We start from the raw sequence: 57,671 nt of genomic DNA, 5'->3' as shown, positions 1-57,671 counted from the left end.
AATGGCGCGAACCTGTTGGGGGCGATCATGCTGTTGCATCCCGGCACCGTGCGGCGCGCGATCCTGCTGCGCGGGATCGAGGTGCTGGACGAACCGGTGCAGGCCGATCTGGCCGGAACCCGCGTTCTGATGCTGAACGGCGCGCGCGATCCCTTTTCCCGGATGGCGCCGCCGCTGGAACAGGCGCTGCGCGCCAATGGCGCCGAGGTCGATGCCCGCACGCTGTCCGCTGGCCATGAACTGACCCCGCAGGATCTGACCGCCGCCGCCGAATGGCTGGCCTGACGGGCAGGTATTGCAAAACCTGAAGGAAGGAAGGCGAGGAATGTCTGACATCACCATCACCAAAGAAGAAGGCGAGGGCCGCAAGGGCCGCTATGTCGCGCGGATCGAGGGGGTCGACGCCGAGGGCGAGATTACCTTTACCCATCGCGGGCCGGGCGTGATCAGCGCCGACCATACCGGCGTGCCCGATGCCATGGGTGGCAAGGGCGTGGCCAAGGCGCTGCTGAATTTCATGCTGGATGACGCGCGGGCGAACGGCTTTCGGATCATTCCGCTTTGCCCTTATGTCCGCGCGCAATATGCGCGCCATGCCGAATGGTCCGACCTGTTCACCACCAAGCCGGGCGAAGATCCGTAAGGCGCCCGCCACTTTCCCCGCGCGACCGCAGCGGGCCAACAGCCGCCCGGTTTGCTGCCGGGCGGCTGACTTGTCTTGCAGGTCTTGCAGGTCTTACAGGCTGGCGGCAAAACCCGCCATGAACGCGGCCAGTTGTTCGCGCGTGGCCTGATCGGTCAGGTTGCTGTCCTTGTCGAACAGCGTGCCGGCGCGGGCAACGATCATCCGTCCCTCGAACCACGGCTTTGTGCGCAATGTACGCAGGACCGGCAGCCAGTGGTTCTGTGCCATGACCGTGCCGAACCCGCCGGGCGAGGCCCCCAGAACCGCGACGGGCTTACCCTCGAACATCTTCAGCCCCGGTCCGCGCGACATCCAGTCCAGCGCGTTCTTGAACACGCCGGGAATGCCGTTGTTATATTCCGGCGTCACCAGCAACAGGGCATCGGCCGCAGCCAGCTGGGCCTGAAGGCGCTGGACAGATGCGGGCAGACCCTCGGCTGCCTCCAGATCCGCGTCATACAGCGGCACCTCGCGGATCGAGCCGATCTCGACCGTCACCGATGCTGGCGCGACCTCGGCTGCCGCGCGCAGAAGCCCCGCATTGAACGAGCCGCGCCGAAGGCTGCCCGAAAGGCCAAGGATTGTCTGGCTCATGATGTGAACTCCGATCTGGTTGGCGCCATGTGAACCGGCGGGCCGGGTCGCGTCAACCTGTGCCATAAAGGGAAAAAGGGCGCCCGTTGCGGGGCGCCCTGAAGATTGATTGCGGATGCGCGGGTCAGTCCAGGGGCTTCAGATTCGCCTCGATCTGTGCCCGGCGCGGTTCCAGGAATGGCGGCAGCGACAAGCCTTCGCCCATGGTTTCCTGCGGCTCGTCCACGGCAAAGCCGGGGCCGTCGGTCGCGATCTCGAACAGGTTGCCGCCCGGTTCGCGGAAATAGAGGCTGCGGAAATAATACCGCTCGACCTCGCCAGAGCTGGGGATGCGGAACTCGCTCAGCCGTTTCGCCCATTCGTGGATCGCCGGCACGTCCGGCGTGCGGAAGGCGACGTGATGGACCGCACCGGCGCCCTGCCGGGCAAAGGGCAGGTCGGGTTGAACGGCCACATGCAATTCGGCAGCCGGGCCACCGTCGCCCATCTCGAACACATGCACCTGACCCACGCCATCGGGGCTGGCATAGTCGCGGACCCGGCGCATGTTCATCACCTGGGTCAGCACCGCTTCGGTCGGGGCCAGTTCGGCCACCGAGATGGTGATCGGGCCAAGGCCACGGATCTGGTGTTCGGCGGCAACCGGACTGCGATCCCAGGGATGGGTTTCGCCGGGCTGGTCTGCGGTCAGGCGGAAACGCTGGCCTTCAGGATCTTCGAAATCCAGCGTGCCACGGCCGTCCAGCGTGCCGATCTGGCCCACGGTCAGCTTGTTGTCGGCCAGGCGGCCGGCCCAGAAATCAAGACTGGATTCGTTCACCCGCAGGCCGGTGCGGCTGATCGAATGGGTGCCGCGACGCTCGGCCGCGACGGGCCAGTCGAAAAAGGTCAGGTCGGTGCCGGGACTGCCCGCACCATCGGCGAAGAACAGGTGATAGGCGGATGTGTCATCCTGGTTGACGGTCTTTTTCACGCGGCGCAGGCCCAATGTGTCGGTATAGAACCGATTATTGCCAGGCGCATCGGCGGTGATCGCGGTCAGGTGGTGAATGCCGGTAAGGTCCATGATTGGTCTCCTTGTTGTTGCCACCAATTTCGGCTTCGACGAGGCGAAACGCCAGAGACCGGTTTGCGAAGGCGGCGTTCGGCAATTGCGAACGTCAGCCATCGCGCTATGTTCGTGCCATGCGATATAGTCTCGAAGAAATCACCACTTTCCTTGCCGTCATGGAACTGGGCACCGTCACCTCGGCGGCGGCCCGTCTGAACCTGTCGAAATCGGTTGTGTCCAAGCGCATCTCTGATTTCGAGACCGCTGTTGGCGCGGCGCTGTTTCGCCGCCACGCAGGCCGCATCGCGCCCACCGAGGCCGCCTTGCGCCTGGCCGAGCGGTTGCGCCCGGCGCTGGCGGAACTGACCGCCGCCACCGAAAGCGCGGCCTGGGGCATGGATGGTGCCGCGCCCCTGCTTGGCAGCCTGTCCATTGCAGCCCCGATGAGCTTTGGCACCATGTATCTGACCGCCAGCCTTGCGCGCTTTGCCGCCGCGCATCCGGCGCTGGAATTGCGCATCGACTATGATGACCGCACCCGCGATCTGGCGCGCGAGGGGTTCGATCTGGGCATTCGCATCGGCGATGCGCGCGACAGCGCCCTGATCGCCCGCAAGCTGTGTGAGGATCGGCAGGTGGCCTGCGCCAGCCCCGACTATCTGGCGCGCAATGGCGTTCCGACGACGCTGGCCGATCTGCGCGATCATCAGGTCATCGGCTACAGCCACATGGCCGATACCCAAAGCTGGCAGTTCCGGCAGGGTGGGCGGATGATCTCGCCTCAGGTCGGTGGCCGGCTGAGCCTGAACAATGGCGAGGCGATGCAAGAGATGGCCATCGCCGGGCTGGGGCTGGCGATGCTGCCGGGTTTCATTGCGGCCAGGGCGTTGCGCAAGGGGCAACTGGTGCAGGTGCTGCCGGAATTCCAGACGCGGGCCTTGCCGATCATGGCCGTCTGGCCCCCTGTCAGCCCCTTGCCGGCCAAGCTGCGGGCGCTGGTCGACCATCTGGCGGCCGATCTGGCGGATGGCGAAGGCTGGCGCATCGTGACCGAGGCCGAGCCGGGGACGGTCCCGCCCCCCGCGCCGAAACCGCAGCTTCCGCGGGCCGGCCGAAAGGGCTGACAGGCCGGCTTCTTGTGTTGTCGCCTGCCAGGGGCATAATCGCGGGTGACATCGTCATCCGGTTGGGAAAGGGCAGAACATGCGCGCCATCGTCATTCATGCGGCCAGGGATTTGCGGCTGGAAGAACGCGATGCGCAGCCGCCCGGCAAGGGCGAAGTTGCAATCCGGCTGGCGACGGGCGGCATCTGCGGGTCTGATCTGCACTATTACAATCATGGCGGCTTTGGCGCGGTGCGGCTGAAGGAACCGATGATCCTGGGCCACGAGGTCGCCGGCCGGATCGAGGCGCTTGGGCCGGATGTTTCGGGCTTGGCCATCGGCGATCTGGTGGCCGTGTCGCCCTCGCGTCCCTGCGGGGCCTGCGCCTATTGCCGGGTCGGGCTTCCCAATCACTGCGAGAATATGCGTTTTTACGGATCGGCCATGCCGTTCCCGCATATTCAGGGGGCGTTCCGGCAGCAGCTTGTCGCCCGTGCCGATCAATGCGTGCGGGCCGAGGGGCTGACGCCGGGGCAGGCGGCCATGGCCGAGCCGCTATCGGTCTGCCTGCATGCGACAAGACGGGCGGGCGAGGTGCTGGGCAAGCGGGTGCTGATCACCGGATCGGGGCCGATCGGGACGCTGTGCGTGCTGGCCGCGCGCGCCGCCGGCGCAGCCGAGATCGTCGTGACCGATCTGGCCGACAGCGCGCTGGCTTTCGCCCAAAAGGTGGGGGCCGAGCGGGTGATCAATACCCGCACCGATCCTGATGCGCTGGCCGAATATCGCGCCGGCAAGGGTTATTTCGACATCTTGTTCGAATGTTCCGGTGCCGCGCCGGCGCTGGCGGGCGCGATTCCCGCGATGCGGCCGCGTTCGGTGATCATGCAGCTTGGGCTGGGCGGCGACATGACGCTGCCGATGCAGGCGATGACGGCAAAGGAAATCGACCTGCGCGGCTCTTTCCGCTTTCACGAGGAATTTGCCATGGCCGTGCGGCTGATGCAGCAGGGCCGGGCCGACGTGCAGCCGCTGATCTCGCACACCCTGCCGCTGGCCGAGGCGGTGGCCGGGTTCCAACTGGCCAGTGACCGAAGCCAGGCGATGAAGGTGCAGATCGCCTTTGACTGACGCCTTGCACCCGGCCGGGATGGGCAGGGCCAGGGGCGGGGCAGGATCAGCGGCGGGGCAGGGTCAGTCTGGGGCCTCGAAATCCAGCCGGTCGGGGCGATAGTTGAACAGCTCTAGCCGCGCGGGCTTGCCCTCAACCAGCCGCAGCGCGGTCAGGCTGGCCGGACCGACGGGGATGATATGGGCCGGCTGCAATGCCAGAAAGTGATGCAGCAACGCCCGGATCACCCCGCCATGGCAGACCACCAGCAGATTGGTGCAGGGGGTTTGCTGTTCGGCCGCGATCGCCCCGGCCACGCGGCCGACAAAGGCCGGCCAGCTTTCCCCGCCGGGTGGCGAGGCGGTGCCGGCGCGCCAGCCCAGATAGGCGGCCTGATCCCTTGCCGTGATCTCGTCGATGGACAATCCTGTCCAGTCGCCGACCCCGATTTCCCGCAGATCGGCCGTCAGCCGGGCATCGCTGGCGCCAAGCCGGTTCGCGGTTTCCGCCGCGCGGGACAGGTCGGATGCGATGGCGCGGCAGGGGCCGATGGCCTGGATGACCGGGCGCAGGGCATCGGCCTGTTGCCGGCCCAGATCGCTCAGCGCGATGTCGGCCTGACCTTGCAGGCGGCGGGCGGCGTTCCATTCGGATTGGCCGTGACGAACAAGCAGCACACGCATCAGCCGATCCTTTCGCCATCGGTGCCAAACCAGCTGTCGGGCCGGGCTGGCAGCACGAATTGCACCGTCTCGCCGATCCGGGCATCGGGTGCGGTGTCGGTGATGGCGGTCAGGCGCAGCGGCCCGGCCATCCCGGTCAGCATGACACGCCCGGCAATGCTGCTGCGCTCGACCAGTTCCATCGGCAGGCTGTGCGGGGTTTCATCGCGGCCCACCGCCACGGCCTCGGCCCGATACATCGCCAGGCAATCATCGGCCGGGGGCTGCACCGGCATATGCCGCCCGCCGACCTTGTAGCCCACGCCGTTCTTCTGCACCGGGATCATGTTGTTGGGCGGCGTGCCAACAAAGGTCGCGACAAAGGCGGTCTGGGGTTGCTGAACCAGATCCTCTGGCGTGCCAAATTGCTGGACGCGGCCGTCATTCATCACCGCGACATGGGTGGCCATGGTCATCGCCTCGATCTGGTCATGGGTCACATAGACCGTGGTGGCGCCGGTTCTGCGATGCAGGCGCATCAGCTCGGTCCGCATCTCGACCCGCAGCTTGGCATCCAGATTTGACAGCGGCTCGTCAAACAGCAGCACGCCGGGGCGCGGGGCGATGGTGCGCGCGATGGCCACGCGCTGTTGCTGCCCGCCCGAGATCTCGTTCGGGAAACGCCCTGCCAGCGGGTGAATGTCCAGCATGCGCAGCACCTCGTCGACGCGCGCGGCACGTTCGGCGCGCGGCATCTTCATCACCTTCAGCGGCCACTCGACATTGCCGCGCACCGACATATGCGGCCACAGCGCATAGGATTGAAACACCAGCCCCGAATTGCGATGGGCCGGATCGACCGACCAGTTCCTGTCGCCGTCGGACACGGTCTGACCGTCAAAGACGATCTGGCCCGCGCTTGGCAGTTCCAGCCCCGCCAGCATCCGCAGCAGGGTGGTCTTGCCGCAGCCCGAGGGGCCAAGCAGCACCAGAAAGGCACCGTCAGGAACCGTGATCGAGACGTCCCTGACGGCCTCGACGGCCCCGAAACGTTTGTGCAGATTGCGGATTTCCAGCATGTCTTACCCTTAATTCTTCAGCCAGGGCTGGGATTTCGATTGCAGCCGGTTGGCCAGCAGCGTGGCGCCGATCGACAGCACCAGGATCACCACGGTGATCGCATTCGCGAATTGGCCGAACCCTTCCGAGGCATAGCGATAGGCCAGCACTGACAGCAGCGGCATGGTCGGCGTGAACAGCAGCACGACCAGCGACAGATCGCGGATGATCTTGACGAAAATCAGGATGCCGCCCGCCGCCAGCCCCCGGATGGCCAGCGGCACGGTGATCGCCGCCATCCTGCGGGCAAAGCCTGCGCCGGTCATGCGGGCGGATTCCTCCAACTCGCCGCCGACCTGCTGGATCACCGCCCGCCCGGTCTGGACCGAAAAGGGCAACAGATAGGCCGTGGCGGCGATGACGAGCAGCGCAAAGGTGCCGTAAAGCGCCGGAAAGGGGCCGATCGGGGCGCCGAGATAGGCGATATAAGCCGCGCCAAAGGCGATGCCGGGCACCAAGAGCGGAAGAAAGCTGATCTGGGTGATCGCGGCCGACATCCAGCCGCTGCGATGGCGCGCGGTGGTATAGGATGCCAGCAGGCCGATGAACATGCCGGTCGCAGCCACGGTCAGGCCAAGGGCCAGCGTGATCGTCAGCGCCCGGACGATATCGGCATTGTGGATGATGCCGGGAATGCCATGGGCAAAGCCCGCATCGCTGCGCCCGATCCAGTAATGCAGCGTCCAGTCCGAGAACAGCCTGGACGATGACGGCGCGAGGCTGGAGGCGATCAGCACGATCACCGGCACCACGGTCGATGACAGCAGGAACGTCATGGCCAGCCCGAACAGGGGCCAGCGGGCGGCGCGCAGGGCGAACCGCTTGGCCCGCCCGCCCTTGCCGGTGATCGTGGCATAGGATCGCCGGCCCGACACGATGCGGTTGCCCGCCCACAGAAACAGCGCCGAGACCAGCAGCAGCATGATGCCGATGACATAGCCACGGCCGACCTGCCCGACCTCGATCATGCCGAACAGCCGCGTAGACAGGGTCTGCATCCTGACCGGCAGGCCCAACAGGGCGGGCGTGGCGAAATTCGATACCGCGCCGGCAAAGCACAGCGATCCCGCCGCCACCAGTGCGGGCATGGTCACCGGCAGGATGATCCCCAGCAGGATGCGCCGCCCCTTTGCGCCGGCGATCTGGGCGGCCTCGACAAGGTCAGAGTTCACCGTTGCAAGGGCGGCGGCGATGATGGTGAAAGCCAGGCTGAAATAATGCAGCACCAGCACGATAAGTGTCGGCAGCATGCCCCAGGCAAGCCAGTCGGGGATCTGAAGGCCCATGCCCTGCAACCAGCCCATCTGGCCGCCGATCCGGTCGTTGCGAAACAGCGATCCCCAGGCCAGCGCGGCCGCGAATGAGGGGATCATGAAGGGCAGGGTGGCCATCACGCCGATGGTTTTGCGAAAAGGCACGTCGGTCATGACCACCAGCCAGGCCAGAAACCCGCCCAGAAGCACGCAGCCTGCCGCGACAACGACCCCGATGATCAGCGTATTGGCCAGCGGCTTATAGAACAGGTTCGACGACAGCCGCCCGGTCAGCACATCGGACCATGCCTTGATGGTGTCGGGTTGCAGCGTAAACAGCAAGGTCCGCAGCAGCGGCAGGATGATCAGCGCGATCAGGATCGCAAGCACCACGGCTTTCAGCACCGTGCCCTGCCGGAACAGCACACGCCGTCCTTGCCCGCTGATGGCAGCATCGGCCATGAGGGTCGTCCTTTGTCTGGGTCGAGGGTTCAGTCTGTGTCAGGGGCGGGTCCGTTGCCAGTCCGCCCCTGACGCACCGGGTCGCGTCAGGTGGCGCGCTATTGCAGCGACAGCACCAGATCCCCGATCTCGGCACGCATGGCGGCGGTCTGGGCGGGGTCGATATGCCATGCGGTAAATTCGTCCAGCGGCACCGCATCCGGGTGCGGGGGGATGTCGCTGCGGGTGACGTAATCGCCCGCCACATAGAAGGGGGCCAGCCCCGCGCCGCCGGTATCGGTCTCGTCGCCCATCAGAAAGTCGATGGCCAGACGCGCCGCTGCCGGATGGGCGGGATTGGCCGCCAGCGCCAGAACGGCCGGAAAGACGATGCCCGGTGCCGGCGCCACCTGATTGGCGACCTGCAAGGCCCAGCCTTCGTCCTGATTGTCGCGGCGGTCGGAATAGCTGGTAAAGCCGATGGGCGGATTGGCCTGCCCCTTTGCCCCCACGGCCACATTCACATCATCGGTCGAGCCGACAAGGATCACGTCATTGGCGAACAGGTCGATGATGAATTTCTCGCCCGCATTCGCGGCATCGCCCAGTTCGATCGGCTGGCCGAACTCGTCCTGATAGGCCTGGGCCATCTGATCGGCGCGCAGCACGACTTCCGTCATCAGATCCAGATAGTCGCCGCGCTGCAAGGGGTCGACCATCACCACCCGGCCGCGCCAGTCCTCGCGGGTCAGATCCCACAGGTTGTCGACCGGCGCGCCATCTGGATTGGCTTCCTCGTTATACATCAGCACCTTGGTCGACAGGCGCTGCGCCAGCAGCGGCGACTGGAACTGCGGCGGGATGCGGTCGGCCACGCGCGGCGGCACGTAATTGGCGATGATCCCGCTGTCCAGCAGCGCCGGCAGGACCACCGGCACATCCGAGATATAGATCACATCGGCATTGGCCACGCCCGCCTGTGCCTCGGCCTGAAGCCGGGCGATCTGTTCCGTCGACGAGATGTCGAAACCTTGCAGGTCGATGCCGGGATAAGCCTCTTCAAAGGCGGCCTCGACCCGGCCTATGCGGCTGGTGAAGGAATAGACCGTCACGCTGCCTTCCTGTTGCGCCAGGGGCAGCAACTGGTCGGGGGTCATCGCGTCCAGATCGTCCTGGGCGAAGGCCGCCGAAGACAACAGGATACAGGCGGCGCCAAGACGCCGTGCCGTCAGAATCGTCATTTCATCCTCCCTTGGGACGGGTTCGCCTATTCAAACCGCTCGATAAGGTGTCCCAGCCTTTCGAGCTTTTTCAGTGAGGTATCCTTTGCGGTTTGGCCGGCGGCGATGATGATGGCATTGCAGACCGTCATCGGCACCGTCAGCGTCTGGAAAGCGTCGGGATCGCCCGATCGCGGGGCCGCCAGCAGGTGATCGGGGCGGGGCGACAGCAGCGCCCCGGAATTGCCCGAGATGACGATGCTGGCCGCGCCGGCCTCGTGTGCGGTCTGGATCAGCGCCGCATAGGCGCGGGGCGGGCGGCGGAAGGCAAAGGTCAGCAGCGCATCGCCAGCCTGCATGCCCAGGGCCTGTTCGGCCAGGCCGCGCGGGTCGGGCGTCATGTGATGCACATCCTTGCCAAAGCGGCGAAAGCGTTTGGTCATCATCAGCGCCAGGACCTCGGCATTGCCATAGCCGTAGATAAAGATGCGCGGCGCCGCCATCATCAGCCCGGCGGCATCGGCGATCTGATCGGCGGTGATGAAATCCTCGATCCGCGACAGGGCCTGCGCCTCGGTTTGGGCGAGGCTGCCCAGAATGGTGCCCGCCGGTGTTTCGGCAATGGTCTTTTCAAAGCGCGTCGCCGGGTCGCGTGTGGCGATGAATTCCTCGCGCAGCGCGTCGCGAAAGGCGGCATAGCTGTCAAAGCCCAGCTTGCGCACCAGCCGCGAGGCCGTCGCCTCGTGGACGCCGACGATCCGGGCCAGATCGCTTGCCGTGCCCAATGCGGCCGTGGTCGGGCTTTCGATCACCGTCTCGGCCAGCCGCCGTTCATTCGGCGTCAGATGCGCAGCCTGTTGGGATATCTTTTCGATCAGCGACATTGTCAGCCTTTCTCCGTTGCACAGAGATTTGCACGGGTCGAGACGTTTTGCAAGACAAATTGCAAAACGATATTTCCACTGCATGAATTTTTGCGGCTCTTGGCCGGGTGATCTGCGCAATCCTTGGCGCGATCATCAGAATGTCATTTCCCCCTTTGCCCGCAATGCATAAGAGGAAAGCATGGAAATCGTCGTCATCACGACAATCATTGCATCGCTGTTCCTGGTCATCGGCCTGGCAGAACCCTTGGCCATTCGCCTGCGCCTGCCCTTCAGCGTCGTTCTGGCGCTGATCGGGGTGATCATCGCGACCGGCGCGGGCTTTCTGTTGCAGACCGAGTTGACGGACGCTTTCAACGAACAGGCGGCGGCGATCCTGACGCTGCCGATCCGGTCCAACGTCTTTCTGTATATCTTCCTGCCGACGCTGATCTTTCAGGCCGTGATCGAGATGAACCTGCGGCGCATGGCCGATGACTGGGTGCCGATTCTGGTGCTGGCCGTCGTCGCCGTTCTGATCGCCACGTTTTTCGTGGGAACCGCGCTTAGCTGGACCGGCGCGATGCCCTTTGCGGCGGCCTTTCTGATCGGTTCGATCGTGTCGACCACCGATCCCTCGGCGGTTGTCGCGATCTTCCGGTCGCTGGCCGCGCCGCGCCGGCTGGCCCGCATCATCGAGGGCGAAAGCCTGCTGAACGACGCCGCCGCCATCGCGCTGTTCTCGCTGTTCATGGGTCTGGTGATGACTGGCGTGCCCGATCCGACCATCGGTTCGGCACTGATGCGGCTGCCGGTGCTGATGCTGGGGGGCGCGGTGGTCGGCTGGCTGGCAGGACGCCTGGCCGCCGCGATCATCGCCATGGTGGCGGAACATGAGTTGGCGGTGATCTCGATCTCGATCGCCTTGCCCTATCTGGCCTTCATCGCGGCCGAGGAAAGCGGCTATGCCTCGGGCGTGATCGCCGTGGTGGTCTCGGCGATGACGCTGAACATCCTCGGCCCCGGCCGCATGTCCCCGGCGATCTGGGCCAATCTGCGCCAGACCTGGTCGATCCTTGCCCATTGGGCGGGGGCGCTGATCTTTATCCTGGCGGCGCTGCTGATCCCGCGGCTGCTGGGCGATGCCGGGCTGGACGATCTGCTGCTGATCGGCGTGGTCATCCTTGCGGCCTTTCTTGCGCGGGCGGTGATCCTGTGGGGGGTGCTGCCGATCCTGCGGATCATTCGCCTGTCGCCCGAGGTGCAGCGGCCCTATCGCGTGGCGATCCTGTGGGGCGGCCTGCGTGGGGCGGTGACGCTGGCGCTGGCGTTGGCGGTGACCGAAAGCTTCCGCGTGCCGCCCGACATCAAGCGGCAGGTCGGCATTCTGGCCACCGGCTTTACCCTTTTCACGCTGTTCGTTCAGGGCACCACCCTGCGGCGGGTGATCTCTCGCCTTGGTCTCAGCAAGCTGTCGCCGCTGGATTCGGCCCTGTCCAATCAGGTGATCGCCGTGGCCTTGCAGCGCGTGCGCGAGGATATGGCCCAAACCGCCGAAAGCTATCGCCTGACCCGCGAGACCGTCCGGTCCGAGGCAAAGCGTTTCGCGCAGCGGCTGGACAAGGCCGTATCCCGCGCCGAGGAATCCGAGGCGATTCTGGATCGTGACCGCGTGACCCTGGGCCTGATCGCCATGGCCGGGGCCGAGCGGGAACTGATCCTGCGTGCCTTTCGCGAACGCCAGATCTCGGCCCGCATCCTGGAAACCGTGCTGACCGAGGCCGACCGCGTGATCGAGGGCGCGCGCGCCGGTGGCCGGCTTGGCTATGCCCGTGCGGCGCGGCGGATCTTGCGGCCCGGCCCCGGCTTTCGCATCGCCCTGATGCTGCACAACCGCCTTGGCCTTTCGCGCCGGCTGGAAAAGCTGACCGCCGACATGTTCGAGGTGCTGATCGCGCAGCGGCAGATCATTGCCGAACTGCATGGCTTCATCGACCGGCGGATCCGCCGCATCCATGGCCGTCGCGTGTCGGACCTGCTGCACGAGATGCTGGAACGCCGCATGGAAGAGATCGAACAGGCGTTGGAAGGGATGCGCCTGCAATTCCCGGATTTCGCCGAGGATCTGGAACGCCGCCTGATCCGCCGCACGGCGCTGCGGCTGGAGGAACGCGAATATGACTCGTTCTTCGAGGACGGGCTGATCGGGACCGAGCTGCACATGTCGCTGAACCAGACCATCGCCGGACGCCGCGCCAGTTCCGAGGCGCGCCCGCATCTGGACCTTGCCGTGCAGAAGCTGGAACTGGTGCGCCGGATGCCCGCCTTCGAGGGGCTGGACGATGCCACCCTGCGGCCGCTGTCACGGGCCCTGGTTACGCGCTATGCCGCGCCGGGGCAGGTGATCCAAAGCAAGGATGCCCATGAACGGGCGGTCTTTTTCATCTCGTCCGGCGCGGTCGAGGCCGAAACCGCCGGGGTGAAGCACCGCCTTGGGCGCGGCGAGATGTTCGGCCAGATCTTCCTGCTGATGAAGAACCCCCTGCGCACCGAGATCAAGGCAATCGCCCCCTCGACCCTGCTGAAACTGGACGAGGCCCGGTTCCGCAAGCTGCTGCGCCGCAGCCCCGCGCTGCGGCAGGTGGTGCGCGATGGCGCCATCAAGCGCGGCGTCGATCCCGACAGTCTGGATATCGGCGCCTGAGGTTATGCGCCTTGGCCAAGGGCTGTCCGCAGCACAGGGGCCAGCCGGTCCAGCGCATAGGGTATCGACAGGGGCGACATGAAGCTGAGCGCGCCGGTCAGTTCCGGGTCGGCCCAGACCGAGCGCCCCTCGCGCGCCAGCCGGGTCTGCTGATAGACGGGCATGTCCTGGATCCGCTGCGCGGTGTCGGGGTCGACCAGCCACAGCACCGCGTCCAGATCGAACAGGTCGATCCGTTCCGGGCTGACCGAGAACTGACCGTTCGGCTGCACCAGTGCGTCAAATTCCGGCGGCGTCTGAAGGCCCAGCTTTTTCAGCAGCAGATTGGCCCCGGCATCGCTGCGATAGCCGACAAAGTGATCATCGGTGTAAAAGCCGATGGTTGCCGATTTGCCGGCAAATTCGGGGTTCTCGGCGGCAAGCATAGCGATGCGCTGATCGACGGCGGCGATAGCGGCATCGGCCTGCGTCTCGGCGCCGGTTGCCTGGGCGATCAGGCGCAGCTCTGCCTGCCAGGGGGCGCTCCAGACCGGGAAACCTTCGGGCGGTCCGATCACCGGGGCAATGCCGGACAACAGCTGGTAATCCGACGCTGACAGGTTGAAGAAGGATGCGACGATCAGGTCGGGCTGCTGGGCATAGACCCATTCGATGTCGACCTCGAACCCGTTCTGCACCTCGGGCGTGGCATTCAGGGTCTGGCGCGTTTCCTCGGCCCAGATCCATGTGGCGAAGGGATGGCCGCCGAACCATTCGTGGACCCCCACCGGCGCAAGACCAAGCGCATACAGAAAATCCTGTTCGTGAAACCCGATCGAGACGATGCGTTGCGGTGCCGCCGCGATCGTCGAGGTGCCAAGCGCATGGGCCACCTCGCGCGGCCAGCCTGACGATGCCCGCAGGATGGACGGCATGGCAAGGCCGGTTCCGGTCAGGGTCAGGAAGAGGCGGCGATTAAGGGTGATGGGGGGCATGCGTCGTTCCTTGTTACATGGGCAGGACCAGCGGCGAGCCGTGCAGCGGATCCGCGATGACGCTGGTATGCAGCCCGAACACCCGTTCCAGCACCGCCGGGGTGATGACCTGCGCGGGCCGGCCCTGGGCAATGACCTCGCCCTGCCGCATGGCGATCAGGTGGTCGGCAAAGCGGGCGGCAAGCGAGATGTCGTGCAGCACCATGACAATGCTGCGCCCGTGGTCCCGGTTCAGGCGGCGCAGCAGCTTCAACAGGTCCAGCTGGTGCCGCAGATCGAGAAAGGTCGTCGGCTCGTCCAGCAGCAGCCAGTCGGTGTCCTGCGCCAGCGCCATGGCAATCCAGACACGCTGCCGCTGCCCGCCGGACAGGTCGCTGACGCGGGCCTCGCGCAGCTCGGATACAGTGGCGGCCTGCATTGCTCGCTGCACGGCATCCCGATCGGTCTGGCCGGGCGGGCGGAAGGGCCGCAGCCAGGGCGTGCGGCCGCGGCCGACCAACTCGCCCACGCGGATCCCCTCGGGCGCGATGGGCGATTGCGGCAGCAGCGTCAGGCGGCGGGCGATGGCATTGTTGCGCAGGGTGGCGGTATCGGTTCCGTCCAGCAGAACCTGCCCGGTCTCTGCCGGCACCAGCCGGCCCAGGCCCCGCAACAGGGTGGATTTGCCGCATCCGTTCGGCCCGATGATGGCGGTGACGGTCGCCGACGGCAGGCGCAGGCTCAGATCGCGAATGATCGCTTGCCCGCCATAGCCAAGGGTCAGATTGCGTGCCTCAAGGCTCATGCCGCCGTCCTTTCCGTATCGTCGCGCCACAGCAGCCAGATCAGCCAAGGCGCACCCATCAGACCGGTAAAGACCCCCGCCGGCAGCAGCGCCAGCGGCGCGCTGAGCGTTACCAGCAGATCGGCCAGCAGCATGATCAGCGCGCCGATCATCGCCGCCCCGATCAGGTCGGGACCGGTGCCATTGGCCAGCCGGCGGGCGATCGGCCCGGCCATCAGCCCGACAAAGCCCACCGGGCCGGTGACAGCGACCCCGGCTGCGATCAGCCCCGCCGCCAGCAGGATCAGCAAGGGCCGCGCGGCCTGAACGGGAATGCCAAGGCTGCGCGCCAGATCGTCGCCCAGTTCCATCCGGTCCAGCGGCCGTGCCGCAAGGGCTGTGGCGATCAGCAACAGCGGCAGGACCGCCCAGATCAGCCGCGCCTGCGGCCAGTGCCGCCCGTTCAGCGAGCCGGTCAGCCACAGCATCGCATCCCCGGCCAGGGTGTCGCTGGCCCGGCTGAGCAGCAGCCCGGTCAACGCCCCGGCGGTCAACGAGATGCCGATCCCGGTCAGGATCAGCCGGCTGGTCTCGGGCGCGCGCCCGGCCAGCAGCAGCAACACAAGGGTCGCGACGACCGCCCCGCCGGTGGCGCCGAATGTCACCGCAAGCCCGTTCGCCCCGGCCACCAGCATGGCGACTGCGCCAAGTGACGCCCCCGCCGTCACCCCCAGCATTTCCGGTGCCGCCAGCGGATTGCGAAACAGCGACTGGCTGATCGCCCCGGCCAGCCCAAAGGCCGCGCCCGCGCCAAGCGCCGTCAGCAGTCGGGGCAGGCGCAGGTCATGGACCAGAAACCAGGCCTTTGCCTCGGGGCCCTGCCGCAGCACCTGCGCCAGATCGCCGAAGCTGACCACGATGCGGCCAAGGCAAAGCGCGGCGAGAAAGGTCGCCATCAGCGCCGTGGCCAACAGCAGATACCGGCTCATCGTGCCACCCGTCCGATCAGCGCCAGAAAGGCCGGCCCCCCGATCAGGGCGAGGATGATTCCGGTCTGGATCTCGGCCGGGCGCGCGACGACCCTGCCGATGCTGTCGCAGATCAGCAGCAAGGCACCCCCCAGAGGGCAGGCGACGGCCAGCCCCGGCAGGATAGAAGGACCGACCAGCATCCGCGTCACATGCGGCACGATCAGCCCGACAAAGCCGATCGGGCCGGCCAGTGCCACGCTGCCCCCGGCCAGAAAGGCCACGGATACCAGCGCCAGCCCCGCCGTCATCTCGGAGCGCACGCCAAAGCTGCGGGCCGTGTCGGCGCCAAGCGCAAGCGCGTCAATCTGACGTGCCAGCAACACGGCGATGGCCAGCCCGGCCGCCACCAGCGGCCAAAGCCAGCCAAGCCGGTCAGCCTCGCCGCCACCAAGCGAGCCGATGGTCCAGAACCGGTAAAGGTTCCGGGTGTCCTGATCCAGAAGCACGATCGCTGAAACAAAGGCCAGACACAGCGCCGACACGGCCACGCCTGCCAGCGTCAGGCGCAGGATGCCCGCGCGGTCGGCAGCCCCATCGCCGCCAGACCCGCAACGCCCCAGCACGAAAACCGCGATTGCGGCCAGACCGGCGCCGCAGACGGCGGTGGCGGACAGCCGGAAGGGATGGCTCCATCCCAGCAGCCAGACGGCCAGCACGACGGCCAGCGCCGCCCCTGCGTTCACGCCGAGAATCCCCGGATCGGCAAGCGGATTGCGGGTGATCTGCTGCATCACCAGACCAGCCGCCGCCAGCGATGCGCCGGTGACAATGCCGGTCAGGCTGCGCGACAGCCGCATGTCGACGATGATCGCATCCGCCGGACCGGCCGCACCGGCGCCGAATGCCCAGGCCCATATCTGGGCCAGCGGCAGGGCGCGCGCGCCAAGCGCCAGCGAAACCATCGCCGCGGCGCAAAGCAGCGCGATTGCCAGAAGGATTGCAGGCCAGTGTCGGATTCCAGCACCCGTTTGCCGTTCAGGTCATCATCTGGCTGGCTGTATGGCTGGCCCGGCAGATGTATGCGGGGGGCTGTCGCCAGTCAAACGGAAAGCGGTCGCGGCGTGATCTGTTGACATTGCGCCGCTTGTCGCGAATAGACATCGCGATAAGGTTAAGCACCCAGGTTTCCCCCCAGGTATTCCGCCGACCGGTCCGCGCCGGTCTTGCCGTCGCAATACCCAGAGGGACCCTTTATGCGCCGCCATTCCCCGAACGCCGCAGCCTGTTGCGGGCTGATCCGTCTGTTCAGCCAGACGACCGCCCTGATGTCCTTGCCCCTGCTGCTGCTGCCGATGCAGGCCTTGGCACAAGAGGCACCGCAGGAAGAACCCCTGCTGCTTCCCGCCATCGTGCTGCAAGCCATCCCCTTCACCGGCGAGATCGACGGCTATCTTGCGCCCGGCACCGAAACCGGCGTGAAATCCGGTGTGCCACTGGAAGAGGTGCCGCAATCCATCTCGGTCGTGACCTCGACCGAGATGGAGCGGCGCGCCCCCGTGCAGGTCGAAGATGCGATCAAATACACGGTCGGGGTGAATGCCTCGACCTGGGGCACCGATGACCGGTTCGACCAGTTCTCGATCCGGGGCTTTGATCTGGGGTCGGGGGCGCTGTATCGCGACGGGCTGCCGCAGAAGGTGTTGGGTTTCACGGCGTTTTCATCCCATCCCTACATGCTGGAACGGGTGGATGTGCTGCGCGGGCCTGCCGGCGTGCTTTACGGGTCCAATGATGCGGGCGGCATGGTCAATCTTGTGACCAAGCGCCCGGTTTTCGAACGCAAGGCCGAGGCGCGTCTGGGTTATGGCAGCCATGGCACGGCCGAGCTGGGCTTTGACTATGGCAATGTGCTGGATGCGAACAACACGCTGGCGGGCCGCATCACCGGCCTTTGGCGCGACGGCGCGACCGAGATCGACAATTCCGAGGATGACCGCGCCTTTCTGGCCGGAGGCCTGACCTGGGCGCCAAGCGATTACACGTCGCTGACGTTGCTGGCGCATGTGCAGAAGGATGCGCGCAGTCCGAACAACTTCTTCCCGATCGCCGGCGAGGATTACGACACCGCCTGGGGCACGCTGCCCGATGATTTCGCCTATCGGGCCTCGCCCTATAACGATTTCCAGACCGAACAGCGTTCAGTCGGGCTGGAGTTGACGCATCAGTTTTCACCCGATCTGATCCTGAACTCGCGCATGCGCTATGCCGATCAGGACACGGATTACCACCATCTTTACCGCGATGGCGCCAGTGCGGCCGGGATCAGCTATACCGCGTTCCGGCAGGACGAATCCGCGAAAACCTTTGGCGCGGATCTGAACCTTGAATGGCGGCGGGCCTTTGGCGCGGCGGAAAACAGCCTGACCGTGGGCATGGATTATCAGCATTCGCGGGTCGATGCGGATCAGTATTATCAATTCGCTGCCTATACGATCAGCTTTGCCGATCCGGTTTTCGATTTCCCCGTCACCGACCCGGCCCTGTCTGGCCGCAGCCGCACGACCTATACAGAAAAGGGCATCTATCTTCAGAACCATCTGAAGCTGGGGCAGGGCACGACGATCACCGCCGGCCTGCGGCGCAGCTGGCTGGAAAACCGGGCCGAGGATCTGCTGGCTGGCACCCAAAGCCGGCGCAAGGACGCCGCGACTACGGGCATGATCGGGCTGACCCATGCCCTCGGGAACGGCCTGACGCCCTATATCAACTATTCCCAGGGCTTCATTCAGAATGCCGGGATCACCATCGACGGCGACCCGCTGGACCCGTCGCGCAACAAGCAGCTAGAGGCGGGGCTGCGCTATCTGGCGCCCTCGGGCGACCTGATGCTGAGTGCCGCCGTCTTTGACCTGCGCAAAACCAATGTCGAAGATTACTATTTCGACGAGGCCGGCAATATCGACTATGTCCATTCGACCCAGGTGGGCGAGATCCGGTCACGCGGGATCGAGCTGGAGGCGCGGGGCCGCCTGACCGGCGAATTGCAGGGCGTGCTGGGCTATACCTTTCTGGACAGCGAGATCACCGAATCCGCCGATCCGGCCAAGCTGGGCAAGGATAACGTGATGTCGCCGCGCAATCAGGTCTCGGTCTGGCTGGATTGGGATGCGGCGCGTTTCGTGCCGGGCCTGACGGTCGGCGGTGGTGTGCGTTATCAGTCGGAATCCTATTCGACGCAGTATAACGGCCGGGTGACGCCCTCGCATACCACGGCGGATCTGGCGATCCGGTATGAGCGTGATCAATATGCGCTGGACCTGGGTGTCACCAATCTGTTCGACCGGGAATATTATGGTGTCTGCTATGACGGGGTCGGCTGCGCCTCTGGTGAGGGGCGCAAGATCAACCTGACGCTCAGCAGCAATTTCTAGGGCGATATGGCGGTCTGTGACATGGCGCGGGGCGTCGCCGATTGTGGCGGCACCCGCTGGTTCGATCTGGCGGACAGCGCGACGGGCGCGGTCCGCCGCGTGTTCCTGTGGCTGCCCCCCGGCGATCCGCCCGACAAGGGCTGGCCCGCGCTGTGGATGCTGGATGGCAATGCGGTGATCGGCACCGCCGTCGATGCGATGCGTGCGCAGGCCTTCTGGCCCGAGGGCACGAATATCGGCTGGGGTGCGCTGATCGCCATCGGCTATCCCACCGCGGATGCCTATGACCCGTTCAGGCGCAGCTGGGATCTTGGTCCGCCACCGGGCCAGGCCTATCCGCCCTTCCACCAGGGCGGGCCCGAGGTTCGCACCGGCGGCGGCGCGGAAATGGCGCGGTTCCTGCTACAGGATGTCAGGGCCTTCCTGTCCGCTCAGGTCGCGCTGGACCCTGACCGGCAATCGCTGTTCGGCCATTCCTTTGGCGGGTTGTTCGCGCTGTGGCTGCTGTTTACCCGTCCCGAGGCCTTCCGCACATGGATCGCCGCCAGCCCCGCAATCACATGGGAGGACAGCTTTCTGCTGGGCCATCTGGAGGGATTCGACCCTGCCGGCCGCGATCTTTCCGTGCATCTGTCGGCTGGCGAATGGGAAGGGGATCAACTTGCGCCCTTTCAGCGCAACCGCGCCGAGGCCGCCCGGCGGCTGGAACAGAAAAAGCAGACCCGCACCGTCCAGGCGGCGCGTCAGATGGCCGCGCGGCTATCCGATATGGGCCTTCGCGCCGAATTTCAGCTTTACGCGGACGAGACCCATATGTCGGTGCTGCCCACGGCAGTCAATCGCGCGATCCGCTGTGCCTTTTCGCTGAATTAAAGCATCGGCGGCTGCGGGGATGATCGCGCCTTGATCGGGGCGGGGCTTCCAAAATGCGGCGCTTCAGGCTAGCTACGTCGCTTGCGATGCCCGGACCAGACCGGCGGGCGGTGCGATTGTGGCGGACAGGTATGGAACGCATGGAAAAGTCGGTGTCTTGTGACGCATCGCGCCTTAGCGTGGCGCCGATGATGGACTGGACGGATCGTCACTGTCGGGTTTTTCACCGGAGGATGTCACGCCGTGCGCTGCTTTATACCGAAATGGTGACGGCCCCGGCGGTGATTCATGGCGAGCGGGCGCGGTTGCTGGATTACGACGCGGCGGAACATCCCCTTGCGCTGCAACTGGGCGGGTCCGACGCGGATGAATTGCGCGCGGCCACGCGGATCGCGGCGGATTGGGGTTATGACGAAATCAACCTGAACGTCGGCTGCCCCAGTGATCGGGTGCAATCGGGATGTTTCGGGGCCGTGCTGATGAAAACCCCCGATCTGGTGGCCGAATGCGTGGCGGCGATGATCGCGGAAAGCCCGGTCGAGGTGACGGTGAAATGCCGCATCGGCGTGGATGAACAGGATCCCCATGAGGTGCTGCCCGCGTTTCTTGAAAAGATGCAGGGCGCCGGCGTCAGGCGCATCGCGATCCACGCCCGCAAGGCGTGGTTGCAGGGGTTAAGCCCCAAGGACAACCGCGAAATCCCGCCGCTGGACTATCCGCTGGTCCATGCGATGAAGGCGCAGTTTCCGGCGCTGCATCTGTCGATCAATGGCGGCATCGAGACATTGGAGCAGGTGCGAGATCACCTTGCGGTCATGGATGGCGCGATGCTGGGCCGGGCGGCCTATCACCGGCCCTGGGACGTGCTGGGGCAGGCGGACCGGCTGTGGGGCGATACGCCGCCGCTGGACGGTCCGGTTGATGCGGCGCTGGCGATGCGGCCCTATATCGCCCGTCATCTGGCGGCCGGCGGCCGGCTGCATCAGATCACCCGGCATATGCTGGGGCTGTTCCACGGCCTGCCGGGCGCGCGCAACTGGCGTCGGGTTCTGTCCGAGGGCGCCTCGCGCGGGGGGATCGAGGTGTTCGATGCCGCGCTGGCCCAGATCACCGCGCCGTCGGAACCGGTCGAGCCAGCCTGACCGGCGTGAAAGGCGCGCCGTATCCGCCTAGTGCGGGCCGCAAAGCGACCGCCGATAGGCGTGATCGACAACATAGCGCTCGCCCTGCAACACCAGCTGGCGCCTGGCGATGGCTTCGCTGACATAGGCGATCTCTTTCGCGATGCGGTCATCGTTATCGACCCTTTGCCGCACGATCATATAGGGCTGGCCGCGTGGCCCGATGATCAGCGTGGCGCCGCCGCGATGGCGCACGAATCCCTTGTCATCGACCGGCATATCGCGATCCTGCGTCACCTCGGCGATGATCGAAAAGTCGATGAAGCCATCGCGCCCGACCCGCAGCGTCGGCCTGATCGAGGTGACCATCGGCGCCGATACCCGGCCGGCACCACCAATCTGCCCCGGATCGCGCAGGCCCAGTTCATGCGCAAGGCGGCGGTCATCGTCGATGGCCAGCGCAAGGGCGCGGGCCTGCCGGCGCACTTCTGCGGCGTTGAGCGGCAGGACGGGCGATACGTCAAAGCGCAGATCCGACAGCGCCAGCCCGACGATCGGGGCGGTGGGCAGGTCCGGGCGGTTCCATTCCAGTTGCCGTTCCGAGACCACGTCGATATCCTCGGGATAGATGCCGCGACGGCGGAAGGCGTCGATCAGTTCTTCGCGATAGCCATGGCGATCCTCGCGGATCAGCAGGCGGTCGGCGGTGATCATCGCCCGCAGATAGTCGGAAAACCGGATCGAGGCAGGCGGGCAGTAATCCAGCGCCCGGATGCAGATCTCAAGGAAATGGCCGGCGGTGGCGGCGGCGATCGTCTGGACCTGCTCGATCAGATAGCGGTCGACGGCGCTGCCTTCGGGCGCGGCCAGATCCAGCAACGGCTTGATACGCCGGTGCAGTGACCGCAGAAACGCCTCGAACACGGCAGATGACAACAGCCCGCCGCGCGCGTGGGGGCTGATGGTCGCGTCCTCATAGCGCGGCAGATCGGCCGTATCGCCATCGCCGCCCAGCACCGTCCAGCCGATATCCAGCGTGCGCAGGCCCGATTTGCGCACCAGCCGGCCCAGTTGCGGCGCAAGGCTTCGCAGAAAATCGTTCTTCAGAAAGCTAAGCCGGGATTCGCGCAGCAGATAGGGCAGATAGCTTTGCCTTTCGAACCGGGACAGCAGCGCGACGGTATCGGCCACGGCCTCGTGAAAGGCAAAGACATCGGGATGAACGGGCAGGTCGTAATCGGGGCGCAGCCCGTCGATCAGGGCATGGGTGACCTCATGCGCGATCACATCGCTGGACAGGGCGGTAAAGCGGATCAGCCTTGCATCGGCGCGGCTGCTGTCCGGGCCGGCGCGGTCAAATCCAAAGCCGATCTCGGCGCGGCTGCGGTCGTAATAGGCGTTCAGCGCCTGTTGGGCAAAGGGCAGCAGGCGCAGCGGCGGGCTGACCCCGTCGCCCCAGAAGGCCCAGGCAACGGGCCGGCCAAGCGCGCGGCGAAACAGCTCGTATGTGGCCATGGCGGTGAAATAGACATTGCGGCAATGGGTTTCGGGATCGCCCTGGTCAAAGCCGAAATCGTCGCCGTGCCGCCGATCCAGATCGGGATAGCTGCGGCGGATCATCGTTGTGCAATCGGTCGCATCGACCTGAAACAGCTTGCCTGAGGGGCCGGGGGACAGTTCCTCATGCGGGATGTCGATCCATGACAGCGCGCCGTCGCAGGCGCGGATGGCGCTGTCGACGGTATAGACCTGACCACGCCGCAGCCTGTGGGGCTGGTTGCCCAGCAGGTCATAGCAGGTCGCGGTCACGCCGGCCTCGCGGGTGATCTGATCGGACAGCCGACAGCGGGGAACGCCGCTCATCCGTCACACCCCGGCCAGGGGAAAGGGCCGGTTCAGCCGCGACGGGTCGCAGAACACGCCCGAGGTCTGCCCGCTGCCCGGCATCAGATCGTTGATCCGCAGGCAAAAGCTGGCATTGGTCAGCGCCGTGGCCGGCTGCGCCAGCAGCTGACTGACGGCGCGGGTAAAGACGCCCTGCACGGGGTCGCCGTTCTCGATGGCCTTCTGGGTCGCGGCAGCGGCGCTGAACAGCACATGATTGGCCCCATCATATGGCCCGCCACGGGACGCGGCTTCCATCGGTGCCGTCAGCGGACGATTTCGCGCCACCCGGTTGCCAAGCCGCAGGACGCCCATGCTGCGCGGCGTGCCTGGCAGGTCCAGCTTCGTGGCCGTGCCCGAAAAGCAGCTGTCCAGAAAGACATAGCAATCGGCCTGCGGATGCAGCCCTTGCAGGATGGCGTGGATGTCGTCGTCGATGATGGTATGGGCCAGTTGCCCGGTCAGGCCCTCGCTGGCATTCGAGGCGATGATGGCCTGGTCAAAGCCGGTCGTCTCAAAATCGTCCTCGGTGCCGAGAATCGTCTCGATCTTCATGCCATGGCCCGAGAAATGCCAGACCAGCGTGTCGCCCGCGCCGCTTTGCGCGACGAAATCGCGCAGCGCGGCAATGATCTGGTCGCGACCTGTCAATTCGGGCTGTGCCAGCTGTGTCACGTCAAAGCCGCGCGCATGCAAGAGGTCGCGCCAGGTGTCGGAATCGCGGACGCAGCCAGCCAGACGGGCCATCTGCGCATAATCGTTGATGCCGATGGTCAGCGCCCTGCGCGCGGGCTGACGGGCGGATGCGGGTGCCGCAGGGCTTGCCGGCCCCGTTGCTGTGCCGGTGGGCGTGTTGGGCATGGCGGCCACGGGTGCCGCCGCCGGCGTGGGCGTTGCGGCCAGGTTCAGATACAGCCGCACCTCTTCGGGCAGATCCAGCCGCAGCGGGTCCGCGCCGCCGGATCGCTGGCCGGCCAGATCGGCGGGGAAGGGGGTGATGCGGCCCTCGTCGGCCTCGCCCCGGATCAGCGCCATGACCGACCACATCGTTTGCTGATCCGTGTCAAAGCCGCCATGCATCACCGCGCCCGAGGCCAGCCGCCGGGGTGTCCCCTCAGGGGTGGGCGAGAACACCATGGCCTTGCGCGTCTCGCCATCGCACCAACGGCACATCAGGGCGATCAGCTGCCGGTCGGCCAGCAGATCCTTTTGCAGGCCGCTGATCGGTTCACCGAAATGGTCCTCGAACCCCCGGCTGACCAGATAGAGCAGCGATTTTCCGTAAACCCCGGCAACGGTATCGGCACGCTCGGCCGTATCCTGCATCGCATAGATGCGGATTTTCAGTTTCTTGCTGCCATAAGCGGCCAGATAGTCGCGATACAGGCTGTTCGTGGCGGCCGGGGCCAGCATCTGAAAGCTGGCGGGCACAAGACCCTCGTCCTTCAGCCGCCCAAGGAAGGGCAGCAGGACGATGGCACCGGCGCTGTGGCCGATCAGGTCGATGGGCGGGGCCGCCGAGCCGGCAAAGGCGCCCTTCAGCCGGCGTGCCAGCAACGTCAGCCCGTGTTGCAGCCCATCGGCCGAACACATCATCGCGCTGCGCTTCATCACGTCCCAGACCGGCTGGCCGGTGGCGTGAACCAGCCGCTCGATCGCGGCATCGCGGGCCTCGCCCCACCACTGGCGCCCATCGCGCCCGCCGTCGCCGCCCAGCAACTCTCGGATCAGTTGCAGGATCGTCGTGGCAGCATCGCTCTCCCAGATGCAGAAGACCGGATAAACGTCGTTGTCCAGCCACCATTGCGCAGTTTGCCGGGCATGGGCCAGGGCCTGCGCCTCGGCCACCAGGCCGCCATGGGCATAGATCGCCAGCCGCCGGCCGGCGCGCGCGCCGATCCACAGCTTCGCGGCCTCGGCAATGGCTTTGACATCCGAAGCCGAGGTGTGTAGCGGGCCGCGCGCCGAAAGCTGGCCAAAGCGCATATTGATGACATGCAGCTTCAGGTCGACGGCCTGCGCAGGCGGCCGGGTGCCATCGCCGCGTGCCTGCCGCCGGTCCAGTTCAGTGGCCGAGCCGGGTTTGCTGATGGTGCCGAACCAGCGCAGAAGGTCATCGACGACATCACCCGCCCGCCGGACCTGATGCGGCGCCTGGTCCTTTGCCGCCACGCGGCTGGCCAGCAGGTCGGCATAGGCGGCCTCGACCGCGTCACGATCGAACAGGCTGGTCAGTTCGTCGGGCCAGTCGCCCTCGTGCCGGCCCGGCAAGGGCGGCTGGCCGGCGGGAGCCCCGACCCCGTCCTGCAAGCCCAGCAGCACCCGCGCCAGGCTGTCGCGAATGGTGTCGCCATCGGCGGGATCGGCCGGGCAGATCGCAACGCGCACCCTGGCAACACCCCGATCCGCGTCGTCGCGCCCGCCAAGATAGCGCAGCACCGCCACCCACCCCGAGGGCAGCACCAGCAGATGCGGCAGTTCATCGTCCCGGCCGAAAACAGCGCGCTTCTGTTCGGCGATGATTTCCGCTGCCGCGCCTTCACCGTCCAGCTTCCGTGCCAGTTCGGCAAACCCGCCGATCCGATCAAGCGGCTGACCCGGCTCGATCTGGGCCAGCACGTCGTCAGCGGTGGTATAGGCATTGATCCGGGCGAAGAATGCCTCGATCTCGGGCAGGCTGCGCAGAATGCGATATTCGTCGGGCTGCGGCATGGATGTGAACCTTCGCAGAGGGATACCCTTTGTCAGACAATATGCATCATTGATAATCGTAAATCAAAAATAAATAATGATTAGCTGCATGGGGTTTGGGGAATATCGCGCCGTTGACGATTGTTGACGGACGCGGAAGGTAATGCTATTTTTGTTATAAATATCGCATTCTTCTCTGGGGGCTAGGTCATGGCCAGAGTTAAGGTTTTCGCGACTTTTATTGCATTTTTTCTGATAGTTGTGGCGACAGGCGCACAGGCTCAGGAAAATGCGGATTTCTGCTTGGATGATCTGGCGGATTTCGCAGAGCTGGCTGAAACAGATTCAAATATATCGCCGGAAGATATACGAAACAGGCGGCTGATTTGCGCCGATGTGGCAGCGATTGATCAGATGCTGGTCTATAATCGTTTCGGCTCGCATAATCCGTTCGGAATGATCTTTGCGTTGACCCGCGATCTGATTCCGGCATCCGAGGGGCCGCAAGACTGTGCCGAAGACAAGGGAATGCATGCCCGCCGCAGCGATCTGCCGGCGGGTGAGGTGCGGCTAAGCGATTGCAAGCGCCCCCGGCCCCTGACGCTGCGGGCGAATGTCGGTGATGTGCTGCATGTGCGGGTGCGCAACCTGCTGCGCATATCCGCAGCCGATGGTCGGCCCGACTATTCGCAGACCTTCTGCCGCCAGGCTGGCGAGCCAGCCGATACATGGCGCGCGCGGCTGCGGGCGCTGGTATCCGAAGGCTCGGTTTCCGCCGATGCGCTTCCGGGTGGCGAGGGGGCCGTTCTTTCCGATGCGGGCGGGGCCGACAAGCTGGTTGCCGCCATGTGCGCGGCCGGGTCCGATCAGCAGTCGGCCGAGCTGGTGACGGGCGATACCCCGACCGATTGGCCCCGCACGCGCGCGATTTCCTTTGTCATCGACGGCTTGCGGCCGCTGCGCGACCCGCAGACCGGGCAGATCGACCCGGTTTGTCTGGGCCTGGGGGCGCTGACACCGGGACAGGAGGTTGCCGATTGCTACTGGCATGCTGAACGCGAGGGGCCGTATTTCATCAACTCCACCGCAGCTTCGGCCGGGGGCGAAGGCGATGGCGGATCACTGACGCATGGGTTGTTCGGCAGCCTCGCGGTGGAACCGCAAAAACCCGATGCCGCGCCGACGCAATGGTATCTCAGCCAGACATCGAAGGCGGGGTTCGATGCCGCATGGACACCTAATGACGACACGGCGCAGCCCCATGACCGGCTGGCCATGCTGAACTATGAGGCGCAGGCCGATGTCGGGGGCGAGACGCTGCCGGTGCTGAACATCCTGAAGGATCTGGGCAATGGGCGGCAAGAGATCGTCCATAACGCGCTGAACGCCGTGATACGGCCTGCGGGCGGGCAGGCGTTTCGCGAATTTACCGTCGTTTTCCATGACGAGCTGAAAACCTTCTATACCCGCAATTTCGAGGAACTGGGGCGCTTTACCCAATTCGAGGGCGTTCGCGACGGTTTCGCCATCAATTATGGCGCCAGCGGTCTGGGGGCGATGATCCTGGCCAATCGCAAGGGCATCGGTCCGGCGGCCGATTGCATGGAATGCCTGTATGAAGAGTTCTTTCTGGAAAGCTGGGCCAATGGCGACCCCGCCTTGCTAGAGGAATATCTGGACGATCCCTCGAACGTTCACCATTCCTATCTGAACGATCCGATCGTGTTTCGGAACTACCATGCCGGGCCGAAGGAAACCCATGTTTTCCACCTGCATGCGCATCAGTGGTTTGGCGGCAATGACGATGCGCGCGGGGCCTATCTGGATTCGCAGACAGTGGCGCCGCGGCAGGGCTTTACCTATCGCATCTATCACGGCGGCCAGCGCGATTTCCGCCCCGGTGCTGCCACCGCCGATCCGGGCTGGTGGCAGACGCTTGGTTCGGGAAACCGCAACCGTACGGTGGGCGATTCGATCTTTCATTGCCATCTTTACCCCCATTTCGCCCAAGGCATGTGGGAGTTGTGGCGCGTTCATGACGTTCTGGAAGATGGCTCGCGCAAGCTGCCGGACGGGCAGGCCGAACCGGGGCTGTCGACGGAACTTCTGGCGCGCGAAAGCGATGGCACCTTGCTGCCGATCATGGCGCGTCAGGGATCGGTCGACGCGAATGGCGGCTATGTCGCCGATGCGCAGGGCACGCCGGTTCCAGCCGTGATCCCGTTGCCCGATATGGCGGCGCCCCTGCTGCCGACCTATAGCAGCGGCGATGGCGAACCCGAGGTCGCCACTGACCAGGCCGTGCCGGGCTATCCCTTCTTTGTTGCCGGTCAGCCCGGCCACCGGGCGCCGCAGGCACCGCTGGATATCGCGACCGAAGGTGCGACGGCGGATGATCCGGGGGCGCTGTTAGCCGGCGCCTTGCCGCGCCACCGGGTTCAGGCGGATACGACCCGCGAAACGGGTGTCACATTCGATCTTGGCGATCTGGCGCTGGATGTGGGCACGGACGAGGACCGGCGCCGGCAGATCGAGGACGGTTTATACCGCGCGACGGCCAAGATGCTGGCCATGGGCGATTTCACCGCCCATCTGGCCGAAGCGAGTATCGACCTTCTCGATCAGAATGGCGAGCCGCTGGAACAGGCGGCGATGGGCTTTCATCATAACGGGCAGGTCGATGGCCGGGGGCTGAAGCTGCGCGATGCCCATGGTCAGCCGACCAGCTATGACCCGCAGGCCGGCGGTTACCTCAGCCGGGCGGCGAATGTGCCGCAGGATGGGGCGCAACTGGCCTTCCCGGTCAATGGCGCGCCGCCCAAGCCGGGCGCACCCTTCGCCGATCCCTGCGGCGCGCCGGACAGTTTCGCCGGGCGCGACCCGTCCGAGCCCTCGGGTGGTTTGCGGTCCCTGTCGGAAATGCTGATGCGACCTGATCCCTTCGCGCCTTACCTGGCCGATTTCGTCACCGATCCTGCGGTTTCGGGTTTCCGTCGCTATGCCGCCTCGGCGGTGCAGGCAGATATCGTGACGAACAAGGCGGGGTGGCACGATCCGCAAGGCCGGTTGAACGTGCTGACAACCGAGTCCGACCGCTACAAGACGCTTGGCCCGACCGCGCGGGAAGAGCCGTTCTTTTTCCGCGCCTATTCCGGCGAATGCATCGAGTTTCGCCATACGAACGAACTGCCCAAGGATCTGGAACTGGATGATTTTCAGGTCAAGACGCCGACCGACACGATCGGCCAGCATATCCATCTGGTGAAATTCGACGTGACCTCGGCCGATGGCTCGGGCAACGGCTTCAATTACGAGGATGGCACCTTCGCCGCCGATGAACTGGCCTCGCGCCTCTGTGCATGGGGCAAATCGGGCAATGCCGAGGCCGCGACCCTGCTGGGCGATCTGGCCGGCAAGGTGCGGGCCGCGTTGCAGGCGCGTGATGCTGCCGGTGCCGAGCCATTGCCGGAACTGGCCGAAGGGACCAGTTTCTGCGACTGGCCCGTCGTGGCCGAACATCGGCTGTGGCAGCTGAAGCGCGGCAAGTTTCCCTTTCTGTTCCAGACCACGGTGCAGCGCTGGTTTGCCGATCCGATCCTGTCGATCGAGAATGGCGATCCTGATGGCGAAAAGGCCGATCGCACCATGCGCACTGTCTTTACCCATGATCATTTCGGTCCATCCTCGATCCAGCAGCATGGCTTCTATTCGGCGCTGGTGATCGAGCCGAAGGGCAAGACGGTCTGCCCCGGTCGCACGTCAGATGGCGATCAATGCATGGAAATGGCGGGCAGCGACGGTCTGGCCATTGGCGGCCCGGGCGGTGTGGGCACGCATAAGATCGTGACGGCTGGCGATGACCCGGAACTGCACCCCGACTATCGCGAATTCGCGCTGGCGGTTGCGGATTTCGCCCTGCTTTACGACCCCACGGACAGCAGCCGCGACGATCTGATCGCCGCGGCCGGCACCATGCCCGATGGCACGGAACTGGCTGGACCCTTGGCCGACCACGCCACGCCCAAGGGTCTGGCCACGTTGGTCTGCGAGGCGCAGCACCGCGACAGCGCGGCGGGAACGACGGCTGATTCCCCGCTGGAACTGTTGTGTGGCAGCCATGTCGAGCGCGCGCTGATCGCGGGGAACCCGACCCTGATCGAAGGGCTGAACGTGCCGCCCGCGCTGGTGGCCCGTGCCCTTATTGATCCGGCGGATGTGCAGGGGTTGCGCCGTCATTTCGCCTTTGTCCGTTATCGCGCCGGGCATGGCGAGGGTTTTGCCCGCCCGGTGAACGCGCCTGCGCGGCCCGAATCCATCTCGGTCGATCATCACGATCCCTATCTGGTGAACTATCGTGGCGAGCCTGTGCCGCTGCGCATCGGCGAGACCGGCGACAGCGCCGCCGAGGCGGAAGAACCCGAGGAACCCGAGGAACCAGAGGAACCAGAGGAAGCAGAGGCCCAGGAAAAGCCACGGAATGACGCGGCGCTGCCGCCGACAAAGATTGGATTTACCCTTGAGCAGGCAGACGAAACGGTGGGCGCAGACCCTGATGCAGGCCAAGCTTCGGGCATGGCTAGCGCGCGCAAGTCGGCTTTTGATTGCTATGCCGGTCTGGACGATGGCGTTCTTGCCCAGTTCCGCCGGCGCGATCCGGGCGCGGTTGGCTTGGCCGGCGATCTGGCCGCGCCGGGGGGCAAGCAGCATTTCGATGCGGCTTTCGAACAGCGCATGGCTGATGCGGCGGCGGTTCTGGATTGTTCGATCAACAGCCAATCGCCCGATCCGCGCGGTAATCTGGGCCATGTCTTCCGGTCCGAGCTGTTCGGTGACGAGTTGCAACCCGACAGCGCCAGACCTGCCGAACCCGCGCCTGCCGGGCTGGACGATGCTGGCCGTCAGGCGGCGGCGGGCCTGCTGCGCAACCGCGATCATGGCGATCCGGCCACGCCGCTGTTGGAAACCTATTCGGACGAGCGCGTTCAGATCCGCCTGATCCAGGGCGCGCAAGAGGTTCAGCACACCTTCAACATCGAGGGCCTGCAATGGCGCCGGCAGATCGACCAGAAATACCCCTCGAACTCGGCGGTGCTGGACAGCGACCTGCCGGGCGAAACCTGGTGGCAGGCCTGCCACCGCGAGGGGCGCAAGGGCCTGGCCCGCGAACATGACCGGTGGCGCGAGGGGATGCTGCCCGACCCGATGTCGCCGCTTTGGGCCGATCATACGCGGATGGTGGCCAGCTGCGACAATCTGGAGGGCTTTGTTGCCGCGCAAGAGGTGGGGATTTCCGAACATTTCGAAATACCCGCCGCGCCCAGCAAATATGCCGTGCAGTACCGCCAGGGCGAGATTTCGGCTTCGCCCGCGCCGGGAACGTTGGAACGCACGGCCAGCCTGGATTATCTGTTCCATTTCGGTTCGCAGGACGCGATCTGGAACGGCGCTTGGGGGTTGATGCGGGTCTATGAATCCGCCAACGCTCGTGACGAGACGCGGCGGTTGGAACAGGCGGGCACCGCGCCTGACTGCGAAACCGATGACGCGGTAGCGGCAGAAAACTGCCCCGTCAAACTGGCGCTGAAGCCCCTTGATGCGGCCCGGATCGCCCAGCCCTTGCCCCGTAGCAGCGAGATCATGGCAGGGCGCGGCATGGAGTGCCCGGCCGATGCGCCGCTGATCGAGGCCTATGCCATTGCCATGCCCCTGCCGGGCGGGCAGCAATATGCGTCATGGCAGGATGGCTTCGGCGATCCCAATGCGATGGCGCTGATCCATGTGCCGAAATCGCTGGTTGCGCCATGGCTGACGGGCGGCGTGCCGGGCGATCAGATCGCCGGCCTGCAAAGCGCGGCCATGGCCTATTTCCACGATGAGCCCATGGTGATCCGTGCCAATGCCGGTGACTGCCTGAAGCTGTCGGTGGTGAATGCGCTGGTGTCGCAGCAACCGGATCTGGACCGCTGTGATCGCGGCAGCACCGATCAGCAAGGGCAACTGGCCGATTGTCTGGGCGATGCCGCCATGCCCCGGATCGTTTCGCTGAATGTCGAACCGAATTGGGAACAGATCGGCGGGGACGAGTCCGGTCCGGGCGAGTTCCGCCAGACCGACCGCATCGACATTCGCCCGTCGGCCCGGATCGCGATCACCGCGCCCGTTTCGATGCTGACGCGGGGCGGCGACGCGAACCTGCCCTTTGGCGTGAACCAGACCACGTCCGAGCCGGTGGGTTCGGTCCAGGTCTCGGATTACTATCTGGGGCTGCTGCGCGTGGACTGGCAGCTTGTGGATGCCTTGATGGACAGCGCGCCTTTCCTTGCCGAGGGGGCTGTGCCGACCGGCCTTGAACCCAACATCAGCAATGCCGTCCAGCAATGCGCCGCCCGCAATCTGATCGGTGATGGCCTGCCCGAATATGCGCTGGAATCGCGGGCCGAGGCGCAGGCCATTCTGCGCGGAGAGGATCCCGAATACTATGTCCTGACCGAGGTGCCCGTGCGTGGTGCCGCCGCCCCGGCCGCGCGTGCCAATCAGGTCGGCTGGTTCCCCATTGCGCTGCTTGGCCAGACCTATTGGGGCTTTGTGCAGCAAAAGACGCGCCCAACGCGCCCGCTTGGTGCCGAAACGCTGGAAAACGTGGCGCAGATGACCGTGGATTGCGCTGCCGCGCTGATGTCGGTCAAGGGCGTGGCCCAGCAATCCGGGCTTCCGGCCTCGTTCCCGCAGGAACAGGCTGCGCCGGTCAGCGCTATCCCCTATGCCTTTGGCGCGGTGCCGCTGAAGCCGGTTTCCGACCTGTTCAACCAGTTGACCCATGGCCTGTTCGGCGCGCTGATCGTCGAACCCGCCGGGGCCAGCTATCCAGGCCGGCCGAACGGTTCGGGTGAATATGCGCCGCGCCGGGTCGGTGTTCTGGGAAATGCCCATCACGGGCGCGGACATAATACGGTGATCGGATTCCCCGATGCCTCGGGTCAGCCACGGGCGGTCCGCGAATTTGTGCTGTTCTATCAGGACGGAATGAACCTGTGGGACGAGGGCAGCGGCAATCAATGGTGGCCGATCGACGCGGGGCCGGGCGATGCCGCGCTGCCGATCATGCGCGACTGTATCGTCTGCGACGACAGCTATGACCTTGGCGAAAAGGCGGTCAGCTATCTGGCGCCGGCCTATCACCGCAGACTGCGTCAGGCGCAGGGCGTCACGGCCGAGGCGAACAGCGACCTGAATGCCTATGCCTTCGATCCCGATTTCTATGCCCAGAAGGATTCGCTGTCCTCGAACTCGCTGCGGCTTTGGGCGCGGCCGGGGGATGAGGTGATCGTGCGCGTCGTCCATCCCGGCGGTCGGGCGCGGCAGCGGGCATTCGTGACCGTCGGCAATGACTATGACGACCTGTTCCCCGGTTTCGGCTTTCCACATGCCGGCCTGCTGGCGCCGGGCAAGTCGATCGCGGCGTCGTTCTCGGCGCCGGTGCGGTCGGGCTGCTATATGTGGTCGGACGGGCCGCGCATGATGGATGCGTCAGGTGCCTGGGGCTTGCTGGATGTGCTGACGGCCGAGGGGGCGACATCATGCGGCTTTCTCGACTGATCCTCCGACCGCTGGTCGCGATTGCCCTGCTGGCTTTGGGCGCGGCGGCGGTGCTGCCGCAGCAGGTGCCCGATCCGGGTTTCGGCGGCGGGGTCCAGGTGCGACTGACGCTGAGCGATATCGCCGGCACGCCCATCACCCAGCCCATGGCGGGCCAGCCCTTTCAGGTGGATGTCCGGCTGGATGATCCCGCCGGCGCAGGCCCGGTCCGCGATGAGCATCTTAGCGGCTGGATCCGCCCCGTCGCGGCGTCGAACAGCCAATGCGCCGATGCGGCCCGGTCCTATTTCGTGACCGGGCGCGACCTGCCGCGTGGCAGCACGGATCTGGATCGCTCGCTGTTCGGGGTCCGCCATCAGGACGGCACCATTTCGGTTCTGGATTGGGAACAGTCCATCGCATCGGCCAATATCATGGCCATGGTTCCGCTGCCCGATGCGCGCGGCCCGCTGGTCGGGCAGGCCGATGCGTTTTCCTTTGTCGCGCAGACTGGCGATGGCGGTCGCATCCGCGTGCCCGCCGCCATTGGCAGCCAGCCCGAGGCCTTGTCGCCCATGCCCGGCAAAGGCCCGGTGCTGACCAGCGCAAATGGCTGGATGGCGCGCGGCGCGGTGTTGCAGCCGCCGTCCGAACGGGACTCGATCAGCCTGCCGGCCCCGGTTCTGGCGCTGGCACCGGGTTTCGCCGATCCTGACGAGGGGCGCCATGATGGCGTGCTGGCGCTGCTGCGTGGCGGAATCGCGGTTCTGGCGCAGGATGATGGCCGCACCCTGCCGCCGGTGACAGGGCCGGGCGATGCAGTGGCCGCCGCCCATGCGATACAGGCCGATGCGGTTCTGTTCGTGAATGGCAGCGATCACCTGACGGTGGTGTTTGGCGGCGCGCACAGCGTCTCGGCACCGCTGGCCGTGCCGGCCTCGCGGATAACCGCTTCCCCCGACGGAGATTTCGCAATTGCCTGGTCGCCGGATTCGCCGGGCTTCTCGGTCGTGGATATCGCCACCGACTCGGTCGTGCAGGCGGGCGCATTGAACCGCGCGCCGCTGGACCAGAACCTGCGCGAGGTCGCATTTGCCAGGGATATGGCGGTGCTTTTGCTGGACCGGCTGGATATGGCGCTGGTGGTCGATCTGCCTCAGGTCCGCATGGGCGAGCCTGTGGCGATCCGGCCTGTGCGGATCGGGCCGCCTGTGGGTGATCTGCCCGCCGGCGCCGGCCCCTTCCTGATCGAGACCCGCCGGGGCCATGAAGGCGGCATGGTGCTGGTACTGCATCCCGATCTGTCCACGGCTTTCCCGGTGATGCGCGACAGTGCCGGCAATGCCACCGCGCCGATGAACGGCTTTCGCATCGCCGGTGGCCGGCCATTGTCGCTGGCTGAACTTGCCGGCGGTCTGCGCGAGACCGAGCCGGGGCGCTATCGCGCAGCCACCGTTCTTGGCCATGGCGGGACGTATGAACTGGTCGTGTCGGGCGGGGTCGGCCGCTTCACCGCCTGCGCCCGGTTTCAGGTCGAGGGCGACGAGAAGCCGGGCCTGACATTGCAGTTGCTGGCAGGCGCGACGAGGAATGCAGGGCAGGCGATGACGCTTGATCTGCGGCTTGTCGACCCAGAGGGCGTGGCACAGCTGTGGCCGGGTGAATTGCCGGTGCTGTTGCAATCGCTGGATGGCGGCTGGCGTGATCGGGTTCTGGCACAGCCTGCCGGCGCCAATGGCCACCGCGCGCAGGTGGCGGGCATGCCGGCCGGTCAGGTCAGCGTCAGTTTTGACATGGCGCTGCCCGCCGGGATCACGGTGATGCCCTCGACTATCGAGGTATCGCGATGAAACCGATGGCTGCCCTGCTTTCTGTCACAATGTGTTGGGGCGCCATCGCTGTGGCGGATGAACCGCGCGCGGCCGCCCTGCCGGTCGAGATGCAGGTGACGCCGGCCAGCGGGGTCTTGCCGGATGCCCCGGTCATCGACCAGTTCGGCAAGACGATGCGCTTTCGCGAGGCCGTGGGCGATGGCGCCTATGTCCTCAGCTTCACTTATACGCGCTGCACCGAGATTTGCGGCATGGCCGACCTTTATCTTAGCGACATCGCCGAGCGGCGGGCGGCGCTGCCGGCGCCGGTCCGGCTGGTCACACTGACGCTGGACCCGGCGCGCGACCGGCCCGCCGACCTGCTGGAACGCCACCAGATCTTTGACAGCCCCGATAACTGGCTGCGGCTGACTGGCGATCCTGCGGATATCATGCCGCTGCTGACCCGGTTGGGGGTCTGGGACGGCACACCGCTGGAAGATCACAAGCTTTACGTTATCGTTGGCCATGCCGGGCGTCAGCAGATGGCCCGGCTGGAGGCCAGCCCCCTGCTGCCCGATCAGATCTATGATCTGGCGGTCAGGCTGATGCAATAGACCGGACCGATGCGGGTTCGCAGCATTCTGTTCGCCTTGCTTCTGCTGCCCTCGGCCGGATCGGCGCAGCAGGCCCCTGATGCGCTGATCGCACGGGGCAAGGCGTTGTATCAGGGCGAGGGGGATACCGGCCTGTCGGTCATGCTGGGCGCGCGGGCGGTTCCGGCGGGTGGCATTTCCTGCGCCGGGTGCCATGGTGCCGATGCAGGTGGCGGGGCCGAGGTTCAGGCCGGCCCGCCGATCGACTGGCAGACCCTGTCCGGGACGCGCGGCTATACTGTTCAGGCGCTGGCCACGGCGCTGATCGCGGGTCAGCGACCGGATGGCAGCCCGCTTGGCCGCGCCATGCCGCGCTTTGCCCTTGCTGCGGATGGGGATGCGGCCGCGCTTGCGGTCTATTTGCAGGCGGTGCCGGGGCTGCAACGCCAGGGGGTTGCAGCCGATGCGATCACCTTCAGGTTCACGCCAGCCACCCCCAGGGCAGAGAGTTTCCGGCAATCATTCGAGGACGAGATCGCCCGGCTGGCCCCCAATGGCATCTTTGGCCGGCAGATCCGCCTGACCACGGATCCCCGGCAACCCGCCATCGCCAGCCTTGGCGAAATCCAGCCGGGCAAGGCCGGCGCGGACATGCCGGATCTGTTCCCTCTGGCGACGCTGCTGGGGGACGAGGATCCCATGCAGATACGCGGTGGCTTTGCGCCGCTTTCGGCCCAGATCGCCGCTGCGATCGCCCAGGCCGAGGCGCTGCAAGTCCTGTCGGTCCCGCCGATCGCCGATCGTCTGCGGCCCTTGCTGGCGACCTACCCGGGGCTTGGCTTTGTTCAGGACGCCGAAACAGTCGATCCTGACCAGCCGATCTTTGTCATTGGGGCCGATATGCTGGGGCAGGTTCTGGTCACGGCGCCGGCTTCGCCCATCTTTGCGACCATCGACGATCTGGCCCTGATCGCACCGCCGCCAAGGGGCTGTGTCGCCGCAACCGATCCGCGCCCGGCCGATACGACGGGGGCGGGGGCGGGGGCGGGGGCAACGCTGGCGCGCTATGGCCGGGTTGCAGCCGAGGTGCTGGTCCAGGCGGTTCGCAATTGCGGACCTGATTGCACCCAAGGAAGGCTGATGGCCGGGTTTGATGCGGTGCAGTTGACCGATCCCGGCTGGCCGGCGCTTGACTACGGCCGGCACCGTCTGACTGGCAGTGTCGAGGCGATTGTCTGGCAGGTTTGCGGCGGACGGGCCCGACCCGCCGATCCACCGGCCGGCCGCGGCGGCTAGCCGGCCGCCTGCGGCATTTCATGCGCCCAGGGCGGATTGGCCCCATGGCGCGAGACGGTGATCGCGGCGGCCTGCGCGCCAAGGGCCAGCGCTTGGGTCAGGTGCTGTGCTGTCAGCGATTCCAGCGCATCGACCGCCAGTATCCCCTGCTGGGACAGGCTGGCCAGAACGCCCGCGTTGAAGGTGTCGCCCGCGCCGATCGTATCGGCGACTTGGGTGCGGACCGAGGGGGCAAAGACCGTCTCGCCCGCCCAATGCGCCCGTGATCCGACCGAACCGCCGGTTTGCAGCACGACCTTTGGGCCAAGCGCCAGCACGGCGCGGGCGGCGTCTTCATGCGACTGGCCGGGATGCAGCCATTCAAGGTCGTCGCCCGACAGTTTGACGATATCGGCCATGGGCAGCATTCGCGCCAGCCGGGCGCGATAGGCGGCCTCGTCCTGGATAAAGAAGGGGCGGATATTGGGGTCCAGCATCACCGGCAACCGCCCGCTTTCGCGCGCAACCAGCGATTCCACAGCCGCGCCGCAGGGGTCGGGCACCAGGCTGATGCCACCCGCGAACAGCGCCGTCACCTCGCGCGGAAGGGGCGGCACCTCTTCGGGGCGCAGCATTCGGCCGGCCGAGCCCTCGTCATAAAAGGAATAGCGCGCCTCGCCCCCCGTCAGGGTGACGAATGCCAGCGTGGTCAGCCGGTCGGTGCGCGGGCACAGGTCGATATTCACCGCCGCCTCGACCAGCGGGCGCAGCAATTGTTCGCCAAAGGGATCGCGCGAGATCGGCCAGAAATAGGCCGTGGGGATGCCCAATCGCCCAAGCGCAACGGTGGTGTTGTAAACCGCACCGCCCGATAGTGGCCGGTAATGCCCATCCTCGGGCACCATGTCGATCAGCGATTCGCCCGTGCACAGGATCATGATGCCCTCTTCCCGTTGATTCAGGGGTATGTTAGCGCCGGACAGATTTGAGAAACAGCCCTGATGGGCCGGGTTCGCGGCGTTCAGGCGGAAAATCGAAGGCTCCGCCCTCAGGCCCGGCCCGGATAGGCCGCACAAGCGGCTTGGGCCAGCGCTAATAGCCCTGGATGATGTAATCGCCGTTGCGGTCGACCTGCACCGGGCTGCCAATCCCGCCCGAGGGGTCGAACTGCACATAGCCACCCTCATTCGCGGCCCAGATCAGCGCCATGATCGCCAGCGCGGCCGCGATCACCGCTGCCGCGATCTTCCACGCCGAATAGGGGCGTTCGCCCTGCACCCGCCCCGACTGTCCATTGACGATGAAGCGATAGCTTTTGCCGTTGTATTTATAGGCGGCTGTCCAGACGGGCAGCAGGATATGCTTGAACGTCTCGCCCGAGAAATCGCTGCGGATCTGTTCGATGCGCTGCTCATCCCCGCCAATGTCGCGGCGGGCATCCATCATGATCACGCCGGCCATTTCCTGCCGTGCGATGCCGTGACCGTCCGATAGCGGGATGGTGTAACGCTCGGCCTCGAAACCGGCCAGGTATTCGGGGCGATACTCGACCAGATGCGACAGATCCCAGGGCGTCAGCCCGTCGGTAAAGCGGCGCGGCAGGGATGACGAGGCCAGGACCAGCACATCGTTGAAATCGCGCGCCACCTGACCGGCGCTGCGGCGCCAGCGGATGCGGCGGACCTGCTGGGGCACTTGCTGGCTGCGGCCGTTCACCTGCTGGGTGACATAGACGGTTTCATAATAGTAATCACCGCGCTGGCCGGAATATTCCGACCGGGTGCGGGCATCAAAGGTCCAGAAGGGCGAGTAAACACCGGTCATTTTGCGCCCCCGCCTTGCATAGGCCAGCAAACCCGAGGGCGCGAACCACAGACTGCCCATCCAGTCCTCCAGCGCGGACCGGGCCTGCGCCTCGTCCAGCACAAAGGGCAGCACGCCCTGCGGCTTCAACTGGCGGGTGGTGCCGGTATCGGTGACGACGGGCGTGGCGCAAAAGGGGCAGTCGGTGGCGTGGCTGTCGCCGTCGATCTCGATCTTGGCGCCGCAATTGGGGCAGGACAGGGTGCGGATTTCCTGCACGAAGGCGCTGTCCTGATCCAGTCGCAGGCCCTTGTCCAAGGGGATCTCGACCAGCCCCGGCGACTTGTGCTGCGCATCCCATTGCAGCGCGCGTCCCGTCGAAGGGTCACGCAGGATCGCCGCCTCGCCATCCGCGCCGCCCTGCTTCTGGCGCGCGGGCGCGCGGGACTGGCCAGCGCCGATACGCTGCGAATGGCCGCAATAGTCGCAGACCAGCATTTCTTGCCCCGGCTGAAAGCGCAGGCTGGCCCCGCAGTTTTCGCAGGGATAGCGGTATTCGGATTGCGGCGTGGGCATTGTGGGGGGCTGCTACGACTGCGGCGGGGTGGGCGGGACCGGCAGGGGCGGCGGCATATTGGTGAACAGCTGCGCCAGTTCGGCCACGTCATCGGCGGGTTTCCAGCCATCCTGTCCCGGCGTCCAGACCAGCGTTTCGCGGGTAAAGCCGCCCTCGGCGGCCAACCGTCCCAGATGGCCGCGCCCATAGGGCCCCTGCGCGGCACCGTCTACGGCAATGTGCCAGACGGTTTCGGATTGGCGGGGCGGCATTGGCGGGGGCGTCGCGCCCGCGGCCTGCGCCGGACGTGCGCCCCACGGCCCCATTCCCGCACCCATTCCCGCACCCATCGCCATGCCCATGCCAGCCCCAAGGCCCGCGCCCAGGCCGGCACCGGCGCCGCCGGGATTGGTGCTGGCATTCAGCATCGCCTCGCCGGCTGCATATTGGCTGAAACGGTCCAGATCGCCGATGATTCCCATGCTGGTGCGCTTGTCCAGCATCTTTTCGACCTCATCCGGCAGGCTGATATTCTCGATATAAAACTCGGGGATGGTCAGGCCATAGGCGGCGACGGTGGGGGCGATGGCCTTGGCCACCATCTTGCCCAGCTGTTCAGTATTGGCCGCCATGTCCAGCACCGGAATGCCCGAGCCGGCGATCATGCGCGAAAATTCCTGCACGATGATGTTGCGCAGCTGAAAGCTGATCTCGTCGCTGGTGAATTCGCCATCGGTGCCGACGATCTCGGCCATGAATTTGGCCGGATCGCTGACCCGCATGGAATAGGTGCCGAAGGCCCGCAACCGGACCGGGCCGAATTCAGGGTCACGGGCGATGATCGGGTTCTTGGTGCCCCATTTCTGGCCGTTGAACCGGGTCGTGTTGATGAAATAGATTTCCGATTTGAACGGCGATTTGAAGCCGTGATCCCAATGTTGCAGCGTCGTCAGGATCGGCAGGTTGTTGGTTTCCAGCAGGTAAAGGCCGGGACCGAACACATCGGCCAGCTGCCCCTCATGCACGAAAACGGCTGCCTGGCCCTCGCGCACGGTCAGCTTGGCGCCGTATTTGATCGCATGCCCGCGTCGTTCGAACCGCCAGACCATCGTGTCGCGGGTGTCGTCGGTCCATTCGATGACGTCGATGAATTCGCCGGAAAGGAAATCGAGAATGCCCATGGGTGGCTCCGCTTGTAACATGTCGCAGGTCGAACCGCTGATTGGTCCGAAGGTTCCCCGTCAGCCTGTGCCGTCAGCTTGCGCAGGCGGGGGGCAGGATCCAGTCCTGTATCTTCTCACTTCCGATGAAGTCGGCATAAATGGCAATGACCTGGCCTTGATCGTCGAACAGGCGCGCAACCGGATAGGCGCCATCGCCCCAGCCCGTCGCCACGGCGGGAAAACGGGTGCCATCGGGCAGCGACAACAGCCGATAAAAGACCTGATCGCCCATCTGATCAGGATCGGCAAAGAAATTGTCGTAAAGGTTCAGGTCCCGGCGGCCATAGTCCTCGGCCATGGCGCTGATGGCATTGGCCGTCTGTTCGGACAGGAAGGCACCGGTGCCGCTGGCGACCAGCATGGTGCCGCCTTCCTCGCCACAGGCAGGCTTCATGTCGGAAAAGATCAGGGCTGCAAGGGCGACCGCGCCCTCGTCCGGTTCCAGCAACACCACGAACTCGGCCTGCCTCTGCGGGACCGGCATGAAGGGCAGGTTGTAGTCGGCATCATAGGTCAGCGGATCAGCACCGATGATCCGCGGCCCCTCGGGGGTGAAACTGCCGACCGAAACGACCTTTCGCGGCTCGCCCCCGATGTCCAGAAACCAGTCGACCACAGGACCGGCCCAGCTTGCCACCGGCAGGCAAAGCAACGCCAGGGTCGCGGCGGCGAGGACAGAGCGCGGCGCAAGGCGGGTCATTGGACCAGTTCACGCGCGATCTGGCGCACGATGGGGGTGGCCTCGGCCTCGGACATGCCGGGGCGCAGGCGCGGGTCATAAAGGATCCGCAGCAGCAATTCGTCATGCAGGGTCAGCAGGGCAAATTCCTCGTCATCATTGAAGATCGAGGGCCGCGCACCGGGGCTGTCATTGGCCAGGCCCATACCCTGCGCCAGCTCTTCATGGATGCAGGAACTGCGCAGCCGTGGCGGCAATTCGGCGCGGATCAGCGCGACGGCGTTCACATAGCTGGAACCGGCGCCGCGCGAATAGGCAAAGACAGTGCAGAAATTGCCGGGATCGAGGTCGCGCAGCGCGGCGATGTCGGCGGGGGGGATGCCGGGGATGATGCGGGACAGATGGTCACCGATGTCCCGGCGCTCATCCTCGGTCAGGATCAGCACGGCGAAATTGCCGCCATCGCCCACAAGTCCGGCATCATGCCCCGAGACGCGCGCCAGACGCGAGACGAAGGCCGCGATCTCTGCCCGGTCGCGGCGTTGGGTGGCAATGTCGCTGGCGGCGCCCCAGGCGATCTGCATGGCGACGGGGGCTTGCCAGCGGCGCAGTGGCGCCTTGTGATGATCGGCGATCAGGCGCTGGCCGTCGCGGCCATATTCATCGCGCAGCGCGATCTGGACGAAGTTCCGTGCAAGGTCGTCGGCGGTAAAGGGCGCATCGGCCGGCGCGCGGTCGGTCCGCAGCTTGCCACGGGCCAGCAGCCCGGCCTCGGTCGTGGCCAGATAGCGGCGCAGATTGTCGCCAGCGGCGCTGTCGCCTTGCTGTGCCGCCGCATTGGTGGCGCGGGCGCGGTCCGCGCGTGCCTGCCTGATCCGGGCTTGCCGCATCGAGGCCAGTTCCTCGGCCGTGGGCGCTGTGGCCTCGTCTGAGATGGTGGGATCGGGGTCGGCGGGTGGCGGATCGCCGGCATCCGAACAGGCGGTAAGCAGCAGCCCCGCCAGCAGCAGGGCGCCGAGCCTCAGGGCCGGAAGGGGCTGGGGTCTGGACAGAAGGGCAGTCATCCCGGTCCTCAGGTCGTGGATTGGCCGGCAGGGAGGCCGCCCGAGGACGGGCGGGCGGCGGCCAGCGTATCGCGCAGCTCTGTCTCCATCTTTTGCAGATCGTCCTCGGCGGCGGCGCGGCGGGCGCGGCCCTCGTCGGCGATGCGCAAGGAATCCTCGATCGTTGCGATCAGCTCGGCATTGGCGGTCCGCACGGATTCGATGTCAAAGACGCCGCGTTCCATTTCGGTGCGGATCTGGGCATTGGCCTGGCGCAGGTTCTGGGCGTTGCGGGTCAACAGCTCGTTCGTCAGATCGGTGGCGTCCCTGACCGCGCCCGCGGCCTCGGCGCTGCGCTGGATGGTGACGGCCTGCGCCAGTTGGGTTTCCCAAAGCGGCACGGTATTGACCAGCGTGGAATTGATCTTGGTGACCAGCGACTTGTCGTTTTCCTGCACCAGGCGGATCGAGGGCAGGGATTGCATCGTCACCTGACGGGTCAGCTTCAGATCATGGGTGCGCCGTTCCAGATCGTCGCGCAGGCTGCGCAGATCGCGCAATTCCTGCGCCTGCATCACCTCGTCGCTGCCACCCGCAGACGCCAGCGCGGCCTGTTTGGCGGGAATGTCGGTTTCATCCAGCTCGCGCAGCTTTTCCTGACCTGCCGCGATGTAAAGAGCCAGTTCGTCATAAAAGGCCAGCGTGCGTTCATAGAGGACATCCAGCGACTTGATGTCGACCAGCAGCCGCTGTTCGTGGTTTTCCAGATCCGCGGTGATCTTGTCGATCTGCGTCTGCACCTGTTCGTAATTGGCGACAAAACGCGAGAAAGGCGCGGCACGGCCCATCAGCTTTTCCCACCAGCTGCGATCACGGCGCATGTCCAGTTCATTGACCGAAAAGCCGCGAATGGTGGTGACGATGTTGCGCAGGCTTTCGCCGGCCGGGCCGACATCCTTGTTCTTAACATCGGCCAGCATCTTCTGGCTGATTTCCTGCAAGCCCGCCTGGGCGCGACTGCCGAAATTCACGACCGAGCCGGTATCGCCGATATTGATCTCGCTCATGCGTTTGCGAATTTCCTCGGCCAGCGGGGCGGGGGCGTCGGTCAGTGGGACGATCTGTTCGGCGGGCTCGGGCAGCACCACGGCGGTCAGCTCTTCGATGTCGCTTGTCGCGGCTTCGGCGCGCTTCTTGCTGTCGTTGCTCATCGGCCGGTCCTTTTGCTGTTTCGGCGGTCGCAGCGCAGCATAGGGGGAATTCCCGCCGGTTCAACAAGAAGGCGGATCAAAAGGAAGCGGGGGCTGACTGCCCCGTTGCCGGCCGGTTCTTGAACCGGTGGCGAACAGGCCAGCAACCCCCGTGTGTATTTAGGCACGGCTGATGGATCAGGCGGCCTTCTGCTGCTGTCCGAAGCGGCCATAGAAGGACTGGCCCTTATCCGCCATCTCGCGCAGCAGTTTCGGTGCCGTGAAGCGCGCGCCCTGTTTGGCGGTCAGCTTGTCACAGATTTCCACCGCGCGGGCAGCGCCCAGCATGTCGAGCCAGCTGAACGGGCCGCCCGACCAGGGCGCGAAGCCCCAGCCCAGGATGGCGCCCACGTCGCCTTCACGGATGTCCTCCAGCACGCCTTCTTCAAGGGCGCGGACGGCTTCCAGCGATTGGGCGAACATCAGGCGGTGCTGGACTTCGGTGACATCGGGCTGCTCGCCGGCTTGCGGCCAGTTTTGCGCCACGCCCGGCCAGAAATCGCCGCGCTTGCCCTTGTCGTCATAGTCATAGAAGCCCGCGTTCGACTTGCGGCCCAAGCGGCCCGCGTCATAAAGCTTGAAGATCACGTCATCGACCGCGCCATCGGGATAGGCGTCGCCCATCGCGGCCTTGGTCGCCTTGGCGATCTTCACGCCCAGGTCGATCGAGGTTTCATCGACCAGTTGCAGCGGGCCAAGCGGCATGCCCATCAGCTTGGCGGCGTTTTCGATCAGCGTGGGGCTGACGCCTTCGCCGACCATGCGGATGCCTTCGTTGATGTAAGGGATGATGCAGCGATTGGCATAGAAGAAGCGGGCGTCGTTCACCACGATCGGGGTTTTCTTGATCTGGCGGACGAAATCCAGCGCCTTGGCGACGGCGACGGGGCCGGTCTGTTTGCCCTTGATGATCTCGACCAGCAGCATCTTGTCGACGGGGCTGAAGAAGTGGATGCCGATGAACTGCTGGGGGCGCGACGAGGCCTTGGCCAGATCGCTGATCGGCAGGGTCGAGGTATTGGTGGCGAAGATCGCGTCAGCCGGGATGACGGCCTCTGCTTTCTTCGTGACCTCGGCCTTGACGGCGGGGTCCTCGAACACGGCCTCAACGATCAGATCGCAGCCTTGCAGCGCGGCGTAATCGGTGGTGGCGGTGATGAGGGCCAGCACTTCGGCCTTCTTGTCCTCGGTCGATTTCTTGCGGCTGATGGCCTTGTCCAGCAGCGCTTCCGAGTAAGCCTTGCCCTTGTCGGCCGAGGCCTGTTGCGCGTCGATCAGCACGACCTGAATGCCGGCCATCGCGCTGACATAGGCGATGCCTGCGCCCATCATGCCTGCACCAAGGATGCCGACCTTCTTCACTGTCTGGTCCGGCGCCTCGGGGCGGTTCGCGCCTTTTTCCAGCGCTTCCTTGTTGATGAACAGGCTGCGGATCATGGCGGTGCTGCTGGGGTTCATCAGCACATTGGTGAACCAGCGCGCCTCGATCTTCAGCGCCTGATCAAAGGGCACCATCGCACCTTCATAGACCGCCGAAAGCAGCGCCTTGGCTGCCGGATAGACGCCCATGGTCTTGCCATGGACCATGGCATTGGCGCCCACGAAGGTCATGAAACCGGCGGGGTGATAGGGTTCGCCGCCCGGCATCTTGTAGCCCTTGGCGTCCCACGGCTTGACGATATCGGCATCGGTCGCTTGCAGCACCCATTCGCGGGCGGCTGCGACGGGATCGGCAACGACCTCGTCGATCAGACCGGCCGATTTTGCCTTGGCGGGGTCGGAAAGCTTGCCCTCCAGCAGGAAGGGGGCGGCGACCATGGCGCCCATCTTGCGGACCAGACGGGTGGTGCCGCCAGCGCCGGGGAAGATGCCGACCATGATTTCCGGCAGGCCGATCTTGGCCTTGGGATTATCGGCCGCAAAGATGCGGTGCGTCGACAGCGGCAGTTCCAGCCCGATGCCAAGCGCGGTGCCGGGCAGGGCGGCGGCGATGGGCTTGCCGCCTTTCAGGGTCTTGGGGTCCATGCCGGCGCGTTCAATCTTGCGCAAGACCCCATGCAGGCCCATCACCAGATCGAACACGGCCTGCGCACCGCCTGACTCGCGCATCGAGCCGATGACATTCAGGTCCATGCCGGCGGCGAAATCCTTCTTGCCGCTGGTGATGACGATGCCCTTTACGGCCTCATCAGCCAGCGAGTCATCGACCAGCCGGTCCAATTCGCGGATACCGGCCTCGGACAGCACATTCATCGACTTGCCCGGCACGTCCCAGGTGATGATGGCGACGCCGTCGGCGTCTTTCTTCATGGTGAAATCGGTCATTGATCCATCCTCCCCTTACACACGCTCGATGATGGTGGCCGCGCCCATGCCCGACGCGATGCAGAGGGTCGCCAGACCCACATTCTTGTCCTGCCGCTCAAGCTCGTCCAGCAGGGTGCCGATGATGATCGCGCCGGTGGCGCCAAGCGGGTGGCCAAGCGCGATCGACCCGCCATTGACGTTGACCAGCGAAGGATCGACCTGGAAGGCCTGCATGAAGCGCAGCACGACCGAGGCAAAGGCCTCGTTCACCTCGAACAGGTCGATGTCGCTGATCGACATGCCGCTGTCGCGGAGGATCTTTTCGGTCACGGGCACCGGGCCGGTCAGCATGATCGTGGGATCGGTGCCGATCTTGGCGGTGGCGCGGATGCGGGCGCGGGGCTTCAACCCGTAAGCCTTGCCGAATTCGGCGTTGCCGATCAGCACGGCACCGGCGCCGTCCACGATGCCAGAGGAATTGCCCGCGTGGTGGATGTGGTTGATATGGTCGAGATGCGGGTATTTCAGCATCGCCACCTTGTCAAAGCCGGGCATCACCTCGCCCATATCCTTGAAGCTGGCCTTCAGCTTGCCAAGGTCGTCAACCGTGGTGCCGGGGCGCATGTATTCGTCATGGTCCAGAATGACCAAGCCGTTCTGGTCGATCACCGGAACGATGGATTTGGCGAAACGATTATCGGCCCAGGCTGCGGCGGCGCGGTTCTGGCTTTCAACGGCCAGCTTGTCGGCGTCTTCGCGGGTGAAGCCGTATTCGGTGGCGATGATATCGGCCGAAATACCCTGCGGCACGAAATAGGTTTTCATCGCGAGGGACGGATCAACGGCAATCGCTGCACCATCGCTGCCCATGGCCACGCGGCCCATCATTTCAACGCCACCGGCGATATAGGCCTGACCGGCCCCGCCCTTGACCTGGTTGGCGGCCAGGTTCACGGCCTCCATGCCAGAGGCGCAGAAGCGGTTGATGGCGAGGCCGGGGATCGACTCGTCCAGATCGGATGCCAGCACAGCGCTGCGGGCAAGGCAGCCGCCCTGTTCCTTGACCTGGGTGACATTGCCCCAGATGACGTCCTCGACGGCATGGCCTTCCAGGTTGTTGCGGTCCTTGACCGCGTTCAGCAGACGCGCGGACAAAGCCAGCGAAGTCACCTCGTGCAGGCTGCCATCCGGGCGGCCCTTGCCGCGCGGCGTGCGAACGGCGTCATAGATATAGGCTTCAGTCATCGGTCCTCCTTTACGCCCGGTCGGACGGGTTGCCGGGCATCAGATCGTAAGGGTGTTTCCAGCCGGGCAAGGCGCTGATCGCGTCCAGCCAGCGATTGATATGGGGCCATTCGGCACGGTCGAAACCGAAGGGCTCGGGGTAATACAGGTAACCGCAGCAGGCGAAATCGGCGATGGTGGGGGCGGCACCCGCCACCCATTCGCTGCGCGAGAGGTGGTCGTTCAGGATCGTATAGGTGGCCTTCAAGCGGCCCTGCTGAAAGGCGATGACCTTGGCGGGCCGCTTGGCCTCGGGCAGGAAGTTCATCAGGAAGCGGGTGGACCCGGCGACGCCCGACAGCTTGTGATTGTCGAACATCAGCCAGCGCAGGGCTTCGTTGCGATCCGCGCCCAGAAACTTGCCGGTCTTTTCAGCGATGTGAAGCTGGATCACGGCGGATTGGGTCAGGGTCAGATCGCCCTCGCGAAAGACCGGGACCTCGCCCATTTCATTCACGGCGCGAAAGGCCGGGCTGCGCGCCTCGCCCGCAAAGAAATCGACATAGACCGGCGCCCAGTCATAGCCCGCCAACTGCATCGTCAGCGCCGCCTTATAGGCATTGCCACTTTCGCCAAAGCACCAGAGTTGCGCTGTCATGTGCGTTTCCTCCCAGACAGGGGGGGGGGGGGGGGGGGGGGGGGGGNGCGGGGGCTTGCGCAGCCCCCGCACCCCCGCGGGATATTTCCATGAAGAAGAAAGGCATCGGTTAACCCATCCGCAACCTTTCTTCCGTAACGTCAATCTTGCGGTACAGGCTGGGAAGCCGATGACCGCTGAAGGAGAAAGCCCCGGTTCGCGCCATTGATGCCGATGGCCGTGCGCGGCCGGGGCCGGCCCTTCTTCTTCACTTAAATATCCCCGCCGGAGGCATCCTGCCTTGCCGCCGGGGATGACGGATCAGAACTGATCTTCGGCCAGCGTCATGACCGGTTCGGCGCCCGAGTTGATGCGCGCCAGATGGGTGGCCGTCATCGGCAGCTGCCGCTTCATGTAATAACGGCCGGTCGCCAGCTTGGTGTTCAGGAACCCGGCATCGCCCTCGCCCGCCGCCAGCATGGCATCTGCGGCCACGGCCATCCGCGCCCACATGAAGCCCAGTGCGGTATGCCCGAAAAGATGCATGAAATCATAGCTGCCGGCCAACGCCGCATTCGGGGTTTTCATGCCGTTCTGCATGAAGAACATGCCGGCGGCCTGAAGGTCTTTGGACGCGGCTTTCAGCGGCTCGATGAAATCGGCGGCCAGATTCTCGTTGCCGCCATGTTCCTTGCAGAAGCTTTTCACCATGTCAAAGAAGGACATGACCGGCTTGCCGCCATCGGCAGCCAGCTTGCGGCCCACCAGGTCCAGCGCCTGCACGCCGTTTGCACCTTCGTAGATCATGGTGATCCGGGCGTCGCGGACGAACTGGCTCATGCCATGTTCCTCGATATAGCCATGCCCGCCAAAGACCTGCTGGGCCAGCACCGCGCTGTCAAACCCCTTGTCGGTCAGGAAGCCTTTGATCACCGGCGTGAGCAGCGAGATCATTCCCTCGGCCTCGGCATCGCCGGTATGGGCGCGGTCGATCATGTGGGCGCCCCAGAAGGTCAGCATCCGCGCGCCTTCCAGGAAGCTTTTCTGATCCATCAGGCTGCGGCGGATGTCAGGATGCACGATCAGCGGATCGGCCGGGCCGTTGGGGTTTTCGGTGCCCGTCACGGCGCGGCCCTGAAGCCGGTCCTTGGCATAGGCCACGGCGTTCTGATAGGCGGCGACGGCCACGGCATAGCCTTGCAGGCCGACGCCCAGACGGGCCTCGTTCATCATCGTGAACATGGCGCGCATACCCTTGTGCAGGTCGCCCAGCAGCCAGCCCCGCGCCCCGTCATAGTTCATCACGCAGGTCGAATTGCCGTGGATGCCCATCTTGTGTTCGATATTGCCGACCGAAACCTTGTTGCGCTCGCCCAGGCTGCCATCCTCGTTCACCATGAATTTCGGGACGATGAACAGCGAAATGCCCTTGGTGCCTTCGCCGCCGCCCGGTGCCTTGGCCAGCACCAGATGGATGACGTTCTGCGACATGTCGTGATCGCCGGCCGAGATAAAGATCTTCTGACCCGAGATCAGATAGCTGCCGTCGCCCTGCGGTTCGGCCTTTGTGCGCAGCAGGCCCAGATCGGTGCCCGAATGCGGCTCGGTCAGATTCATGGTGCCGGTCCATTCGCAGCTGACCATCTTTGGCAGATAGGTCTGCTTCTGCTCGTCGGTGCCATGGGCATGGATGGCGGAATAGGCGCCATGGGTCAGGCCCTGATACATGTTGAACGCCATGTTGGCCGAGACGAACATCTCGCCTGTGGCCACGCCCAGCAGGTAGGGCATGCCCTGGCCGCCATATTCGGGGTCGCAGTCAAGCGCGGTCCAGCCGCCTTCCTTCATCTGCTCGAACGCCGCGCCAAAGCCGTCGGGGGTGCGTACCACCCCGTTTTCCAGCTTGCACCCCTGCTGGTCGCCGGACAGGTTCAGCGGTGCCAGAACCTCCTCTGACAGCTTGCCTGCGGCTTCCAGGACCGCTTCGGTGAATTCGCGGTCCAGTTCGTCATGTCCGGGCAACCCCGATTGCGAGACGTTCAGGACGTCGTGAAGGATGAACTGCATGTCACGGGTGGGCGCATTATAGATGGGCATGGGCTATCCTGTTTGCTGTGTATTGCCGGTGGCGCGGGCGAGGCGCGCTTCCGAATCGTCTATCGTTGTCTTCAGATCGGCGATGGCATCGCGAAGCTCGGCATATTGCCGTTCCATGTCGGTCAGCCTTTCCCGCGCGACCTTGATCGTGGCTGCGATCTGGGTCTGGTTGTGCTGGCCGGGTTCATACAGTTCCAGCAATTGCCGGATCTGTTCCAGGCTGAAGCCGAAGCGCTTGCCACGCAGGATCAGCGTCAGGCGGGCGCGGTCGCGTCGGTCATACAGCCGATGCTGGCCACGGCGTTCCGGGAAGATCAGCTCCCGCGCCTCATAAAAGCGCAGGGTGCGCGGCGTGACGTCATAGGCGTCGCACATCTGGCGGATCGTCATCAACTGTTCTGACATGTCTTGCGGCCTTTCACGGGCTGCGGCTCCTCTGGGACGGATATAGCCCAAAGTTTACGTTCGCGTAAGCGTAACGCCACGTCACGACCTTGCCCGAGCCGCAGTCCTTTTCACCGGGGCGGGTCGATCAGTCCGGTTTCTTCAGGCTTGCGGCTGTTTCGTCGCGCAGCGCTTGCAGGTCGATCTTGGCCGTTTCCAGTTCACCGATCTGCCGGTCCAACTGCGACAGCTGGTCATCGGCCTTTTGCAGCCAGACCTGAAGCTGCTCGCGCGTGCCCTGCTTGCCATAGATGTCCAGCCATTGCCGAATCTCTTCCAGCGAAAATCCGAACCGCCGGCCGCGCAGGATCAGGGTCATGCGCGCGATCTCTCGCGGGCCATAAAAACGGGCGCGGCCAACCTTCTTGGGGCTGAGCAACTCGATATACTCGTAGTAACGCAAGGTTCGTGGCGTCACGTCAAAGCGCGCGCACATCTCCTTGAAACTCAGCAGTGGCTCATCCGACATTCAGGCCCTCCGAACGCAATGCTTCCCGAGGGTAGAAAGTTTCCCACAACATCACAACCGTTCCGTTGAAGCTGACGGTTCCGGTCAGGCGGGGGCTTGTCGCGGCACCGCAGGGCCGGGTAAGCCGATGGGACGGGCAGCGGATGGAACATGCGATGACGGAATACGAACAAAAATCAGAGCGCGCGCAGCAGGCCCAGCAATTCATGCAGGCACTGCCTTATGCGCGGGCGCTGGATATGCGCGTCGATGATATTGGCAACGGCTCGGCCACGATCTCGATGCCCTGGGCCGATCATCTGGTTGGCGATCCCCATACCGGGGTGATCCATGGCGGGGTGGTTTCCGCGCTGATGGACACCTGCTGCGGGGCGGCGGTGCTGGGCCATCCGGCGGTGAAATCGGCGACGGCGACGCTGGATCTGCGCATCGACTATATGCGCGCCGCCAAGCCGGGCCAAAGGCTGCGCGCACGGGCCGAATGCTATCACCTGACGCGCTCGGTCGCCTTTGTGCGGGCGGTGACGACGGATGAGGATAGCGATAACCCGGTCGCCACCGCCACCGGGGCCTTCACCATCGAGGTGCCCACCAATGGCTGAGCGCAATGAACCACTGGCCCAGATCAAGACCCGCCGCAATTCCGCGCTTCAGGCGCTGGTTGCCGGGGTGCCCTTCATCGGCTGGCTGGGCATCAGTTTTGACCGGCGCGGCAATGAACTGACGGCCGTTCTGCCCTTCGATGACAAGCTGATCGGCAATCCGCTGCTGCCGGCGCTGCATGGCGGGGCGACGGCGGCCTTTCTGGAAATCACGGCCATTATCGAGCTGTCCTGGACCTCGTCATGGGCCGATCTTGAAGCGGGCCGTCTTGCACCCGATCCGGCGGATCCCCGCAGCATGCCGCGCCTGCCCAAGACGGTGGATTTCACCGTCGATTACCTGCGATCCGGTTTGCCTCGTGATGCCTATGCACGGGCGCGGGTCGTCCGCGCGGGCCGGCGCTATTCCAGCGTGCAGGTCGAGGCATGGCAGGATGATCGCAGCCGTCCCTTTGCGCAGGCAACCGGCCATTTCGTGATGCCGCAGGATGGCTGAGGCAAAGCCCGGCGGCAAGGTCGACAGCGCACCGTTGACCAATCGCCGGGTGATGACGATCGCGCTGCCCATCGTTCTGTCGAACGCGACCGTGCCACTGCTGGGGCTGGTCGATACCGGGGTGATAGGCCAGCTGGGGCAGGCGGCCCCGATCGGGGCTGTCGGCATCGGTGCGGTCATCCTGACCTCGATCTATTGGGTTTTCGGCTTTCTGCGGATGGGCACCTCGGGGCTGGTGGCGCAAAGCCACGGCGCAGGCGACGAGGCCGAGGTCGGCGCCCATCTGCTGCGCGCACTGGCCATTGCCGGGGCTGCCGGGCTGTTCTTCATCCTGTTCCAGTTGCCGCTGTTCTGGGGGGCTTTCCAGCTGGCCCCGGCCACGCCGGAGGTCGAGGCGATGGCCCGCGACTACCTGACGATTCGCATCTGGGGGGCGCCTGCGACCATCGCGCTTTACGCCATCACCGGCTGGCTGATCGCGATCGAGCGGACGCGGGCGGTGCTGGCCTTGCAGCTGGTGCAAAACGGGCTGAATGTCGTGCTGGATGTCTGGTTCGTCCTCGGGTTGGGTTTTGGTGTGGCAGGGGTGGCCTGGGCCACGCTGATCGCCGAATGGGCCGGGGTGGCGCTGGGGCTGTGGCTGGCCCGCCATGCGGTGCGCGCAGCCATCGCCAAGGCGCGCAACGCCGCGACACTGTTCGCCCGTGACAAGGTCAACCGGCTGGCACGGGTCAATGGCGACATCATGATTCGCTCGGTCATTCTGCAAGCCAGCATCACCAGCTTCATGTTCATGGCGGCGGGTCAGGGCGATGTGACGCTGGCGGCCAATCAGGTGCTGCTGCAATTTCTGTCGATCACCGCATATGCCCTGGACGGCTTTGCCTTCGCGGCCGAAAGCCTTGTCGGTCAGGCCGTAGGCGCGCGCCGGCCCGACCGCCTGCGCCGCGCCGCCATCCTGACCTCGAAATGGGGCGTCGGCGGGGCCGCGGTGCTGGGGGCGGTATTCCTGCTGGCCGGCCCCGCGATCATCGACCTGCTGACCACCTCGCCCGCCGTCCGGGCCGAGGCGCGGATCTATCTGCCCTGGCTTGCGATCGCGCCCCTCGTCGGTATCGCCAGCTGGATGTTCGACGGCATCTTCATCGGCGCCACCCTGACGCGCGAGATGCGCATCGCCATGATCCAGTCGGTCGCCGTCTATGTCGTGGCCCTGCTGATTCTGCCGCCTCTGCTGGGCAATCATGGCCTCTGGGCGGCGCTGATGGTGCTGAACACCATGCGCGGGCTGACCATGGCGCGGCTTTATCCCCGCGCCGAAATCGCCGCGGCCTGATCCATCAGCCGTGTCCAAATATCCTGGGGGGTGAGGAGCGCCGGGAAAAGGCCCGCAGGGCCTTTTCAGCGACGAGGGGGGCAACGCCCCCCTGACCTGTCAGGCAGGACGGGGCGCAGCCGCTCAGCGTGCCTCGTCGATGACCTGGCGCTTGGCCTCGATCATCATCGCATCCATCTTGGCGCGGATGGTCGCGGCATCCGCCTTGCCTTCCAGATCGCCGGCCAGCTTGCGGAACACGTCATCATCGCCCGGTTCCTCGAAATCCGAGGTCACGACCGTCATCGCATAGCTGCGCGCGGCATCGCCGGTCTTGCCCAGCAGGTCTGCCGCCCACTCGCCCAGCAGGCGGTTGCGCCGTGCCTCGGCCTTGAAGCGCAGTTCCGCGTCATGGGCGAATTTCGTCTCATATGAACGTTCGCGGTCGTCAAAGGTGGTCATTGGGGCCTCCTTGTTGGAATTTGGCACCTGATATGCCCATTGCCGCGCGATGCCGCAAGCCTTATTGCCCCGGACCCCGGCTATGGCCTATAGCGCGAAGATAGGGCGACACGCGAAAGGACAGGCACGCAATGGCACCGCGGCGCAAGAAAATCTACGAAGGCAAGGCCAAGATCCTGTACGAAGGCACCGAGCCGGGCACCTTGATCCAGTATTTCAAAGATGACGCCACCGCCTTTAACGCCCAGAAAAAGGCGACGATTGAAGGCAAGGGCGTGCTGAACAACCGCCTCAGCGAGTTCTTCATGCAGGGCCTGACCAATATCGGCGTGCCCAACCACTTCATCCGCCGCATCAACATGCGCGAACAGCTGATCCGCCAGGTCGAGATCATCCCGCTGGAAGTGATCGTGCGCAATTTCGCCGCCGGCTCGCTGTCGAAGCGCCTGGGGCTGGAGGAAGGCACCGCCTTGCCGCGTCCGATCGTCGAATACAGCTTCAAGAATGACGAACTGGGCGATCCGATGGTCAGCGAGGAATATATCGTCGCCTTCGGCTGGGCCGGCCAGCAGGATCTGGACGATATCGTGTCGTTGGCGCTGCGGGTGAATGACTTCCTGTCGGGTGTGTTCTTCGGCGTTGGCATCAAGCTGATCGACTTCAAGATCGAGATCGGCCGCATCTGGGATGGCGATTTCATGCGCCTGATCGTCGCGGATGAGATCAGCCCCGACAGCTGCCGCCTTTGGGACGTGAAAACCGGGCAAAAGCTGGACAAGGACGTGTTCCGCCGCGATCTGGGCAATCTGACCGACGCCTATACCGAGGTCGCCCGCCGTCTGGGGCTGATGCCCGCCAATACCACCAGCCTGTCGAAGCCGACTCTGATCAACTAAAAGGACCGCCGCCAATGAAAGCCCGTGTCACCATCATGCTGAAAGACGGCGTTCTTGATCCGCAGGGCGAGGCGATCCGCCACGCGCTTGCGGGGCTGGGCCACAAGGGCGTCAGCGGCGTCCGGCAGGGCAAGGTGGTCGAACTGGACCTGACCGGCGGCGACCCCGCCGCCGCCGAGGCCGAGGTCATCCGCATGTGCGAGGGGCTGCTGGCCAATACCGTGATCGAGAAATACAGCGTCGAGATCATCTAAGCCCGGTCGCATCGGTCATATTGCCTGCTGACAGCGACGCAGCGTCGGCAATGTGACCGTTGCAATTGGCCAAATAATATCGCCCTATACCCGGACGATGCAGACAAACACGCCCTCAGATTCCGCCCCGGTCATTGAAATCCGGGATCTCCACAAGGCCTATGGCAATCTGGAGGTGCTGAAGGGCGTTTCGCTGACCGCGCCGCGTGGTCATGTGCTGTGCCTGATCGGCTCATCCGGGTCGGGGAAATCCACGCTGCTGCGGTGTTGCAACCTGCTGGAAAACAGCCAGCAGGGCGAGATTCTGTTCGCGGGCGAGTCGGTGCGCTGGAAGGGGCAGGGGTTGCATCGCCACCCCGCCGACCGGGCGCAGGTGACGCGGTTTCGCACCAACCTGTCGATGGTGTTCCAGCAGTTCAACCTGTGGTCCCACATGACCATCCTGCAAAACGTGATGGAGGCGCCGGTCACCGTGCTGGGCGAGAACCCGGCCGAGGTCGAGGCCCGCGCCCGCGCCCTGCTGGACAAGGTGGGCATCGGCGACAAGGCCGACAGCTGGCCCGCGCAATTGTCAGGCGGCCAGCAACAGCGCGCCGCCATTGCCCGCGCGCTGTGCATGCAGCCCACGGCGCTGCTTTTCGATGAACCGACCAGCGCGCTGGACCCGGAATTGCAGCAAGAGGTGGTCAAGGTCATCAAGGATCTGGCCGCCGAACACCGCACCATGATCATCGTCACCCATGACATGCGCCTTGCCGCCGATGTCGCTGACCATGTCGTGTTCCTGCATCAGGGCCTGATCTGCGAGGAAGGCCCGCCCGCGCAACTGTTTGGCGCACCCAGGACCGATCGGCTGCGCCAATTCCTCAGCGCCACCATGGCGACTTGAAAACAACGACCAACAGGAGAGTGAAAAACATGAAAAAACTGATGCTTGCCGCCGCTGCGCTGGCTTTGACCTCGGGCATGGCCCTGTCGCAGGATGTCGTGCGCATGGGCACCGAAGGGGCTTATCCTCCGTATAACTTCGTCAATGACAGCACCGGCGAGGTCGACGGATTCGAGCGTGAGTTGGGTGATGAGCTGTGCAAGCGCGCCGAGTTGAACTGCACCTGGGTCAAGAATGACTGGGATTCGATCATCCCGAACCTGGTCTCGGCCAACTATGACACGATCATGGCCGGCATGAACATCAACGAGGAACGCAAGCAGGTCATCCAGTTTACCCAGCCATATACCCCGGCCATGCCCTCGGCCTATGCCGCGCTGGCTGCCGATGCCGATATCGAGGGCGGTGTGGTTTCCGCGCAGACCAGCACCATCCAGGCCGGCCATGTCGCCGAATCGGGCGCGACCCTGCTGGAATTTGCGACCCCCGACGAAACCGTCGCCGCCGTCCGCAATGGCGAGGCTGACGCGGTCTTTGCCGACAAGGACTATCTGGCGCCGTTGGTCGAGCAGTCGAATGGCGAGTTGGTCTGGGTCGACGGCCATGACACCGTGCCCCTGGGCGAGGGCATCGGCATGGGCCTGCGCCAGTCCGACGCAGAGCTGAAGGACAAGTTCGATGCCGCCATCACCGCGATGAAGGATGATGGCAGCCTGAACGAGCTGATCAAGAAATGGTTCGGCGAAGACGCCATGCTGTTCGAATGATCTGACACTAGCGCCGCTGCCGGTCCTGACCGGCGGCGGCAGCCAGCGGGTTTTCCCCCATGTTCGCCTCTTGCTCGGATCCGTCTGCCCTTGAAGGGTTTGCCTGGCTGATGTGTTATCTCACATCGGGCACGCATTTGCTGTTCTATGCCAGCTTCGGAACCGTGCTTTTATTGCTGGCGATCACCGCGCCGATCGCGCTGTTGTTCGGCTTTGGCGGGGCGATGGCCTCGCGTTCGCGCATTGCGCCGCTGCGCTGGCTCGGCAAGACCTATACGGCGATGGTGCGGGGCGTGCCCGACATCATCTTTTTCCTGTTCGTGCCCATCGCGCTGGATCAGGGGCTGGAATGGCTGCGCCACCAGGCGCTGTGCGACAGCAGCCAGCCGGTCTGGCAGGGCAATGATTTCGTGGTCTGCGCGGCGGCAAAGCTGCCCTTGTCGACCAGCCCGGAATGGGTGCATCAGACCTATGGTTTCGCAACCGCCGTCGTGGCCTTCGCTGTGGTCTTTGGCGCCTTTGCCGCGAACGTGCTTTACGGAGCCATGCAGGCGGTGCCGCGCGCGCAGCTGGAAACGGCCGAGGCCTATGGCATGTCGCCCCGTCAGGTGACGCGCCGCGTGCTGATCCCGCAAATGTGGAGCTATGCAATCCCCGGCCTGTCGAATCTGTGGATGATCCTGATCAAGGCAACGCCGCTGCTGTTCCTGCTGGGGGTCGAGGATATCGTCTATTGGGCGCGTGAGCTGGGCGGGACCAAGACCAATGCCTTTACCTATCCGCATCCCGACTGGCGGCTGTATTACTTTCTGGCGATCCTGGTCTTTTACCTGCTGATGACCTGGGGTTCCGAAAAGATCATCGGCCGGCTGACCGGTCGACTGTCGCGCGGGCAGGCCACCTTGGCGGGCGAGGCGATGCGCAAGACGGGTGGCGCATGAGCTGCGCACAGACCTTTTCCGACTATGCGCTGCGGTCAATCGGCTTTGGCGAACGGCTGCTGCCGCGCAGCGATTTCGACCTGTGCCAGCAATTCGTGCTGATCGGTTCTGGCCTGATCTGGAACGTGTATTTCGGCATTCTGGCGCTGTTCATCGGGTTTTTTATCGCCAATGCCGTGGCTTTGGCCAAGGCCAGCGCGAACCCCTGGCTGCGCAAGCCGGCAAACGGGTTCATCTTCCTGTTCCGCGGCAGCCCGCTGTTCATCCAGTTCTTCCTGGCCTACGAGGCGCTGGTCCTGCTGCCCCGCGCGGGGATCGAGATCTTCGGCATGACCGTCGCGACCAGCTGGCTGACGAAAGCCTGGGCCGGGGCGCTGATCGTGCTGATCCTGAACACCGCCGCATATTCGGCCCAGATCTTCCACGGCGCGCTGCAATCGGTGCCAAAGGGCGATCTGGAGGCCGCCGATGCCTATGGCATGACCGGCTGGAAGCGTTTTCGTCGTATCGTCTGGCCGACCATGTTGCGGCTGGCCTGGCCTGCC

The 57,671-nt window shown here is 65.1% G+C and carries 47 protein-coding genes (2 of these 47 only partly in view); 21 read left to right on the top strand and 26 right to left on the bottom strand.

Features of this window, described 5'->3' with window-relative positions; genetic code table 11:
- Positions 1-285 carry the 3' end of a VOC family protein gene (locus tag FNJ84_RS00500; protein WP_143790962.1) on the top strand. It extends 1,233 nt beyond the left edge of the window, so only the last 285 of its 1,518 coding nucleotides appear in the window; the start codon falls outside the window, past its left edge; it ends in the stop codon at positions 283-285.
- Between the two features lie 40 nt (positions 286-325).
- Positions 326-643 (top strand): GNAT family N-acetyltransferase, encoded by a 318-nt coding sequence (locus FNJ84_RS00495; RefSeq protein ID WP_143790961.1) that lies wholly within the window; start codon positions 326-328, stop codon positions 641-643.
- 93 nt (positions 644-736) lie between these two features.
- On the opposite strand, the gene FNJ84_RS00490 is transcribed toward FNJ84_RS00495, so the two are convergent.
- Positions 737-1,279 (bottom strand): NADPH-dependent FMN reductase, encoded by a 543-nt coding sequence (locus FNJ84_RS00490; protein WP_143790960.1) that lies wholly within the window; start codon positions 1,277-1,279, stop codon positions 737-739.
- A gap of 124 nt (positions 1,280-1,403) precedes the next feature.
- Positions 1,404-2,345 carry a ring-cleaving dioxygenase gene (locus FNJ84_RS00485; RefSeq protein WP_143790959.1) on the bottom strand — a complete coding sequence of 314 codons (942 nt, stop codon included), beginning with the start codon at positions 2,343-2,345 and terminating at the stop codon, positions 1,404-1,406.
- Positions 2,346-2,464: 119 nt separating this feature from the next.
- Here FNJ84_RS00485 and FNJ84_RS00480 point away from each other — a divergent pair, with 119 nt between their 5' ends.
- Together FNJ84_RS00480 and FNJ84_RS00475 are read left to right on the top strand one after the other, a co-directional pair.
- Complete coding sequence (locus FNJ84_RS00480; protein ID WP_143790958.1) at positions 2,465-3,454, top strand: LysR family transcriptional regulator; 990 nt, start codon at positions 2,465-2,467, stop codon at positions 3,452-3,454.
- A gap of 79 nt (positions 3,455-3,533) precedes the next feature.
- Positions 3,534-4,565, top strand: a complete 1,032-nt coding sequence (locus tag FNJ84_RS00475) for an L-idonate 5-dehydrogenase (protein WP_143790957.1) — start codon at positions 3,534-3,536, stop codon at positions 4,563-4,565.
- A 63-nt stretch (positions 4,566-4,628) separates the two neighbouring features.
- On the opposite strand, the gene FNJ84_RS00470 is transcribed toward FNJ84_RS00475, so the two are convergent.
- From FNJ84_RS00470 to FNJ84_RS00450, 5 genes are all read right to left on the bottom strand, one after another.
- Positions 4,629-5,228 carry a histidine phosphatase family protein gene (locus FNJ84_RS00470; RefSeq protein ID WP_221931902.1) on the bottom strand — a complete coding sequence of 200 codons (600 nt, stop codon included), beginning with the start codon at positions 5,226-5,228 and terminating at the stop codon, positions 4,629-4,631.
- Positions 5,228-6,286: an ABC transporter ATP-binding protein gene (locus FNJ84_RS00465; RefSeq protein ID WP_143790955.1), complete on the bottom strand. Its 1,059-nt coding sequence runs from the start codon at positions 6,284-6,286 to the stop codon at positions 5,228-5,230. Before FNJ84_RS00465 ends, FNJ84_RS00470 begins: the two co-directional genes overlap by 1 nt.
- 9 nt (positions 6,287-6,295) lie before the next feature.
- Positions 6,296-8,041 (bottom strand): iron ABC transporter permease, encoded by a 1,746-nt coding sequence (locus tag FNJ84_RS00460; RefSeq protein ID WP_143790954.1) that lies wholly within the window; start codon positions 8,039-8,041, stop codon positions 6,296-6,298.
- A 98-nt stretch (positions 8,042-8,139) separates the two neighbouring features.
- The gene (locus tag FNJ84_RS00455) at positions 8,140-9,261 is read right to left on the bottom strand and encodes an ABC transporter substrate-binding protein (RefSeq protein WP_143790953.1); all 1,122 of its coding nucleotides are present in this window, start codon (positions 9,259-9,261) and stop codon (positions 8,140-8,142) included.
- A 26-nt stretch (positions 9,262-9,287) separates the two neighbouring features.
- Positions 9,288-10,124 carry a MurR/RpiR family transcriptional regulator gene (locus FNJ84_RS00450; protein ID WP_143790952.1) on the bottom strand — a complete coding sequence of 279 codons (837 nt, stop codon included), beginning with the start codon at positions 10,122-10,124 and terminating at the stop codon, positions 9,288-9,290.
- Positions 10,125-10,305: 181 nt separating this feature from the next.
- Between FNJ84_RS00450 and FNJ84_RS00445 the strand changes: the two genes are divergently transcribed.
- Positions 10,306-12,807 (top strand): cation:proton antiporter, encoded by a 2,502-nt coding sequence (locus FNJ84_RS00445; RefSeq protein WP_143790951.1) that lies wholly within the window; start codon positions 10,306-10,308, stop codon positions 12,805-12,807.
- Between the two features lie 2 nt (positions 12,808-12,809).
- Here the strand turns inward: FNJ84_RS00445 and FNJ84_RS00440 are convergent, their stop codons facing one another.
- The 4 genes from FNJ84_RS00440 to FNJ84_RS00425 are packed head-to-tail and all read right to left on the bottom strand — an operon-like array spanning position 12,810 to position 16,495.
- Positions 12,810-13,781: an ABC transporter substrate-binding protein gene (locus tag FNJ84_RS00440; protein ID WP_143790950.1), complete on the bottom strand. Its 972-nt coding sequence runs from the start codon at positions 13,779-13,781 to the stop codon at positions 12,810-12,812.
- Positions 13,782-13,794: 13 nt separating this feature from the next.
- A complete protein-coding gene (locus tag FNJ84_RS00435) occupies positions 13,795-14,565 on the bottom strand; it encodes an ABC transporter ATP-binding protein (protein ID WP_143790949.1) in 771 nt (256 codons plus the stop codon).
- A complete protein-coding gene (locus FNJ84_RS00430) occupies positions 14,562-15,533 on the bottom strand; it encodes an iron chelate uptake ABC transporter family permease subunit (RefSeq protein ID WP_143790948.1) in 972 nt (323 codons plus the stop codon). Before FNJ84_RS00430 ends, FNJ84_RS00435 begins: the two co-directional genes overlap by 4 nt.
- Positions 15,530-16,495 (bottom strand): iron ABC transporter permease, encoded by a 966-nt coding sequence (locus FNJ84_RS00425; RefSeq protein WP_255471016.1) that lies wholly within the window; start codon positions 16,493-16,495, stop codon positions 15,530-15,532. The genes FNJ84_RS00430 and FNJ84_RS00425 overlap by 4 nt, the downstream gene beginning before the upstream one ends.
- A 273-nt stretch (positions 16,496-16,768) precedes the next feature.
- Between FNJ84_RS00425 and FNJ84_RS00420 the strand changes: the two genes are divergently transcribed.
- From FNJ84_RS00420 to dusA, 3 genes are all read left to right on the top strand, one after another.
- Entirely contained in the window at positions 16,769-18,946 is a 2,178-nt protein-coding gene (locus FNJ84_RS00420) for a TonB-dependent siderophore receptor (protein ID WP_143790946.1), read from the top strand.
- Between the two features lie 6 nt (positions 18,947-18,952).
- Positions 18,953-19,819 (top strand): alpha/beta hydrolase, encoded by an 867-nt coding sequence (locus FNJ84_RS00415; RefSeq protein WP_143790945.1) that lies wholly within the window; start codon positions 18,953-18,955, stop codon positions 19,817-19,819.
- Positions 19,820-19,950: 131 nt separating this feature from the next.
- Positions 19,951-20,961 carry a tRNA dihydrouridine(20/20a) synthase DusA gene (dusA, locus tag FNJ84_RS00410; RefSeq protein ID WP_370454548.1) on the top strand — a complete coding sequence of 337 codons (1,011 nt, stop codon included), beginning with the start codon at positions 19,951-19,953 and terminating at the stop codon, positions 20,959-20,961.
- 27 nt (positions 20,962-20,988) lie between these two features.
- Here the strand turns inward: dusA and FNJ84_RS00405 are convergent, their stop codons facing one another.
- Positions 20,989-22,803 carry a hypothetical protein gene (locus FNJ84_RS00405; RefSeq protein ID WP_143790943.1) on the bottom strand — a complete coding sequence of 605 codons (1,815 nt, stop codon included), beginning with the start codon at positions 22,801-22,803 and terminating at the stop codon, positions 20,989-20,991.
- A gap of 3 nt (positions 22,804-22,806) precedes the next feature.
- Positions 22,807-25,536 (bottom strand): caspase family protein, encoded by a 2,730-nt coding sequence (locus FNJ84_RS00400; protein WP_143790942.1) that lies wholly within the window; start codon positions 25,534-25,536, stop codon positions 22,807-22,809.
- A 393-nt stretch (positions 25,537-25,929) separates the two neighbouring features.
- Here FNJ84_RS00400 and FNJ84_RS21885 point away from each other — a divergent pair, with 393 nt between their 5' ends.
- Genes FNJ84_RS21885 through FNJ84_RS00380 form a run of 4 tightly spaced genes read left to right on the top strand, consistent with a single transcriptional unit; the run spans position 25,930 to position 36,793 of the window.
- Positions 25,930-33,111: a hypothetical protein gene (locus tag FNJ84_RS21885; RefSeq protein WP_185968375.1), complete on the top strand. Its 7,182-nt coding sequence runs from the start codon at positions 25,930-25,932 to the stop codon at positions 33,109-33,111.
- Entirely contained in the window at positions 33,093-34,940 is a 1,848-nt protein-coding gene (locus tag FNJ84_RS00390) for a hypothetical protein (protein ID WP_143790941.1), read from the top strand. The genes FNJ84_RS21885 and FNJ84_RS00390 overlap by 19 nt, the downstream gene beginning before the upstream one ends.
- A 50-nt stretch (positions 34,941-34,990) precedes the next feature.
- Positions 34,991-35,518, top strand: a complete 528-nt coding sequence (locus FNJ84_RS00385; RefSeq protein WP_185968374.1) for an SCO family protein — start codon at positions 34,991-34,993, stop codon at positions 35,516-35,518.
- 9 nt (positions 35,519-35,527) lie between these two features.
- Positions 35,528-36,793, top strand: a complete 1,266-nt coding sequence (locus FNJ84_RS00380) for a c-type cytochrome (protein WP_143790939.1) — start codon at positions 35,528-35,530, stop codon at positions 36,791-36,793.
- Here FNJ84_RS00380 and FNJ84_RS00375 read toward each other — a convergent pair.
- The 12 genes from FNJ84_RS00375 to FNJ84_RS00320 form a co-directional block, all read right to left on the bottom strand.
- A complete protein-coding gene (locus FNJ84_RS00375) occupies positions 36,790-37,710 on the bottom strand; it encodes a carbohydrate kinase (protein ID WP_143790938.1) in 921 nt (306 codons plus the stop codon). The two genes, FNJ84_RS00380 and FNJ84_RS00375, sit on opposite strands and share 4 nt — an antisense overlap.
- A gap of 154 nt (positions 37,711-37,864) precedes the next feature.
- Positions 37,865-39,151 (bottom strand): zinc ribbon domain-containing protein, encoded by a 1,287-nt coding sequence (locus tag FNJ84_RS00370; RefSeq protein ID WP_255470988.1) that lies wholly within the window; start codon positions 39,149-39,151, stop codon positions 37,865-37,867.
- 12 nt (positions 39,152-39,163) lie between these two features.
- Entirely contained in the window at positions 39,164-40,312 is a 1,149-nt protein-coding gene (locus FNJ84_RS00365; RefSeq protein WP_143790937.1) for an SPFH domain-containing protein, read from the bottom strand.
- Positions 40,313-40,385: 73 nt separating this feature from the next.
- Positions 40,386-41,054, bottom strand: coding sequence for a DUF4241 domain-containing protein (locus tag FNJ84_RS00360; RefSeq protein ID WP_143790936.1), 669 nt, complete (start codon positions 41,052-41,054; stop codon positions 40,386-40,388).
- Positions 41,051-42,097: a DUF2927 domain-containing protein gene (locus FNJ84_RS00355; protein ID WP_143790935.1), complete on the bottom strand. Its 1,047-nt coding sequence runs from the start codon at positions 42,095-42,097 to the stop codon at positions 41,051-41,053. The genes FNJ84_RS00360 and FNJ84_RS00355 overlap by 4 nt, the downstream gene beginning before the upstream one ends.
- 8 nt (positions 42,098-42,105) lie before the next feature.
- Complete coding sequence (locus FNJ84_RS00350; protein WP_143790934.1) at positions 42,106-43,287, bottom strand: toxic anion resistance protein; 1,182 nt, start codon at positions 43,285-43,287, stop codon at positions 42,106-42,108.
- A 177-nt stretch (positions 43,288-43,464) separates the two neighbouring features.
- A complete protein-coding gene (locus FNJ84_RS00345; RefSeq protein WP_143790933.1) occupies positions 43,465-45,651 on the bottom strand; it encodes a 3-hydroxyacyl-CoA dehydrogenase NAD-binding domain-containing protein in 2,187 nt (728 codons plus the stop codon).
- Positions 45,652-45,666: 15 nt separating this feature from the next.
- On the bottom strand, positions 45,667-46,878 hold the full coding sequence (locus tag FNJ84_RS00340) for an acetyl-CoA C-acetyltransferase (protein WP_143790932.1): 1,212 nt from the start codon (positions 46,876-46,878) through the stop codon (positions 45,667-45,669).
- 10 nt (positions 46,879-46,888) lie between these two features.
- Positions 46,889-47,515 carry a glutathione S-transferase family protein gene (locus FNJ84_RS00335; protein WP_143790931.1) on the bottom strand — a complete coding sequence of 209 codons (627 nt, stop codon included), beginning with the start codon at positions 47,513-47,515 and terminating at the stop codon, positions 46,889-46,891.
- A gap of 300 nt (positions 47,516-47,815) precedes the next feature.
- Entirely contained in the window at positions 47,816-49,591 is a 1,776-nt protein-coding gene (locus tag FNJ84_RS00330) for an acyl-CoA dehydrogenase C-terminal domain-containing protein (RefSeq protein WP_143790930.1), read from the bottom strand.
- A gap of 3 nt (positions 49,592-49,594) precedes the next feature.
- Complete coding sequence (locus FNJ84_RS00325; protein ID WP_143790929.1) at positions 49,595-49,996, bottom strand: MerR family DNA-binding transcriptional regulator; 402 nt, start codon at positions 49,994-49,996, stop codon at positions 49,595-49,597.
- Between the two features lie 127 nt (positions 49,997-50,123).
- Positions 50,124-50,504 carry a MerR family DNA-binding transcriptional regulator gene (locus FNJ84_RS00320; RefSeq protein ID WP_143790928.1) on the bottom strand — a complete coding sequence of 127 codons (381 nt, stop codon included), beginning with the start codon at positions 50,502-50,504 and terminating at the stop codon, positions 50,124-50,126.
- 155 nt (positions 50,505-50,659) lie between these two features.
- Between FNJ84_RS00320 and FNJ84_RS00315 the strand changes: the two genes are divergently transcribed.
- The 3 genes from FNJ84_RS00315 to FNJ84_RS00305 are packed head-to-tail and all read left to right on the top strand — an operon-like array spanning position 50,660 to position 52,938.
- Positions 50,660-51,106 carry a PaaI family thioesterase gene (locus FNJ84_RS00315; protein ID WP_143791455.1) on the top strand — a complete coding sequence of 149 codons (447 nt, stop codon included), beginning with the start codon at positions 50,660-50,662 and terminating at the stop codon, positions 51,104-51,106.
- Entirely contained in the window at positions 51,099-51,602 is a 504-nt protein-coding gene (locus tag FNJ84_RS00310) for a PaaI family thioesterase (protein WP_143790927.1), read from the top strand. The genes FNJ84_RS00315 and FNJ84_RS00310 overlap by 8 nt, the downstream gene beginning before the upstream one ends.
- Complete coding sequence (locus FNJ84_RS00305) at positions 51,595-52,938, top strand: MATE family efflux transporter (RefSeq protein WP_143790926.1); 1,344 nt, start codon at positions 51,595-51,597, stop codon at positions 52,936-52,938. Before FNJ84_RS00310 ends, FNJ84_RS00305 begins: the two co-directional genes overlap by 8 nt.
- Positions 52,939-53,061: 123 nt before the next feature.
- Here the strand turns inward: FNJ84_RS00305 and FNJ84_RS00300 are convergent, their stop codons facing one another.
- A complete protein-coding gene (locus FNJ84_RS00300; RefSeq protein ID WP_143790925.1) occupies positions 53,062-53,379 on the bottom strand; it encodes a DUF1476 domain-containing protein in 318 nt (105 codons plus the stop codon).
- Between the two features lie 131 nt (positions 53,380-53,510).
- On the opposite strand from FNJ84_RS00300, the gene purC reads away from it, so the two are divergent.
- From purC to FNJ84_RS00270, 6 genes are all read left to right on the top strand, one after another.
- Positions 53,511-54,275 carry a phosphoribosylaminoimidazolesuccinocarboxamide synthase gene (gene purC, locus FNJ84_RS00295; RefSeq protein ID WP_143790924.1) on the top strand — a complete coding sequence of 255 codons (765 nt, stop codon included), beginning with the start codon at positions 53,511-53,513 and terminating at the stop codon, positions 54,273-54,275.
- Between the two features lie 14 nt (positions 54,276-54,289).
- A complete protein-coding gene (gene purS / locus FNJ84_RS00290; protein WP_143790923.1) occupies positions 54,290-54,529 on the top strand; it encodes a phosphoribosylformylglycinamidine synthase subunit PurS in 240 nt (79 codons plus the stop codon).
- A gap of 97 nt (positions 54,530-54,626) precedes the next feature.
- The gene (locus tag FNJ84_RS00285) at positions 54,627-55,418 is read left to right on the top strand and encodes an ABC transporter ATP-binding protein (RefSeq protein ID WP_143790922.1); all 792 of its coding nucleotides are present in this window, start codon (positions 54,627-54,629) and stop codon (positions 55,416-55,418) included.
- A gap of 29 nt (positions 55,419-55,447) precedes the next feature.
- Entirely contained in the window at positions 55,448-56,185 is a 738-nt protein-coding gene (locus tag FNJ84_RS00280; RefSeq protein WP_143790921.1) for a transporter substrate-binding domain-containing protein, read from the top strand.
- Between the two features lie 59 nt (positions 56,186-56,244).
- The gene (locus tag FNJ84_RS00275; protein WP_143790920.1) at positions 56,245-57,126 is read left to right on the top strand and encodes an ABC transporter permease; all 882 of its coding nucleotides are present in this window, start codon (positions 56,245-56,247) and stop codon (positions 57,124-57,126) included.
- Positions 57,123-57,671, top strand: the 5' portion of a protein-coding gene (locus tag FNJ84_RS00270; protein ID WP_143790919.1) for an ABC transporter permease. 279 nt of this gene lie beyond the right edge of the window; 549 of the gene's 828 nt are visible here — the first part of the coding sequence; the start codon lies at positions 57,123-57,125; its stop codon lies off the right edge, out of view. Before FNJ84_RS00275 ends, FNJ84_RS00270 begins: the two co-directional genes overlap by 4 nt.

This window comes from Paracoccus sp. M683 (genome assembly GCF_007096355.1).
Classification (GTDB): domain Bacteria; phylum Pseudomonadota; class Alphaproteobacteria; order Rhodobacterales; family Rhodobacteraceae; genus Paracoccus.
This window is presented reverse-complemented; position numbering and strand designations above follow the sequence as displayed.

What these genes read in the sequence shown, in the direction of transcription:
- FNJ84_RS00375 (WP_143790938.1), bottom strand. Translation starts at nt 37,710, where the DNA reads ATGATCCTGTGCACGGGCGAATCGCTGATCGACATGGTGCCCGAGGAT.
- FNJ84_RS00485 (WP_143790959.1), bottom strand. Translation starts at nt 2,345, where the DNA reads ATGGACCTTACCGGCATTCACCACCTGACCGCGATCACCGCCGATGCG.
- FNJ84_RS00320 (WP_143790928.1), bottom strand. Translation starts at nt 50,504, where the DNA reads ATGTCGGATGAGCCACTGCTGAGTTTCAAGGAGATGTGCGCGCGCTTT.
- FNJ84_RS00345 (WP_143790933.1), bottom strand. Translation starts at nt 45,651, where the DNA reads ATGACCGATTTCACCATGAAGAAAGACGCCGACGGCGTCGCCATCATC.
- FNJ84_RS00440 (WP_143790950.1), bottom strand. Translation starts at nt 13,781, where the DNA reads ATGCCCCCCATCACCCTTAATCGCCGCCTCTTCCTGACCCTGACCGGA.
- FNJ84_RS00380 (WP_143790939.1), top strand. Translation starts at nt 35,528, where the DNA reads ATGCGGGTTCGCAGCATTCTGTTCGCCTTGCTTCTGCTGCCCTCGGCC.
- FNJ84_RS00370 (WP_255470988.1), bottom strand. Translation starts at nt 39,151, where the DNA reads ATGCCCACGCCGCAATCCGAATACCGCTATCCCTGCGAAAACTGCGGG.
- FNJ84_RS00355 (WP_143790935.1), bottom strand. Translation starts at nt 42,097, where the DNA reads ATGACTGCCCTTCTGTCCAGACCCCAGCCCCTTCCGGCCCTGAGGCTC.
- FNJ84_RS00490 (WP_143790960.1), bottom strand. Translation starts at nt 1,279, where the DNA reads ATGAGCCAGACAATCCTTGGCCTTTCGGGCAGCCTTCGGCGCGGCTCG.
- purC (WP_143790924.1), top strand. Translation starts at nt 53,511, where the DNA reads ATGGCACCGCGGCGCAAGAAAATCTACGAAGGCAAGGCCAAGATCCTG.
- FNJ84_RS00460 (WP_143790954.1), bottom strand. Translation starts at nt 8,041, where the DNA reads ATGGCCGATGCTGCCATCAGCGGGCAAGGACGGCGTGTGCTGTTCCGG.
- FNJ84_RS00300 (WP_143790925.1), bottom strand. Translation starts at nt 53,379, where the DNA reads ATGACCACCTTTGACGACCGCGAACGTTCATATGAGACGAAATTCGCC.
- FNJ84_RS00360 (WP_143790936.1), bottom strand. Translation starts at nt 41,054, where the DNA reads ATGACCCGCCTTGCGCCGCGCTCTGTCCTCGCCGCCGCGACCCTGGCG.
- FNJ84_RS00445 (WP_143790951.1), top strand. Translation starts at nt 10,306, where the DNA reads ATGGAAATCGTCGTCATCACGACAATCATTGCATCGCTGTTCCTGGTC.
- FNJ84_RS00310 (WP_143790927.1), top strand. Translation starts at nt 51,099, where the DNA reads ATGGCTGAGCGCAATGAACCACTGGCCCAGATCAAGACCCGCCGCAAT.
- FNJ84_RS00285 (WP_143790922.1), top strand. Translation starts at nt 54,627, where the DNA reads ATGCAGACAAACACGCCCTCAGATTCCGCCCCGGTCATTGAAATCCGG.
- FNJ84_RS00350 (WP_143790934.1), bottom strand. Translation starts at nt 43,287, where the DNA reads ATGAGCAACGACAGCAAGAAGCGCGCCGAAGCCGCGACAAGCGACATC.
- FNJ84_RS00325 (WP_143790929.1), bottom strand. Translation starts at nt 49,996, where the DNA reads ATGTCAGAACAGTTGATGACGATCCGCCAGATGTGCGACGCCTATGAC.
- FNJ84_RS00470 (WP_221931902.1), bottom strand. Translation starts at nt 5,228, where the DNA reads ATGCGTGTGCTGCTTGTTCGTCACGGCCAATCCGAATGGAACGCCGCC.
- FNJ84_RS00415 (WP_143790945.1), top strand. Translation starts at nt 18,953, where the DNA reads ATGGCGGTCTGTGACATGGCGCGGGGCGTCGCCGATTGTGGCGGCACC.
- FNJ84_RS00450 (WP_143790952.1), bottom strand. Translation starts at nt 10,124, where the DNA reads ATGTCGCTGATCGAAAAGATATCCCAACAGGCTGCGCATCTGACGCCG.
- FNJ84_RS00495 (WP_143790961.1), top strand. Translation starts at nt 326, where the DNA reads ATGTCTGACATCACCATCACCAAAGAAGAAGGCGAGGGCCGCAAGGGC.
- FNJ84_RS00340 (WP_143790932.1), bottom strand. Translation starts at nt 46,878, where the DNA reads ATGACTGAAGCCTATATCTATGACGCCGTTCGCACGCCGCGCGGCAAG.
- FNJ84_RS00315 (WP_143791455.1), top strand. Translation starts at nt 50,660, where the DNA reads ATGACGGAATACGAACAAAAATCAGAGCGCGCGCAGCAGGCCCAGCAA.
- FNJ84_RS00390 (WP_143790941.1), top strand. Translation starts at nt 33,093, where the DNA reads ATGCGGCTTTCTCGACTGATCCTCCGACCGCTGGTCGCGATTGCCCTG.
- FNJ84_RS21885 (WP_185968375.1), top strand. Translation starts at nt 25,930, where the DNA reads ATGCTGGTCTATAATCGTTTCGGCTCGCATAATCCGTTCGGAATGATC.
- FNJ84_RS00305 (WP_143790926.1), top strand. Translation starts at nt 51,595, where the DNA reads ATGGCTGAGGCAAAGCCCGGCGGCAAGGTCGACAGCGCACCGTTGACC.
- dusA (WP_370454548.1), top strand. Translation starts at nt 19,951, where the DNA reads ATGGAACGCATGGAAAAGTCGGTGTCTTGTGACGCATCGCGCCTTAGC.
- FNJ84_RS00455 (WP_143790953.1), bottom strand. Translation starts at nt 9,261, where the DNA reads ATGACGATTCTGACGGCACGGCGTCTTGGCGCCGCCTGTATCCTGTTG.
- FNJ84_RS00330 (WP_143790930.1), bottom strand. Translation starts at nt 49,591, where the DNA reads ATGCCCATCTATAATGCGCCCACCCGTGACATGCAGTTCATCCTTCAC.
- FNJ84_RS00430 (WP_143790948.1), bottom strand. Translation starts at nt 15,533, where the DNA reads ATGAGCCGGTATCTGCTGTTGGCCACGGCGCTGATGGCGACCTTTCTC.
- FNJ84_RS00405 (WP_143790943.1), bottom strand. Translation starts at nt 22,803, where the DNA reads ATGAGCGGCGTTCCCCGCTGTCGGCTGTCCGATCAGATCACCCGCGAG.
- purS (WP_143790923.1), top strand. Translation starts at nt 54,290, where the DNA reads ATGAAAGCCCGTGTCACCATCATGCTGAAAGACGGCGTTCTTGATCCG.
- FNJ84_RS00365 (WP_143790937.1), bottom strand. Translation starts at nt 40,312, where the DNA reads ATGGGCATTCTCGATTTCCTTTCCGGCGAATTCATCGACGTCATCGAA.
- FNJ84_RS00400 (WP_143790942.1), bottom strand. Translation starts at nt 25,536, where the DNA reads ATGCCGCAGCCCGACGAATATCGCATTCTGCGCAGCCTGCCCGAGATC.
- FNJ84_RS00475 (WP_143790957.1), top strand. Translation starts at nt 3,534, where the DNA reads ATGCGCGCCATCGTCATTCATGCGGCCAGGGATTTGCGGCTGGAAGAA.
- FNJ84_RS00335 (WP_143790931.1), bottom strand. Translation starts at nt 47,515, where the DNA reads ATGACAGCGCAACTCTGGTGCTTTGGCGAAAGTGGCAATGCCTATAAG.
- FNJ84_RS00275 (WP_143790920.1), top strand. Translation starts at nt 56,245, where the DNA reads ATGTTCGCCTCTTGCTCGGATCCGTCTGCCCTTGAAGGGTTTGCCTGG.
- FNJ84_RS00280 (WP_143790921.1), top strand. Translation starts at nt 55,448, where the DNA reads ATGAAAAAACTGATGCTTGCCGCCGCTGCGCTGGCTTTGACCTCGGGC.
- FNJ84_RS00420 (WP_143790946.1), top strand. Translation starts at nt 16,769, where the DNA reads ATGCGCCGCCATTCCCCGAACGCCGCAGCCTGTTGCGGGCTGATCCGT.
- FNJ84_RS00465 (WP_143790955.1), bottom strand. Translation starts at nt 6,286, where the DNA reads ATGCTGGAAATCCGCAATCTGCACAAACGTTTCGGGGCCGTCGAGGCC.
- FNJ84_RS00435 (WP_143790949.1), bottom strand. Translation starts at nt 14,565, where the DNA reads ATGAGCCTTGAGGCACGCAATCTGACCCTTGGCTATGGCGGGCAAGCG.
- FNJ84_RS00480 (WP_143790958.1), top strand. Translation starts at nt 2,465, where the DNA reads ATGCGATATAGTCTCGAAGAAATCACCACTTTCCTTGCCGTCATGGAA.